Origin of the sequence: Pseudomonas sp. SbOxS1, from assembly GCF_013416725.1 — a bacterium.
Lineage (GTDB): Bacteria > Pseudomonadota > Gammaproteobacteria > Pseudomonadales > Pseudomonadaceae > Aquipseudomonas.
Genome location: NZ_JAAVXC010000007.1, coordinates 284,530 through 342,200, shown reverse-complemented (window position 1 = coordinate 342,200; position 57,671 = coordinate 284,530). Strand labels below are relative to the sequence as shown.

Here is a 57,671-nt window from a genome sequence, read left to right as displayed (position 1 = left end):
CACCCACGCCGCCCTGCACGAGTTCTGCCAGACCGCCGCCGACTACTCAAGACTGTCACCCACCGATCGCGTCCTGCAATTCGCCACCTTCAGCTTCGACGGCTTCGTCGAACAATGCTTCCCGGCATTGTGCGTCGGCGCAACCTTGATCATGCGCGGCGACGACCTGTGGGACGCCGGCCGACTGGCTACGGAAATCGTCAAGCAGGGCGTGACAGTGGCCGACTTGCCGGCCGCCTACTGGTTCCTGCTGGCCCGCGAATGCGCCAGCGGCGTGGTGCAAAGCCTCGGCGATTTGCGCCAGGTGCACGTCGGCGGCGAGGCGATGTCGGTGGAAGGTCTACGCCTGTGGCATCAAGCAGGTTTGAGCCACGTGCGCCTGCTCAACACCTACGGGCCGACCGAGGCGACCGTGGTGTCCAGCGTGCATGAATGCCAATTGGCCGATGCCAGCGATGCCTTCGGCATTCCAATCGGTCGGGCCATCCCTGGCCGGGCGCTGTACGTGCTGGATGCGGCCGGTCAGCTACTGCCGGCTGACGGCGTCGGCGAATTGTGCATCGGCGCACCGGCCTGCCTGGCGCAAAGCTATTTCGACCGTCCGGCGCTGACCGCCGAACGATTCCTCCCGGACCCGTTTGCCCGTGAACCGGGCGCACGGCTGTACCGCAGCGGTGACCTGGCGCGCTACAACGGTAACGGCGATCTGGAATACGTCGGGCGTATCGACCATCAAGTGAAGATTCGCGGTTTCCGCATCGAGATGGGCGAGATCGAAGCCTGCCTGCAAGCCCGGGACGAAGTGCGCGAAGCCGCCGTCATCGCCCAGGACGGCACACAATTGGTTGCTTACGTCGTCGCCAGCGGCGCGGTGGTTGCGCAGGCTGAATACCTGGCAGGGCTCAAGGCCGTCCTGCAACAGTCACTGCCGGAATACATGGTGCCGAACCATATGGTCCTGCTCGACCGATTGCCGCTCAACAACAACGGCAAGCTTGATCGCAAGGCCCTGCCACGGGTTGAAGCGGGCGATGCGCAACGTGCCTTCGCAGCGCCTGCCGAAGGTCTGGAAATGCAACTCGCGCAGATCTGGCAAGAAGTGCTGCAGGTCGAGAAAATCGGTCGCGACGACAACTTCTTCGAGCTGGGCGGGCATTCGCTGCTGGTGCTGCAAGTGATCTCCCGTGTACGTCAGCAACTGCAACTTGAGTTGTCGGTGAGCAGCCTGTTCTCGGCGACGAATCTGGCGGAGTTCGCTGAGCGCGCGGCGCAAGCGACCCTCAGCGGCCAACCGTCGCTGCAACGCGCAGCGGACGATCAGCCGCGCCTGCTGTCCTACGCCCAGCAACGCCAGTGGATTCTCTGGCAACTGGACCCGCACAGCGCGGCCTACAACATCCCGGCGGCGCTGCGCCTCAAAGGCCCGCTGAACCGCGACGCCCTGCGCAAAACCTTCGCCCAGCTGCAGCTGCGCCACGAAACCCTGCGCACCACCTTCGAACAGGATGGACAGCAGGCGCGGCCGGTGGTGCATGTCGAGCTGCCGTTGCAGTTCAACGAACAGCTCATCAATGCGTCGGCGATCAACACTGCGGTGGCTGCGGAAATCGCCCGGCCTTTCGATCTGCGCAACGGCCCGCTGTGGCGCTGTTTGCTGCTGCAGGTCAGCGCCGAAGACCATGTGCTGGTGCTCACCGTGCACCACATCGCCGCCGATGGCTGGTCGATGCAGGTGATGGTCGATGAGTTCAGCGCGCTGTATCAGGCTGCCGTTGAAGACCGTGCAGCCAACCTGCCGGCACTGCCGGTGGCTTACAGCGACTACGCCCATTGGCAACGCGACTGGCTGGAAGCTGGCGAGGGCGCGCGGCAACTGGCGTGGTGGCGCGAGCAACTGGCAGGCAGCCAGGCGCCGCTGGAGTTGCCGAGTGAACTGACACGCCCGGCCCGCCGCAGCGAGCGCGGCGCCAGCCTGACGTTGAACATCGATCGCCAGCTGCTGGCCGGTTTGCGTGAGCGTGCGCAGGAGCAGCAAGTGACGCTGTTTATGTTGTTGCTGGCGAGTTTCCAGACCCTGCTGCACCGCCAGAGCGGGCAGTCGAGCATCAGCGTCGGCGTGCCGAGTGCCGGCCGTTCGCGCCTGGAAACCGAAGGCCTGATCGGCTTCTTCATCAATACCCAGGTGCTGCGCGCCGAGATCGACGGGCAGCAACCGTTCAGCGCGCTGCTGCAACAGGTCAAGCAAACGGCCTTGGCCGCGCAAGCCCATCAGGATTTGCCGTTCGAGCAACTGGTCGATGCCCTGCAGCCGGACCGCAGCCTCAATCACAGCCCGTTGTTCCAGGTGCTCTACAACCATCAGCAAAAACTCGGCGCCAGTGTCGAGCGCGCAGTGGCCGAATTGCAGGTCGAGCGTCTGCACTGGCAACAGCACACGGCGCAATTCGATCTGGTGCTCGACACTCAGGAGCAGGACGACGAGCTGGACGCCAGCTTGAGCTACGCCACCGATCTGTACGACGAGGCTTCGATGCAGCGTCTGGCCGAACAGTGGCTGAACCTGCTGCGTGCGGTGGTCGCAGATCCGCAGCAGCGCGTGGCTGAACTGCCGTTGCTGCAAGCGCCGCAATACGACGATTTGATCCAGCACTGGAATCCGACCTTCGAGGCACAAGCGCAGTCGCCAACCTTGCATCAACTGTTCGAAACCCAAGCCGCGCAACGGCCGGACGCCATCGCACTGACCTGCGAAGGCGAGCAGATGAGCTACGCCGCGCTCAACGCCCAGGCCAACCGCCTGGCGCACAAACTGCGCGAGCAGGGTGTCGGCCCCGAAGTGCGCGTGGGTATCGCCACCGAGCGGGCGATGCCGCTGGTAGTTGGCTTGCTGGCAATTCTCAAGGCCGGTGGCGCCTACGTGCCGTTGGACCCGCAATACCCGGCCGAGCGCCTGAGCTACATGATCGACGACAGCGGCATTGGCTTGCTGTTGACCCAGGCTCACCTGATCGACGGCTTACCCACCCGCGAAGGCGTGCAGGTCCTGGACCTGGCGGCCTTGCAGCTGGACCGCTACAGCACCGACAACCTGGCGCCATTGGCGACCCCGGACAACCTCGCCTACGTGATCTACACCTCCGGCTCCACCGGCCGGCCAAAAGGCGCCTTGCTCAGCCATGGCAACGTCGGGCGCTTGCTCACGGCCACCGCGGGCGAGTTCAATTTCGGTGCCGACGATGTCTGGACCCTGTTCCACTCCTACGCCTTCGATTTCTCGGTGTGGGAGCTGTTCGGTTCGCTGTGCACCGGCGGGCGCCTGGTGATCGTGCCGTACTACATCAGCCGCGAGCCGCAGGAGTTCCACCGCTTGCTCTGCGATGAAGGCGTGACGGTGCTGAACCAGACCCCGACCGCGTTCCGCCAGCTGTTGCCGATCGCCTGCGCCAGCCCGCGCAGCCTGGCGTTGCGCCAGGTGATCTTCGGTGGCGAAGCACTGGAAGTGGCCAGCCTGCGCCCGTGGTTCGAACGCTTCGGCGACCGGCAACCGACCCTGGTGAACATGTACGGCATCACCGAAACCACGGTGCACGTGACCTACCGCGCGATCCGCCTGGCCGACCTCGACGGCAAGGCCCAGAGCCCGATCGGCCTGCCGATCCGCGACCTGCGCTGGTACTTGCTCGACAGCCAGTTGCAACCGGTGCCGGTGGGCGTGGCGGGCGAGCTGTACATCGCCGGTGCCGGCCTGGCGCGGGGTTATCACGGGCGTTTCGGCCTGACCGCCGAGCGTTTCGTGCCGAGCCCGTTCGACGCTTCGCAGCGCCTGTATCGCAGCGGCGACCTGGCGCGCCAGCGGGCCGACGGCAGCATCGACTACCTGGGGCGGATCGACCAGCAAGTGAAGATCCGCGGGTTCCGCATCGAACTGGGCGAGATCGAAGCGGCCGTGCTGGCGCAGCCGGGTGTGCGTCAGGCGGTGATCAGCGTGCATGTCGACGACGGCGGTCCGCAGCTGTGCGCCTACGTCGTCGCCGAACACCTGCCGAATGATCCGATCGCCTGGCGCGACAACCTGCGCGCCGCGCTCAAGGTCGACCTGCCGGACTACATGGTGCCCAGCCACTGGCTGCTGCTCGATGCCTTGCCGCTGACCAGCAACGGCAAGCTCGACCGCAAGGCCTTGCCGCTACCGGATGCCCAAGACTGGCAGCGCCCGTTCGAAGCCCCCGAAGGCGAACTCGAACAGCAACTGGCCGCGATCTGGGCCGAGGTGCTGGGCGTGGCCCGGATCGGCCGGCGCGACAACTTCTTTGAATTGGGCGGGCATTCGCTGCTCGCCGCCCAGGCCAGTGCCCGTGTGGAACTGGAACTGGGCATCGAGCTGCCGCTGCGCGCGCTGTTCGAAAGCAACGACCTTCAGGCTTATGCCGCCATGGCCGGGGAAAAAGTCCCGACTGACAACGATGCACGCCTGGATGCGCTTGAGTCGCTTCTGGACGAGATGGAGTTCAACTGATGGAACACAGCACTGCCCAGCGTATTGCCACCCGTTTCGCCGGCCTGCCTGCCGACAAGCGCCGCGAGTTCCTGACAAAAATGCAGGAGCAGGGCGTGAGCTTCGGCCAACTGCCGATCCCGCCCGCCGTCGAACCACAAGCGACCTTCGAGCTGTCCTACGCGCAGCAACGCCAGTGGTTCCTCTGGCAGCTCGACCCACAGGGTTCGGCCTACAACATTCCTGCGGCCCTGCGCCTGCAGGGGCCGCTGAACCTTGCGGCGTTGCAACAGAGTTTCGACGTGCTGCTGGAGCGGCATCAGAGCCTGCGCAGCCGTTTTGTCGAGGACGACGGCCAGGTGATGCAAGCCCTGGCGAGCTTCAACACGCTGCCCATCGAACAGCACGATCTGCGCACCGAACCCGAGGCGCTACGGCTTGAATCGGCGATGAAAAAAGTCGAAGCGGAGATTGCCCGGCCGTTCGACCTGCAACACGGCCCGCTGTTGCGCGTCAGCCTGTTGCAGCTGGACCTTGATGATCATGTGTTGGTGCTGACCCTGCACCACATCGTCACCGATGGCTGGTCGATGGGGGTGCTGGTCGAGGAGTTTTCAAGGCTCTACGCTGCCTATTGCCAGGGCCAGAGCGCTGAGCTTGAAACGCTGCCGATCCAGTATTCGGACTATGCCGCCTGGCAGCGTCGCTGGATGGAAGCGGGGGAGCTTACGCGTCAACTCAATTGGTGGCGGGAAAAGCTCGGCAGTGAACAACCGCTGCTGGAATTGCCCACCGACCGCCCACGCCCTGCACAACCGAGCCAGCAGGGCGCGCGCCTGGATTTCGCCCTCGACTCAACATTGGCCCGCGGCCTGATGAGCCTGGCCAAACAGCGCGGCGTCACGCCGTTCATGCTGTTGCTGGCGAGTTTCCAGGCGCTGCTCTACCGCTACAGCGGCCAGTCCGACCTGCGCATCGGCGTACCCATCGGTAACCGTAACCGTGCGGAAACCCGGGGTCTGATCGGCTTCTTCGTCAACACCCAGGTGATGCGCGCCGAACTCGACGGCCGGCTGCCGTTCACCCAGTTGCTCGACCAGACCCGCGCCTTTGCGCTGGATGCCCAAGACTATCAGGACTTGCCGTTCGAGCGCCTGGTGCAGGCACTGCAAGGCGAGCGCAGCCTGAGCCACAGCCCGTTGTTCCAGGTGATGTTCAACCACCAGCAGGCCAAACCCGCAGCGGTCAGCGGGTTGCTGGCCGGCCTTCGTGTCGAGGCGCTGAACGCCACGGCGCACACCACCCAATTCGACCTGCAGCTGGACACCCAGGAAGAGGGCGACAAGCTGTTCGCCAGCCTGACCTACGCCACCGATCTGTTCGATGCCGAACGCATCGAGCACCTGGCCCGGCATTGGCGCAACCTGCTGGCCGGGGTGCTGGCGAACCCGCAAACCCCGCTGGCCGAATTGCCATTGCTCGATGCCGACGAGCACCTGCGCATCCTCGACGACCTCAACGACACCGCTCAAGCCTATCCAGGTGAAGTCTGCGTACAGCGGCATTTCGAAGCGAGGGTAATGGAAAATCCACAGACGACGGCGCTGGTGTTCCAGGGCCAGTCCCTGAGCTACGCCGAGCTCAACCTGCGCGCCAACCGCCTGGCCCACCACTTGCGCGCCCAGGGTGTCGGCCCGGAAGTGATCGTGGGGATCGCCTGCGACCGTTCGCTGGAAATGGTCGTCGGCCTGCTGGCGATCCTCAAGGCCGGCGGTGCCTACGTACCGCTGGACCCGGAATACCCGCTCGATCGCTTGAGCTACATGATCGAGGACAGCGGCATTTCCCTGCTGTTGACCCAGGAGCACCTGCTGGCGCAACTGCCGACGCCGGACAGCGTGCGCACCCTGTGCCTGCAAGCGCACGCCGAGTGGCTGAGCGACCTGCCGGGCGATGATCTGCCCAACCTGGCTGTCGGCGAAAACCTCGCCTACATGATCTACACCTCCGGTTCCACCGGAAAACCGAAAGGCGCGGGCAACCGTCATGTAGCCTTGCATAACCGCCTTGAGTGGATGCAGCAGGCCTACAACCTTCTGCCGAGCGACCGCGTGCTGCAAAAGACGCCGTTCAGTTTCGACGTGTCGGTATGGGAATTCTTCTGGCCGTTGATCAAAGGCGCCACGCTGGTCATCGCCGCGCCGGGCGAGCATCGCGACCCGCAGCGCCTTGCCGCACTGATCGTCGAGCAGGCGATCACCACGCTGCACTTCGTGCCATCGATGCTCTCGGCCTTCATCGCTGCCGACGAGGCGCTGGCCTGCACTTCGCTGACGCGCATCATCTGCAGCGGCGAAGCATTGCCGATGGAGCTGCAACGCCAGACCCTGCGCAGCCTGCCGCAAGCCCATCTGTATAACCTGTATGGCCCGACCGAAGCGGCCATCGACGTGACCCACTGGACCTGCGTGGAAGAGGGGCGCGACAGCGTGCCAATCGGCCGGCCGATCGCCAACCTGCGCACCTTGATCCTCGACAGCGAACTGCAACCCTTGCCGCTGGGCGCGGTGGGCGAACTGTACCTGGGCGGTATCGGCCTGGCGCGGGGTTATCACCGCCGTGGCGCGTTGACCGCCGAGCGTTTCGTGGTCGACCCGTTTGGCAGCGGCGAGCGCCTGTACCGCACCGGTGACCTGGCGCGTTATCGCGCCGACGGTGCCATCGACTACTGCGGACGTATCGACCATCAGGTGAAGATTCGCGGCTTGCGTATCGAGCTGGGGGAAATCGAAGCGCGCCTGCAAGAACATGCCGGCGTGCAGGAAGCCGTGGTGCTGGCCCTCGACAGCCCGAGCGGCAAGCAACTGGTGGCGTACATCGTGCCGCAGGATCGAGGCTTGGTCAGCGCCGATGCACAGCAGCAAGGCGCCTGGCGCGAAACCCTGAAAAGTCATCTGCTCGGCAGCCTGCCGGACTACATGGTGCCGGCGCAGACCGTGCTGATCGAACAGATGCCCCTGAGCCCCAACGGCAAACTCGAGCGCAAGCGCCTGCCGGCACCGACCGCGCAGGTCAGCCAGCGCGCGTTCGAAGCGCCACGCAGCGAGCACGAGCGCGTGCTGGCGCAGATCTGGCAGGACGTGCTGGGCCTGGAGCAGGTCGGACGTCAGGACAACTTCTTTGAACTGGGCGGCGACTCGATCATTTCGATCCAGGTGGTCAGCCGCGCCCGCCGTGCCGGCCTGAGCCTGCAACCGCGCGACCTGTTCCAGCAACAGACCCTGCAAGCGCTGGCCGCGGTGGTGAAAGAGCAGGCAGCGCCCTTGGCGCAACAAGGGCCGGTGGATGGCGTGCAGACACTCACGCCGATCCAGCGCTGGTTCTTTGAAGAACCGATCCCGCAGCGTGCCCACTGGAACCAGGCGGTGTTGCTGACGCCGCGCGAAACCCTCGAACTTCCACGCCTGCAAGGCGCCCTGCAACGTGTACTCAAGCAACACGATGCCCTGCGCTTGCGTTTCAGCCAGATCGACGGCCAATGGTCGGCGCGTTATGTCGGCGCCGACAGTGCCGATGTCATCGACATGCTCTGGACTGCCCGCGTCGCCAGCGATGCCTCGCTCGAATCGGTGTGCGACGAAGCCCAGCGCAGCCTCAGCCTGCAGGACGGGCCGCTGCTGCGCGTGGCTCTGATCGCCCAGGCCGATGGTGCCCAGCGCTTGCTGCTGGTCATCCACCACCTGGCGGTGGACGGGGTGTCCTGGCGCGTGCTGCTGGAAGATCTGCAGGCCGCGTATCAAGGCCAGGACCTACCGCCCAAGACCAGTGCTTTCCAGGCCTGGGCGGACAAACTCGATGCTTATGCCAAGTCCGAAACGGCCATGAATGAGTTGAGCTGGTGGCAGAGTCATCTGCACGGTGCCAGTGATTCGTTGCCGGCGGCCAATGCACAAGCGAATCAGGCCGGGCATCTGCGCCAAGGCGTCAGCATCGGCCTGGACCGCGAGCAGACCCGCCAGCTGCTGCAACAGGCCCCGGCGATCTACCGCACCCAGGTCAACGACCTGCTGCTGACCGCACTGGCTCGCAGCCTCAGCCGCTGGACCGACAGCCAATCGGCGCTGATCCAGCTCGAAGGCCACGGCCGCGAGGAGCTGTTCGACGACATCGACCTGACCCGCACCGTCGGTTGGTTCTCCAGCCTGTTCCCGGTGCGCCTGACGCCGACGGCCGACCTCGGCGGCTCGATCAAGGCAATCAAGCAACAACTGCGGGACATCCCCGGCAAAGGCCTGGGTTACGGCCTGTTGCGCTACCTGGGCGATGCTGCGGCGCAAGCGACACTGGCCGCATTGCCGCACGCGCGGGTCACCTTCAACTACCTCGGCCAGTTCGACCAGAGCTTTGCCGAGGATGCGCTGTTCACGCCAGCACGCGAATCCAGCGGCGCCGCGCAGTCGGCCGATGCACCATTGCCCAACTGGCTGTCGGTGGACGGTCAGGTCTATGGCGGTGAACTGAAACTCGACTGGACCTTCAGCCGCGAATGCTTCGAGCTGCGCGAAATCGAAGCCTTGGCGAACGATTTCCGCGCTGAACTGTTGGCGCTGATCGACCATTGCCTGAGCGACGGCGCCGGCGGCGTGACCCCGGCGGACTTCCCACTGGCGCGTTTGAGCCAGGCGCAACTCGATGGCCTGCCAGTGCCGCCGGCGCAGATCGAGGATGTCTACCCGCTGTCGCCGATGCAGGCGGGTCTGCTGTTCCACAGCCTCTACGAATCCGAGTCTGGCGCCTACGTGAACCAGCTCAGCGTCGAAGCCCGTGGCCTCGATGCCGATCGTTTGGGCCGTGCCTGGCAAGCCGTGCTCGACAGCCACGCGATCCTGCGCAGCAGCTTCCACTTCCCCGAAGGTTTCGAGGCGCCGGTGCAACTGGTGCATCGTCATCTGCGATTGCCGATGACCTGCCTCGACTGGCGTGGTCGCGAGAATCAGGCCGATGCGCTGGCGCAACTGATCGACAGCGAACGCCTGCAACTCGATCCGACCCGCGCACCGTTGATGCGCCTGACCCTGGTGCGTCTGGACGATGAGCGCCAGCAACTGATCTACACCCACCATCACCTGTTGCTCGATGGCTGGAGCAATTCGCTGCTGCTCAGTGAAGTGCTGCAGCGTTATGCCGGGCAGGACGTACCTGCACCCACCGGGCGATTCGCCGACTACATCGGCTGGCTGCAACGCCAGGATGCCGAGGCCGACGAGCTGTTCTGGCGCGAGCAACTGGCAGCACTCGACAACCCGACCCTGTTGGCTGAAAGCCTGTCCCACAACAATCTGGCGGACACGGCATTTGCCGATCACCGCCAGACCTTCGACGTCGCCACCAGCCAGCGCTTCAGCGACTTTGCCCGGCAGCAGAAAGTGACACTCAACACCCTGGTGCAAGGTGCGTGGGCATTGTTGCTGCAACGCTACAGCGGCCAACGCAGCGTGGCGTTCGGCGCCACGGTGGCGGGGCGTCCGGTGGACTTGCCGGGGGCCGAAAGCCAGCTCGGCCTGTTCATCAACACCCTGCCGGTGATCAGCAGCCCGGACGCGGTGGAAAGCGTCGAGCAATGGCTGACGCGTTTGCAAGCGCAAAACCTGGAACTGCGCGAGCACGAATTCACCGCGCTGGGCGACATTCAGCGCTGGGCCGGACGTGCCGGCGAGCCGCTGTTCGACAGCCTGCTGGTGTTCGAAAACTTCCCAGTCGCCGAAGCCTTGCAGCAGGGCGCACCGGCTGGCTTGAGTTTCTCGATCCCACAGAACCACGAACGCACCAACTTCCCGCTGACCCTGGCGGCCACCGCCGAAAACCAGCTCAGCATCAACTGGAGTTACCAGTGCAGCCACTTCAGCCGCGAGGCGATCGCGCGCATGAGCGAGCACCTGGCTGCGCTGCTGGCGGCGATGGTGGCTGCGCCACAGGCGGCGTTGAGTGAGCTGAACCTGCTGACCGGCGCGGAACGCAACCAGCAACTGCTGGAGTGGAACCCGCCGTTCAGCGCAGAAGAAAACCCGCTGTGCGTGCATCAACTGATCGAGGCCCAGGCCGTCATCCGACCCGACGCCACGGCGCTGATCTTCAACGACCTGGAACTGAGCTTCGACCAGCTCAATTGCCGCGCCAACCAGTTGGCCCATCGCCTGCGCGCCTTGGGTATCGGCCCGGAAGTGCGGGTCGGCCTGGCCATGCAGCGTTCGCCAGAAATGATCATCGGCCTGCTGGGGATCCTCAAGGCCGGCGGCGCCTACGTGCCGCTGGACCCAGCCTACCCGGCGGAGCGCCTGCGCTACCTGATGGAAGACAGCGGCATTTCCCTGCTGGTCAGCCAATCCTGGCTGCGGGAAAAACTGCCACTGCCCGATGGCTTGCCGGTGCTGGAAATCGACCGCGAACCGCTGGCGGCCATGGCCGAGAGCAACCCGGTCAACCTCACCTGCGGTGAGAACCTCGCCTACCTGATCTATACCTCGGGCTCCACCGGCCGGCCCAAAGGCGTCAGCGTGGCCCACGGCCCGCTGGCCATGCACTGCGTGAAGATCGGCGAGTTGTACGGCATGACCCCGGACGACCGCGAACTGCAATTTGCCTCGATCAGCTTCGACGGCGCCCATGAGCGCTGGCTGACGCCGCTGGTGTTCGGTTCGGCGGTGATGCCCCGCGATGACGAGTTGTGGAGCGTGGAGCGCACCTGCGCCGAGATCGAAAAGCACGGCATCACCATTGCCTGCTTCACCCCGACCTACCTGGGGCAGATCGCCGATTTCATGGGCGAAGCCGGGCGTGACCTGCCGATCCGCTCCTACACCCCGTGCGGTGAAGGGATGGCCAAGCATGCGTTCGACGAGGTGCAGCAAGTCCTGCAACCCAAGCGCTTGATCAACGGCTATGGCCCGACCGAAACGGTGATCACGCCGCTGATCTGGCTGGCCTATCCGGACACCGAATTCGACTCGGCCTTCATGCCGATCGGCCGCCCGGTGGGCAACCGCAGCGCCTACATCCTCGACGGCGGCTTGCAGCCGTTGCCGGTTGGCGTGGCGGGTGAGTTGTACCTGGGTGGCGAGGGCGTTGCCCGTGGTTATCACCAACGCCCGGACCTGACTGCCGAACGCTTCGTGCCCGATCCGTTCGTACCGGGGGCGCGTCTGTACCGCAGTGGTGACCTCGCGCGGTTCCGTGCCGATGGCGTCGTCGAGTACCTGGGCCGTATCGACCAGCAAGTGAAGATTCGCGGTTTCCGTATCGAACTCGGCGAAATCGAAGCCTGCCTGCTCGAACATGACGGCGTGCGTGAAGCCTTTGTGATTGATCGCGAAGGTCCGGTGGGCCGGCAACTGGTGGGCTACGTGGTGCCGCGCGATCCGCTGGCCGACGAGCAGGAACTGCGTAACGCATTGACTGCGCACCTGCGCAGCCGTTTGCCGGCGCACATGCTACCGGCGCATTTGATGTGCCTGGCCGCGTTGCCGCTGACGCCGAATGGCAAGCTCGATCGCCAGGGATTGCCAGCGCCTGAAGCGACTCGACAGACTCAGGATCAGGTGGCCGCCGCGTCGCCTGCCGAAGCGCTGTTGGTGGAAATCTGGCAGGACTTGCTCGGCCTGGACTCGGTGGGCGTCACCGAGAACTTCTTCGAACTGGGCGGTGACTCGATCATCTCGCTGCAAGCGGTAAGTCGTGCCGGGCTGCGCGGGCTGGTGTTCAGTCCCAAGCAACTGTTCGAGCAGCAGACCATTCGTGCACTGGCCGCGGTGGCGAGCCGCCGTGAAACGGCATTGATCGAAGCACCAGCAGTCGAGGCTTTTGCGCTGGTGCCATATATCGATGTATCCGTCCGCGAGGGTCTGCAAGATCTGTATCCGCTGTCGCCGATGCAGCAGGGCATGCTGTTCCACTGCCTCGAATCGCCGCAGCTCAACCCCTACGTCAACCAGTTGAGCGTGGCGGTGGACGGCTTGCAGGTGCCGCGATTCCGCGCGGCGTGGCAAGCGCTGATCGAACGTCATGAGGTGCTGCGCGCGGCGTTCCGTTGGCGTGACGGCCTGGCCGATCCGCTGCAAGCGGTGTTCGCCAGCGTCGAGTTGCCGATTGAAGAGTTCGACTGGCGCGACCGTACGGACACCGAACAAGCGCTGAGCGAACTGGCCGCCGCCGAACAGGCCAAGGGCTTCGACCTGAGCTGCCCGCCGCTGATGCGCTTCATCCTGGTACGCCTGGGTGAAGCGCGTTACCAGATGATCTGGATCTACCACCACCTGCTGCTCGATGGCTGGAGTGCCTCGCGCCTGCTGGGCGAGATGCTGCGCCTGTATCACCACGACAGCCTGCCGGCGCTGGCCGGGCGTTACGCCGACTACATCGCCTGGCTGCAACGCCAAGACGAGGCGCAAGCGGAAGGCTTCTGGCGTGAGCGCCTGGCGTCGCTGGAAGCACCGACCATCCTGGCCACGGCATCGGGCGCAGAAGGCTCCGGCCACGGCGTGATGTACAGCGACCTCGACGCCGAGGCGACGCGCAAGTTGCACAGTTTCGCCAAGCGTCAGCGCGTCACCCTCAACACCCTGGTCCAAGGCGCCTGGCTGTTACTGCTGCAACGCCATAGCGGTCAGCGCAGCGTGGCGTTCGGGGCCACGGTGGCGGGGCGGCCGACGGGGCTGGCCGGCGCCCAGGACATGCTCGGCCTGTTTATCAACACCTTGCCGGTGATCCAGACCCTCGACCCGCAACAGCCGCTGGGCGAGTGGTTGCGCGACTTGCAGGACTACAACCTGGCCGTGCGCGACTACGAACACACGCCATTGTCCGACGTGCAGCGCTGGGCCGGGCAGGGTGGCCAGGGCCTGTTCGACAGCATCATCGTGTTTGAAAACCATCCGGTGGACCGCGCCTTGAAAGGGGGCGAGGAAGGTGAGTTGCGCTTTGCCGAAGTCGGCAGCGGCGGCGTCACCAACTTCCCGATGGACTTGATGGTCAGCGCCAACGAGCAGGGTCTGGAAGTCGAGTACCTGTACCTGCGTGATCGCTTCAGCGAACAGGAAGTGCAGCGCATTCGCGCACAGATGGAAGGTTTGCTCCGTGCGTTGCCAGAGGATGCGGACTGTCTGCTCGGCAACATTGGTTTGCCTGAGGCGCGTTTGAGCTTGCCGCAAGTGTCCACCGATCAGGCTGATGTGCTGCACAGCTATAACCACCATGTGCGCACACAACCGCAGAAAATCGCCTTGTTCTGTGAGGATCGCGAAGTCAGCTATGCCGATCTTGAACACCAGGCCAATGCGCTGGCGCAGCGGTTGATCAGTCGTGGCATTGGCCCGGAAAGCCTGGTAGCGGTGGCCTTGCCCCGTTCGGAACGCACCATCGTCGCGTTCCTTGCCGTGCTCAAGGCCGGTGCGGCGTATCTGCCGCTGGACCTGTCATACCCGGTCGAGCGCCTGGCCTACATGCTCAGCGATTCGGCCGCCAGCCTGTTGCTGTGCGACAGCGACCTGGGTGATCGCCTGGCACTGGCTGACAGCCCGCCACGCTTGTTGCTTGATCAGACGAGCCTGGCTGGCAGCACCGAGTGTCCGGTTTCCCATGCACTGCCGGGGCACCTGGCGTACCTGATCTACACCTCAGGCTCCACCGGTCAGCCCAAAGGCGTGGCGGTGGAACGTGGACCGATTGCCCGGCATTGCCGCGGCATCATCGACCTCTACGAACTGGCACCCCGCAGCCGCGAACTGCACTTCATGTCGTTCGCCTTCGACGGTGCCCAGGAACGCTGGCTGAGCGTGCTGCTGGCCGGTGGCAGCCTGGTGATTCGCGAAGACAACCTGTGGACCCCGGAACAGACCCTGGAGGTGCTGCACCGCCACAGCGTCACCGTCGCCTGCTTCCCGCCGGCGTACCTGCAACAGATGGCCGAAGTGGCCGAGCGCCTAGGCAATCCACCGGCGGTCGAGGTGTACTGCTTTGGCGGTGATGCGGTACCGGACGCCAGCTTCGAACAGGTCAAGCGCGCCTTGCGCCCGCAGCGCCTGGTCAACGGCTATGGGCCGACCGAAACCGTGGTCACGCCGTTGCTGTGGCGTGCCGAGGCCAGCGAAACCTGCGAGGCGGCCTATGCGCCGATTGGCCGTGGTGTGGCGGGCCGTGGCCTGTACATCCTCGACGCCGATCTCAATCCGCTGCCGGTCGGTGTCAGCGGCGAGCTGTACCTGGGCGGCGAATGCGTGGCCCGTGGTTACCACCAGCGGCCGGGCATGAGCGCCGAGCGTTTCATTGCCGATCCGTTTGCGGCCGGTGGCCGCATGTACCGCACTGGCGACCTGGTGCGCCAGCGCGAGTGCGGCTTGATCGACTACCTCGGCCGGCTCGACCAGCAGGTGAAGATCCGCGGTTTCCGTATCGAACTGGGCGAGATCGAAGCCCGCCTGCGTGACTGCGCCGGGGTGCAGGATGCCGCCGTGGTGGTGCACGACACGCCCACCGGCAAACAGCTGGTCGGTTATGTGGTGGCCGCCGCTGCCGCCGGGTTGGATCGGCGCTTGAAGGCCGACCTGCAAGAGCAGATGCCGGACTACATGGTGCCGGCGCGGATCCTGGTGCTGGAGCGCTTCCCGCTGTCGGCCAACGGCAAGCTCGACCGTCGCGCACTGCCGGTGCCGGAATGGGCGCTTGGCGGTTACCGCGCGCCGCGCAACGCCCTGGAAAGCGCGCTGGCGACGATCTGGCAAGAGGTGTTGGGAGTGCCGCAAGTGGGCATCGACGACAACTTCTTTGAACTCGGCGGCGACTCGCTGCAAGTGCTCAAGGTCATCTCGCGGGTGCGCAGCCAGCCGCAACTGGGCTTCGAATTGAAACTGCGCGACCTGATGCAGAAACCCTGCATCGCCGAACTCAGTGGCTATCAGGCTGCCGAGACTTCGAGTGCGCCGGACCCGTTGCTGGCCTTGAATGGTCGGGTGGCGAACGTACCGGCGCTGTTCTGCCTGCATGCCGGTTTCGGCACGGTGTTCGACTACGAGCCCCTGGCCCGTCGCCTGGAAGGCCGGCGCACGGTGTACGGCCTGCAATGCCGCATGCTGCTCGACCCGCAATGGCAGGATCAGTCGCTGCTGGCCATGGCCCAGGCCTACGCGCAGCGAATTCGCACGCAACAACCTGAGGGGCCGTATTACTTGCTCGGCTGGTCGCTGGGGGGCGCGTTGACGCAACTGGTCGCCCATGAACTGGAAAGCCAGGGGCAGACGGTGACGTTTGCCGGGTTGGTCGATAGTTATGTGGCGGGTACGGCCGAGGCGGGGGACTGGCGCGAAGATCTGGCGGATTTCCTGAAGTTTGTCCTCGGTCAACCGTCTGAAGAAGCACAGGCATTGATTGCCTTGAAAGCCGCAGGCCTGAATGAGCGCGAAGGCGCCGCCGCGGTGATCGAGGCGGCCATGCACAGCGCCAATGGCCACGCGGCGTTGGGCGCCAGCGAACTGACGCAGATCTTCGCCACCGGCTCGTCGCTCAAGCAACTGGCCCTGGCCCAGCGGCAATTGCCGAAGGTACAGGTTGGCACCCATCGCTGGTGGGTGGCCGGACGCGACGACGAACGCCGGGTGTTCGAGGCCCAGGTGGGGCATCACGGAGTGGATCGTCTGTTGGCGGGCGGGCACTACGAGTTGCTGCGTGGTGATGAGTTACTCGACGAACTTGAACAGCTGTTGGAGCACAGCCCAGCCATAGCCTAAAACGCAGGCCCCCTGTAGGAGCTGGCTTGCCAGCGAAGGTCGTTAACGATAACGCGTGCTTATTGGATAAACGCGGTGCTCTGTAGGAGCTGGCTTGCCAGCGAAGGTCGTTAACGATGACGCGTGCTTGTTGGATAAACGCGGTGCTCTGTAGGAGCTGGCTTGCCAGCGAAGGTCGTTAACGATGACGCGTGCTTACTGGATAAACGCGGTGCTTTTGAGTCCTTCGCTGGCAAGCCAGCTCCTACAGGGACCGCGTTGATTACAAGATTTTCTACCTTGAAACGTAAAGGATTCGTCCAATGGCCCTACTGCCAGAACTTGAAGCTTTCCTCGAACTCGCCGAGTTCGGCCGCCTCACCGGCAAAAGCCGCCCGATGCACGAACAGACCCCGCAACAGGCGCGGATCGACTTCGAAGCATCCTCCGGATTCCTCGATGTGCCGCTGGACAACATCGCTTGCGACAACTTCACCATCACCGCCCGCGACGGCTACAGCCTGGCAGCACGCCTGTATCGCGACGACCAAACCGTCGACGGCCTGCATCCGGTGGTCCTGTATTTCCACGGCGGCGGCTACGTGGTCGGCAGCCTCGACTCCCACGATGCACTGTGCCGTCGCTTGGCGGCCCAGGGCGGTTTTGCCGTATTGACCGTGGATTATCGCCTGGCCCCCGAATGGCGTTTCCCAACCCCGGTGCAAGACGCCTGCGACGCCGGCAACTGGCTGGCTCGCGAAGGCGCGGTCCATGGCCTGGACGCCACGCGGGTGGCACTGGCCGGTGACAGCGTCGGCGCGACACTGGCCACGGTGTTGTCGATCATCGCCGTCCGCGAGCCTGAGGAACTGGCGCTGCAACCCAAGGCCCAACTGCTGGTGTACCCCGTGACCGACGCCACCACCCATCGTGCCTCACACCGGGATTTCGCCGAGGGTTACTTGCTGGAAACCCCAACCCTGGACTGGTTCTACGCCCACTACGCACGCACGCCTGCGGACCTGGCCGATTGGCGCTGCTCGCCGTTGCTGGCCGAGGATTTGTCGGGTGTGGCCCCGGCGTTGGTGTATCTGGCCGGTTATGACCCGTTGCATGATGAAGGGTTGGCCTATGCCGAGCGCTTGCGGGCGGCGGGGAATGAGGTGACGTTGCTGGAACAATCGGGCATGACCCATGACTTCTTGCGCATGGCCGGGTTGTTGAGTGAGGTGGAAGGGATACATGTGGAAGTGGCGGGGTGGATGCGTTCAAGGATTTGACCTGAAGTAAAAAGCCGCCATTTCTGTGTGGGGAATGGCGGCTTTTTTGTGCCTGGCGCAGGGACTCGTAGTGGGGCAACAATCGCCATCGCGAGCAGGCTCGCTCCCACAGTTGACCGAGGTGAACTCGGATTTTGTGCACACCGCAGATCCCCTGTGGGAGCGAGCCTGCTCGCGATGACGTCATCACAGGCACCACAAATATCGGCCCATACAAAAATGCCCGCATCTCTCGATACGGGCATTGTTCATTTCAGCTCAGCTTCAGAAGTCGTACTTCGCGGTGATCTGCATGTTGCGCGGCTCGCCGTAGAAGGTGGTGCCGAAGTTGCCAAGGCCGGTCAGGTAGCGCTTGTCGAAGACGTTGTAGGCGTTGACGGTGAAGCTCAGGTGGTCGTCGTACTGGTAACGGGTCATCAGGTCGACGAGGGTGTAGCCGCCTTGCTTGAGCATGGTGCTGCCGCCTTCGCCGCCGCCTACGTTCGGGCTGTAGCTCTGGCCGTAAAACGCGCTCTGCCAGCTGACACCGCCACCGACGGTGAACTGGTCCAGTGCGCCGGGCAGGCGGTAAGTGGTGAAGGTGCGTACCACGTGTTCCGGTTTGCTGGTGGCCAGTGGGAAACCGAAGATGCGTTGGTGATCCTTGTCGCGAGTACGGGCATAGGTGTAGCCAGCCGATACGTTCCAGTCCTGGGCCAGTTCGCCGGCCAGTTCCAGTTCAACGCCGTTGGTGGTGGCACCGTCGACGGCTTTGTAAATGCCGTCGCCGGTAATCTCATTGGTGCCGATCGACTCGGCAACGTTGTCCTGCTCGATGCGGAAGAAGGCCAGGCTGGCGTTGAGTTTGCCTTCGAAGTAGGCCGCTTTCAGACCAGTTTCGTAGCTGTCACCTTCAACGGGGTCCAGGGTCTTGCCATCGGCGTCCTTGTTGATTTGTGGCTGGTAAATGCTGGTATAGCTGGCGTAGACCGAGTAGGTATCGTCCAGGTCATAGACCACACCGGCGTAAGGCGTGACGACGCCGTGTTCCTTGTAGCTGGCGTGGGTGTCGGCCAGGCCGGCGCCTGGGTAGTAGGTGTAATCCTCGTTGTACTTGTAGGTGCTGACACGGCCGCCGAGGATGAACGACAGGTCGTCGGTCGGACGCAGGCGTGTGGCCAGGTAAGCGCCATTCTGGCTCAGGGTGCGCTCGTACTTGCCGTTTTTCGGGAAGTCCGGTTTCGCAATATGGCCTGTCCAGTCAAAGATGTTGCCCGGTACCAGTCCATCGGAGTCGGTGGGGGAACCAAAGGTTGAGCCAGTCTGACGGGAGTGGGCGGCCATGAAACCGGCCACCAGTTCATGCTCGCGACCGCCCAGGGTGAAAGGACCGGAGACGTTCACGTCAGCAGTGTTCTGTACGCGATGGCCTTCCCAGTGGCCTTGGTAAAAGAACATGCCTTCGCCGGTGTTGCGGTCCGGGTAACCACCGCTGGCCGAGGCCAGTTGAGTATCGTGATCAGTAGTTTTCTGGTCGAAGCTGGCCTTGAATTTCCAGTCATTGGCCAGCGCTTGCTCCAGGGACGCGAAGTAGGTGGTGCTGTCGAAGTCACGACGGCTCCAGTCGGCACCCGGGTTGAAGCTTCGGGAGAAGTTGGTCTTGCCGCCGTCGGCGTAGTAAACCGTGTTACCGGTCCAGGAACTGCCGCGCGGGGTGGCGCTGGACTTGTCGACGCCCAGGGTCAGCAGGGTATCGTCGGTCAGGTCGGCTTCGAGAACACCGTAGTACAGGTCTCTCTTCTGGCTGTAGTGGTCGATGTACGAATCTTTGTCCTGCATGGCGCCGACAAAGCGCCCGCGCACGTTGCCGGATTCGGTCAGCGAGCCGGAGATATCGCCTTCGGTGCGGTAGCTGTCCCAGTAACCGGCGGTGGCGCTGACCGAAGCCTTGAACTCCTTGGTCGGCTTTTTACGCACGAGGTTGACGGTGGCGGATGGGTCGCCGGCGCCGGTCATCAGGCCGGTTGCGCCTTTGATGACTTCGACGCGGTCGAGGTTGGCAGCGTCGTCGGTGTTGTTGGGGTTTTCCCCGTACACGCCGTCGTAGGGAATGTTGACGCCATCGTACTGAAAGTTGGTGATGGCAAAGCCCCGTGCGGAAAATTCGGTACGGTCGCTGTCGTACTTCTGGGACGTGATACCGGGGGTATTCTTCAGCGCATCGCCAACGCTCTGCACGCCGCGGTCGTCCATTTGCTGACGGGTCACCACGGTGACCGATTGCGGTGTTTCGCGAATGGTCAGCGGCAACTTGGTAGCGGTGGTGGTGGCGCCGGTGGTGTAGGAACCGGTGTCTTCAGTGGTCAGGCCCAGGGCCTGGCCGGAAATGGTGGTGGCGCCCAGTTGCAGGCTCGACGAGCCACCCGACACCAGCGTCACGCTGTTGCCGTTGATCTGGAAAGAGATGCCGGTGCCCTTGAGCATCTCGGCCAGGGCCGCGGAAGGCTCCAGCGAGCCGGACACCGCGCGGGACTTGATGCCGGCCACCTGATCCGGGCTGTAGAGGATTTGCAGGTTGGTCTGCATGCCCAGTTGGGTCAGCGCGCTGGACAGCGGCTGGACCGAAATACTCACTTTTACAGGTGCTGCGTTGGCCATCGTGCTCCCCAGCAACGTGGCGGTCAGCAGGACGCTGGTCAACAGCGTTTTGTGCAGTGACGGGCGCTGTACAGCCAGCGCGAGAGGTGTATGGCGTGGAAGAGATCGCATTACTTGCCTGTGCTCCTGAAAAGTGTCGTGCAGAGTTTTTGTTAATAGGAATGATTATTAAGACGAGATGCGATTGAGAAACCGGAAAAGAAATGTGAAAAAAATGTCATTTGGGGTCAGGCAGCCGTCAGCTCGGTGACGACCCGGCCGCTTTCCATACGCACCAGTTGGTCGGCCACATCGAAATAACGGTCATCGTGGGAGATCACGATGATGGTCTTGCCCAGGCGCTTGAGGTCCGGCAGCAACTCGGTGTAGAAAATCCGCCGGAAGGTCGGGTCCTGGTCGGCCGCCCACTCATCGAACACCAGCACTGGCCGCTCTTCCAGCCAGGCATTGACCAGCGCCAGGCGCTTGCGCTGGCCGGTGGATAGGTCGGTGGTGGTGAAGTTGCCGTCCTTGACGCTGACCTTGTGTGCGATCTCCAGGCGCTGCAGGTATTTGTTGGCGTCTTCGGGAATCTGCGTGTCGCCCTGGACCACGTCGTCGAACAGGTAGTAGTCGGCGAAGATGGTGGTGAACAGCTGGCGATAGTCGTCGCGGTTGTGCGCGTCGATGGCCTCGCCATTGACCCGGATCTGCCCCTGTTGCGGGGTATACAGGCCCAGCAGCAGCTTGATCAGCGTGGTCTTGCCGCAGCCGTTCTCGCCGACGATGAAGGTGATATCGCCCTGCTTGATCGACAGGTTGACCGGGCCGAGCTGGAACGGCGCCGCACCTTCGACCGACGGGAAGGCGTAGCGCACGTCCGCCAGTTGCAGTTCGTGCACGGCTTGTTTGACCTTGCCCTGGTCGCTGAGCAACAGGTGCGGTTCCGGGGTGGAAAATTGTTCCGACAGTTCAGCGATGCGGCGGAAAGCGATCTGCGCACGGCTGACGATCGGCAGGGTGCCGATCAAATGCTCCAGCGGGCCTTTCATGTACAGCAGCACCAGCACGAAGCCGCTCATGACGGTCTTGTCGGCGCTCGGCCAGAACGTTTGCAGGGCCAGGGCCAGGCCAATGACCACGAAGAACAGCATCGAGCCGAAGGTCTTGGCGATGACGAAGGTGTTGATCGAACGCACCTGGGTGTTGCAGATGAATTCGGCGGTGCCCTTGATGCCCGAGGTGAACATGCGCTGGCGGCGTGGGCGGTGGATGCGCAGTTCCTTGGCGCCTTCGGCAATCGCGTTGTAGTGCTTTTGCAGCTCGTCTTCAGCGTCGCGGGCGGCCATGAAACCTTGCACGCCCTTGCTCTGGGCGTAGGCCTGGATCGCGCTACCAATCAGGATCGCGGCCACCATGATCAGGAACATCGGCCACGACAGGATCGCCAGGTAGCCCATGCAACCCAGGGTCACGGTCAGGGAAATCGCCAGTGGCGCGAAGGCGAAGGCGAAGTCGCTGATGGTGTCGACGTCGTGGGTCAGCACCGGGATCAGGCGATGGCTGCGGTAACGCTCGATCTGCTCGATCGGCGCCGACAGCACCTTCTCGCCCAGCTGTTTGCGCAGCTTGGCGATGATGTGCTGGCCAACATAGTTGGTGCCGATGTCGGAGCAGATCGAACTGGCCAGCGCCAGCAGGCACAGGCCGGCGAACAGCGCGACCACGCCCTGGGTCAGGCCGCTGTCCGAATGCAGGGCATTGTTGATGGTCGCCAGCAACACCGTGACGCTCAGGCCACCGACCATGCCCAGGAATATGGACGCGGCGACGATGAGTCGAAAGGGTTTGAGCAGGGCGAACAATTCGCCGATGGCGCCTCGGGTAGGCTGGGTCATGGAAGACGGTTCCTTGGGTCGGAAGGCAGATACCCAGTAGAACGTCTGGTCGGGGGGTTAATTTAGAGGGTGGGCGACTGGTGGCGGGGTTGCCGACTTCACACATACCTTGTAGGAGCCCGGCTTGCCGGCGAAGGCGTCCTCAAGAACGCCTTCGCCGGCAAGCCGGGCTCCTACAGGGGGGCGGGGGTGGGTTTAGAGATTGCGCACTACGCGAAAGCCCATCCAGTCCCCACGTTCCTGCGGGTACTGGCTGTTGCGGTTACCGGAGCGGGAGAACACCGGGGCTTCCCCCCAGTCGTTGCCGCGGATGCGCACGGCTTCGCAGTTGGGTTCCAGCCAGGCGCTGCCATCGGTGGGGGCGCCGACGTAGTCCGGGTGTTCGCAGTCTTCGACCCATTCGTAGACATTGCCGTGCATGTCGTACATACCGAAGGCGTTGGGCGGGTAGCTGCCCACGGGCGAGCTGTAGCTGTAGCCGTCCGCCGGGCCGTAGGTGTTGGCATGTTTGGCGATGCTGTATCCCTTGCTTTCATCGAACGGGAAGGGGAACGGGCCCGAGGTGCCGCCGCGTGCGGCGTATTCACGCTGGGCTTCGCTGACCATGCTGTATTTCTGCCCGGTTTTCTTCGACAGCCAGGCGACGTAATTCTTCACGTCGTCGAAGTTCATGCACACCGCCGGCTGGCGCGGGCTTTGCGGGTAGCGCGGCTTGCTGGCGACGCACTCGCGACCTGGCCGGGTATCGCCGCTGGCGATGGTCACGCCGCTTTCCTTCACATAGCTGTCCCACTCACCGGCGGTGATCTGGAAGCGGCTCATGGCAAAGGGTCTGGCGAAGGTGACTGCATGCATCGGACCTTCATCGGGTTCACGACCGACTTCGTCATCCGGGGTGCCCATGGTGAAGGTCCCGGCGGGCAGCACGACCATTTCCGGGCAGTTCTTGCAGTCCTTGAATACCTTGCCTACGGGCGGTGGGGTGGCGGCCTGTGCGGCAGATGGCAGCAGGCCGGCCACGAGGGCGGTCAGGGCCAGGGCCTTGAGGGGAGACAGCAGATCACTGTTCATGAGACATCTCGATCAAAGAAAAAACGGGTGCGAAACCGGGACCAAAACCGGAACGGGAACCGGTACCTGTAGGAGCCCGGCTTGCCGGCGAAGGCGATTTCAAGGACGCCTTCGCCGGCAAGCCGGGCTCCTACAAAAAAGCAGTCGGCGCCAGGCGTTGCGGGCAGCGTCAGGCGGTTTTGTTGAGCAACGCCATGAAACGGTCGATTTCGTGTTCGCTGTTGAGCAGCCCAGGAGCGATACGGACCACCGGGCCGACGTCGCGCTCCACCGAGTCGCAGACCACGCTGTTCTGCATCAGTTGGCTGGCGACCTTTTCGCAGTCCTGGTCCTTGATCCGGAAGAAGGTGAAACCGGCGGACAGTTGCGGGCTCCTTGGCGTGACCAGTTCGATTCGCGGCTGCTCCAGCAGGCGCTCCTTGGCATAGGTGTTGAGCTCATGAATGCGCGCCTGGACCTCGGCCTTGCCCAAATCCAGGTGCAGCTTGAACGCTTCGTCCGCGGCCCAGCGGTGTTCGAAACTGTGATAGCCGCCGGGGGTCATGATGGTCGCGAAGTCGGTGGATTCGCTGAAGGTCGGTATGATCGGCGTGACGTCCTTGACCTCGACGGAGCGGGCGCAAATGATCCCGGTGCCACGGGGGCCGAACATCCATTTGTGCGTGCCGGCGATGAAGAAGTCGCAGTGCATGTCGGGAAACTCGAGGTCCTCGACGCCAAAGCCGTGCACCCCGTCGACCACATACAGGATCTGGTCTTTCTCGTCGCGCTTGCGGTTCAGCTCTTCGACCAGTTTGCCGATTTCGCCGATCGGCAGTTTCACCCCGCTGCCCGATTGCACCCAGGTCATGCCCAGCACGCGGGTCTGCGGACGAATACCCTGGGCGATCGAACCCAGCACTTCGTCCACGGAAATGTCGCGACTGTTCTCGAACAGCTTGAGTTTGCGCACGTTCGTGCCCTGGCGTTGCTGACGAAATTCCAGGGTGTAGTTGGTGGAATAGTGCTCATGTTCGCTGACCAGGATTTCCTGGTCGGGCCGCACATGTATCCCGCCATAGATCATCGCCAGGCCTTCCGTGGTACTGCCGGTCAGCGCGATCTGCTCGGGTTTGGCGTTGAGGTAACGCCCGGCCCAGACTCGCACGTTGTGCTCGCGCTTTTCGGTTTCCTGCAGGTCCCAGTCCATGGCCCGGCCAGGGTTGCGGTCGATGTTGGCGCGGTGCATCTCGATCGCGTTGCGCACCGGCGTTGGGTGCGAGGTGACGAGGAAGTTGGCGAAATGCAGGTAGTCCGGGTCTTGATTGAACAGCTGGCGCAATTGCGCCCATTTGCCCTTGGGCAAAGGCGGCGGCTGCCGTTGTAGATCGCCGGCTATGGCTGGGGGGTACACGGAAGCAGCCAGAGGCAGGCCGGCGGCGAGAATGCCGGCCTGCTTGAGGAATGAGCGACGGTTGGTCATGGCTTCGGGTTCGCTTGGCAAAAGTGGCATCAGTTTTTGGCGACGGGCCTGGAGGCTTTTTCGACCTGATCCCAGACCCGCAGGAAATTGCCGCCCCAGAGTTTGGCGATATCGGCTTCGCTGTAGCCGCGGCTGATCAGCTCGGCGGTCACGTTGCGTGCCTCGCTGACGTCCTTCCAGCCGTCCAGGCCGCCGCCATCGTTGAAGTCGGAACTGATGCCGACGTGATCGATGCCGATTTTCTTCACCGCGTAGTCAATCGCGTCGCCGTAATCCTTGAGGGTGGCCTTGGGTTCTTCGTCGACAATGGCGTAGAGCTGGCTGGCGTATTCGCCGAAACGTTGTTCAGACCATACGGTGATGATCGGGTCGCCCGGCATCAACGCCATCTCCAGGCCTTGTAGCGGTTGCAGGTCGAAACGCGCACGCAGGGCGTTGAGTTTGTCCTGGGTGGCCTGGCTCAGCGGGCGGATGTAGGTCGGGAAACCGACGATCTGCACCACGCCGCCGCTGTCCTTGATCAACTGCATTTCGTGGTCGCTGAGGTTGCGCGGGATGTCCACCAGGGCGCGCGGGGCGGAGTGCGACGCCACCATCGGCGTGCGGCTCAACCGGGCCACTTGCTCCAGGGCCTTGGTCGACATCTGCGATACATCGATGATCACGCCCAGGTCGTTGAGACGGTGCACCGCCTGCTTGCCGATATCCGAGAGACCGCCGAGGGCATCCCGGGAATCGTTGAAGAACGGCAACGGCCTGGACGAATCGGCCCAGGCGTTGTTGCCCACATAACTGAAGCCGAACATGCGCATGCCCCGCGCAGCCCATTTGTCCAGGGCATTGAGGTCGTTGCCCAGGGGGTAGGCGTTGAGCATGCTCAGGAAGATCGCGAACTTGCCTTCGCCATGCAGGCGCCGGAAATCGTCGGGGGTATAGGCGATGGCGGCCTGGTTGGGGAAGTCACGCACCAGGGCGCTGATGATCTTGTAGCGGGTTTCCTGTTCGAAGCGTGCCTCTTCGATGAAGCCGGCGGTGGGGCGATGCGGTGCGTTGGGGCCGTTCCAGATTTCCGGCCAGCCGAAAATCGTCAGGGCCGCCCCGGACAGGCGTCCGCGCCCGGTCTTGACCAGGTCGAACTGGCCGCTGCCGTCCTTGTCGGCTTCATTGCCGGCAGTGCCGAAATCCATGGGCACGGTGATGTGGCTGTCGAACGAGAGAAGGCGCTCATGCAGTTCATCGGCCTGCTTCATCACCTTGACCGGGTAGCCGGGATTGTCCTTGAACCAGTAATCCCAGGCCGCAAAGCCTGCCCCCGCGGTGATCGCCAGGGCCAGCGGCAGGCCGATGAAAAGAGCCTTTTTCGAACGTGGTTTTGTCATTGCCGTCTCAGTCAGGGAGCCTTTGCTATCTGGGAGGAACGAGTGGCTGGCCAGAGAATTTAGTAGGGCAGGATCGTTCCCACGCTCTGCGTGGGAATGCAGCCCGGGACGCTCCGCGTCCCAAAGAGCCGAACGCGGAGCGTCCGTTGAGGCATTCCCACGCAGAGCGTGGGAACGATCATCAGCGGTGCGCCGTAAATTTTTCTGGGCAACAAACGTTCTAGCTTGGATAAAGCCTGCTTCATGGCTGACACAGGTAGGGCAATGAAGATTTCTCGACGATGGTTCATGGCAGGCCTGGCGCTGACCGGTGCTGCCGTGCCCGCGGCTTTTTATGGGCATCGCCAGTGGACGAAGCCGGATCCCACTATCACCCCCGGCGAAGCGTCGTTCGATGTGGCGGATGTCGCCGGCCAACGCTTGGCGGATACGCTGCGCGGTGTCTGGCAGATCCGTTTCGAAGGTCGTGATGCCGGGCTCGAAGGCTTGCCACTGGACGGACTGGAGCTGTTTCTCGACATCGGCCACAAGGGCCGTGGCCTGGTGGGTTTTCTCGACACCGCCGAGCGTTTGCGTTCACACGAAGCACCGCGCTATCAGGTGCTCGGTGATGTGGCCGGGGTCAAGCCGGCGCAGTTGAGTTGGCGCTTGCTCAGCGCCCGTGGCAGTTGTGATTACGAGTTCAGCATGACGCTGGACGAAGTCTGGGCCGGTTTCGGCAATGCCGGCAGCGGCAGCCTCAGTGGTCGCGTGCTGGATCTGGATCGTCCGTTGATGATGACGGCCCAGGATAATCGCTTCGTCGCGGTCAAGAAGGTGTTCCCCGAGGCCCGCGAACGCACCGGTCTGAATCCGCCGCTGCTGGCCTGGCTGACGTCCCAGGAGCATCGCTTGTTCCACCAGCTCTGGCATGCGTCCAGGGATAAATGGCACACCTTGCCCGAAGACAAGCGCAATGCCTTGCGCGGCATTGGCTGGCAGCCCGGGCCGCGGGACAAGGAGCGTGACGCCCGTGGCACGCGCAAGGATCGCAACGGCTCCGGCGTGGACTTTTTCTTCATGCACCGGCACATGCTCGGCACCGCGCGTTCGATGCAGGACTTGCCGTCGTGGACGCAGTTCCCCTTGCCGCAACCGGAGCTGCTCCGGGACCGCATCGGCTTCGCCCATTATTTCGACAACCATGACGGCACGGCGCTGCCGCCTACCTGGCTGGCCGAAGACGATGACGAGTATTCGCAGTGGGTCAGCGACATCAAGACCGCCGAGACCTACCACAGCAATTTCCAGGTCTGGGAGTCGCAGTACCGCGACCCGCGTTACCTGTCGAAGTTGACCCTGGGGCAGTTTGGCTCGGAGGTGGAGCTGGGCCTGCATGACTGGCTGCACATGCGCTGGGCCTCGGTGCCGCGCGATCCGTCCAACGGCCAGCCGGTGCCGTTCGCTCGCGATCCGGCGGACTTTTCCGCGCGCTGGTATGCGCCGGAAAACGACTTTCTCGGTGATCCTTTTTCGTCCCATGTGAACCCGGTGTTCTGGCACTTCCACGGCTGGATCGACGATCGCCTGGAAGACTGGTTCCGTGCCCATGAGCGCTTTCATCCGGGGGAGGTGAGTCGGCTTGAGGTCAATGGCGTGCCGTGGTTCGCGCCGGGGCGCTGGGTCGAAATCGATGACCCGTGGCTGGGGCCGGATACCCATGGTTGCAACACCACGCCGGGGTTACAGGCGGGCAAGTCGGTGGAGATGGACCCGGAGACCATGAAGCTGGCGCTGCGGATTACCTTTGGTGAGGATGAGAAGAAGCTGGCGGATCTGTTCAGGAAGGTGCCGCAGCGGCCTTGGTATGCGCGGAATCTGAAGGCCAAGCCGGTCGTTACATGATCGTTCCCACGCTCTGCGTGGGAATGCCTCAACGGACGCTCCGCGTTCGGCTCTGGATGGGACGCAGAGCGTCCCGGGCTGCATTCCCACGCAGAGCGTGGGAACGATCAACTACAAAACCTGCCACCCACCCCCAAGCGCCTTGTACAACGCAATACTCGCCTGCATCCGCGACAGCCTCAGCTGCACATTCAAATCCTGCGCCGCATACAGTGTGCGTTGCGTCTCCAGCACCGTCAGCAAATCCTCGGCCCCCGCTTCATAGCGGCTTTGGGCGATGTTGAACGCGGTCTGCGCCTGGTTCAGCTCCTCGCTTTGCCACTGGCGCTGTTCGTCCAGCCCGCGAATGCTGTTCAAGGCTTTTTCCACGTCGGCGAAGCCATTGATGATGGCGCCGCGGTAGGTTTCCAGCAGTTCTTCCTGGCGGCCCAAAGCCTTGTCGCGCTCGGCGCCCAGGCGCCCGTTGTTGAACACCGGGGCGAGTAAACCGGCGGTGAGGTTGTAGAAGGGGCTGCGCAGGATGTCGCCGGCACGGTCGGCACCGGAGCCGATTTCCGCGCTCAGGGTCACGGTCGGCAACATCGCGGCGCGGGCGACGGTGACGTCGGCCTGGGCGGCGGCCAGTTGCGCTTCGGCCCGGGCTATGTCCGGGCGGCGGCTGAGCAATTCGCTGGGGACGCCCGCGTCGATGGCGGGCCAGGACAATTGATCGAAGTGTTCCTGGCCCAGCGCCAGTTCCTGCACCGGGCGGCCGAGCAGGGTGGCGAGGCTGATCTGCGCGTCGATGGCCTGTTGCTGCACCAGCGGCAACTGCCGTTGTTGCGCAGCCACCAGGCTTTTCTGCTGGGCCAGCTCCAGGGCTGTCGCCGAACCTGAGTCGTAGCGGGTCTGCACCAGTTTCAAGACGTTCCGGGCGTTGGCCAGATTGAGCTCGGCAATGCGGCTCTGCTCCTGCAACGACAATGTTTGCGCATAGGTGTTGGCGACCCCGCTGAGCAGCGTCAACTCGACCGTCGCCTGATCGAACTCGCTGGCCCGCAAGGCGAATTGCGCACTGTCGCGGGAAGCGCGCTGGCCACCCCAGAAATCGATTTCGTAACTGGCCGTGAGGTTGGCGGTGAAGTAGTCGACCGCGTTGTTATCGCTGTCGGCGTCGAGTTGACTGTAGCCGTTGCCGCGCAGCAACTTCTGCCGGTTGGCGTTCAAGCCGGCCTTGACCTCGGGCAACTGCGAGCCGCCGGCGACTACCGTTTGGGCCTGTGCCTGGCGTACTCGGGCAATAGCGGCGGCCAAATCGTAGCTGCCGACCTGGGCTTGTTCGATCAAGCGGCCAAGATGTGGACTGCCGAAACGGTTCCACCATTGCGCATTGCTGCGGGCGGCACCTTGGTCATGGGGCGATTGCCAGGATGAGGGCGGCACGATGCCGCTCTCCGGACGCTGGACAGGTGTGCCACAGGCACCGAGCAGCAGGCAAAGGGTCAGCAAACTCAGTTGCGGCTTCATCAAAAGATCATTCACTGGTAAGGGCCGTGACCGGGTCGAGTCGGGCAGCTTTGCGGGCCGGCATGAAGCCGAAGACGACACCGGTGACCAGGGCGCAGCCGAAGGCGCCCAACACCGCTATCAAGGAAAACGCGACGGCGACTTCGCTGAGGATCAGCACGCCGCCGACAATCAGCGCCAGGGCGATCCCGGCCAGTCCACCGACCACCGAAAGCATCACCGCTTCGGTGAGGAACTGGCGCAGGATGTCGCGCTGGCGGGCGCCGGTGGCCATGCGGATGCCGATCTCACGGGTCCGTTCGCGGACGGTCATGAGCATGATGTTCATCACGCCGATGCCACCCACCAGCAGCGAAATCGCGGCAATCGAACCGAGCATCAGCGACAGGGTGTTTTGCGTGCGCGCTTCGGCCTGGATCATCGCCGCGTTGTTGGTCAGCTCGAAATCCTTCTTGCCGTTATGCAGGCGCAGCATCAATTGCTCAATGGCCTGTTCCGTCTCCTTGACCTTGCGCGCATCGGCGGCGGCAATCGCGATGTATTCCGGGTTGTGGGTGCCGAACAGCCGCACACTGGCCGCGGAGTAGGGGATGGCGATGCGGTCGTCACTGTCGGAGTCGCCGGAGCTGGCGCCTTTTTCCGCCAGCACGCCGACCACCTGGAAGGGCACGTTTTCGATCAGGATGTATTGGCCGATGGGATTGGCCACGTCCTTGAGCAGCTTGGTCCGCACCTTGTGGCCGATCACCGCGACCGCCGCGGCGTTTCGCTCATCGGCCTCGGTGAAATAACTGCCTTGCACCACCGGCCAGTTGAAGATCGCCGGGAAGTTGGTGTCGTTGCCGCCGACGTAACTCAGGTGGTCGAGGTTACCGAAACGGACCCCGGCTTCCTGGCCGTTGACCGGCATGATGCGCATGACCTGGGGCAGGCTCGCCACCGCCTTGACTTCGTCCAGGGTGACGATGCCCTGCGGTGTTCGCGGGTTGGGCGACGAGCCGCTGAGGTAAATGATGTTGGAGCCGAACGCGCCCATCTGCGCCATGACCTGGCGCTTGCTGCCTTCGCCGACGGCCAGCATCACCACCACCGAAGCGACGCCGATGATGATCCCCAGCAGCGTCAGCGCGGTGCGGAACTTGTTGATCCACATCACCCGCCAGGCAGCTTGCACCGCATCGACCAGTTCGCCTTTCCAGGCGCCGCTGGCTTGCGCGCCTTCAGACAGGCGCTTGCGCAGATCCACCGCTTGCAACGCGCCGGGATTGGCGCAGGTTTGCGCGGCGGGGTTGTCCCGGGCGCTGTCGCTGATGATCAGGCCGTCGCGGATCTCGATGATGCGCTTGGCCCGCGCCGCCACCTCGCGGTCGTGGGTGATGAGGATCACCACGTGACCCTGGCTCGCCAGCTCATCGAGCAGCGCCATGACTTCCTTGCCGCTGTGGCTGTCGAGGGCGCCGGTGGGTTCGTCGGCGAGGATGATGTGGCCGCCGTTCATCAAGGCGCGGGCAATGGACACCCGTTGCTGCTGGCCACCGGAGAGCTGGTGCGGACGATTGCCTGTGCGCGTGGCCAGGCCGAGGCGCTCGAGCAGGGCGGCGGCGCGGGCATGGCGTTCGGCGGCCGGGGTGCCTGCGTAGATCGCCGGCATTTCGACGTTTTCCTGGGCCGAGCCGGACGGGATCAGGTGGTAACCCTGGAACACGAAACCAAAGGCTTCGCGGCGCAGCCAGGCCAGTGCATCACTGTCCAGTGCGGCGACGTTTTCTCCGGCGAAGCGGTATTCGCCCGAGGTCGGACGGTCGAGGCAGCCGAGGATGTTCATCAGTGTCGACTTGCCGGAACCGGAGGCGCCGACGATCGCCACGAATTCACCGGCATGGATCGACAGGTCGATGCCGCGCAACACGTGGACTTCAGGGGCGTCGCCACCGCCGTAGGCTTTGCGGATGTCCGAAAGGTCGATCAGGGGCGTTTGCATTCAACCGCCACTCCCGTCGGCCGGGCCGATCAGCAAGTGATCGCCTTCCTGCAGGCCGTCGAGGATCTGCACCCGCAGGCGGTCGCTGATGCCGGTGCGGACATTGCGCTGTTCGATGCTGCCGTTTTTGGCCACCACTTGCGCGGTCTGGCTGTCGGCTTGCTCGCCGGCCTGCAGGGCGGCGATCGGTGCGGTCAGGACGTTCTGCGCCTGGTCTGCGACGAAAAATACCTGGGTGGTCATTTCCGCCATCAGCGCGTTGTCGGCGTTGTCGACGTCCAGTAGCACGGTGTACAGCACCACCCGCGCGCTGCCGCTTTTGCTCGAGCTGGCTGGGCTGCCGCCGCCCTGGCTGGTCTGGTCCAGGGGTTTGGGCGGTACCGGCAGAATCTGCCGTACGGTGCTTTTCCAGCGCCGGGTGCCGCCGCTGAGGGTGGTGAACCAGGCGTTCATGCCGGGTTTGACGTGGCCGATGTCGGCTTCGGAGACTTCGGCCCACACGGTCATCGGCGACAGCTTGGCGATGCGCAAAATCAGCGGGGTCTGTTGCTGGGCGTTGAGGGTCTGGCCTTCCCGGGCATCCAGTGCGACCACGGTGCCGGACATCGGCGCATAGATCCGGGTATAGCCGAGCTCGGCCTGATCGCTGCGCAGGCTGGCCTGGGCCTGGCGAATCTGCGCCTGGAACATGTCGATGCGCGCCTGGGTCGCACGCAGTTCGGCCCGGGCGGTCTGCACGTCTTCTTCGCGGGTGGCATTGCCGGCCTTGAGGTTCTGCTGACGCTGGTACTTCTGTTCGGCGAGGTCGTGTTGCGCGCGTTGCTCCTGCAGCTGCGCCTTGAGGTTTTCGATGGAGAAACGCCCGGCATCGAGTTTGGCCTGTTGCGTGGAGGGATCGATCTCCACCAGCAACTGGCCTTCCTTGACCACGTCCCCGACTTCCACATGGATCTTTTGAATCTGCCCGGACGCCTGGGCGCCGACATCGACATAACGCCTGGGTTGCAGGGTACCCAAGGCCGTGACACTGCTTTCGATGTCGGCGCGGGTGACCTGCACGGTGGCGAACTGGTCACGCCCGGGCGGGATGAACTGCCAGGCCGCGACGGCGATAACAGGGATCAGGCTGAGTGCTACAAGCAGGGCGCGTCGGGTGTGACGGGGACGATTCATGCAGGGTTCCGGCCAAAGGATTTCGGCCCGTCGTTCAGCGCGCAAGGTTCGGGCAGAGACGGGGAGCTGTCCTTTATACGATGAAAGAAGCGGGGAATTTAGCCGCGGACATAAGGCGTAACACCTGTGACTTACCTCACTGATCGTTCCCACGCAGAGCGTGGGAACGATCAAAAGCAGAAGATCAAAAGATCGCAGCCTTCGGCAGCTCCTACTATTTGTCGGGCAAGACAAAGCAATACTTTAAATCTATATGAGAATTACTATAAATTACGCACTTCAAATTGCCACTATCGTGCCACTGTCTGTTTTTGTGGGCGAAGAACGGGCTCAAGGACAGAAACCGCACCCCTGCGGACGGGAGTCATGTTGGAAAACTACTATCGAGAGCTGGTGTGTTTCCTCAACGCCAAGCTCGGCAACCGCCAGGTGGCCGAAGATGTGGTGCATGACGCTTATCTGCGAGTCCTGGAACGCTCCAGCGACACGCCGATCGAGCAGCCCCGGGCCTTCCTTTACCGCACGGCCTTGAACCTCGTGATCGACGATCACCGACGCAATGCATTGCGCCAGGTCGAGTCGCTGGAAGTGCTCGACAACGAAGAGCGCTATTTCAGCCCATCGCCCCTCAGTAGCCTCGACCATGGCCAGCGCCTGGACATGCTCCAGCGCGCCCTGGCGGAATTGCCCCGGCTGTGTCGCGAGAGTTTCCTGCTGCGCAAGATCGAAGGCCTGTCACACCCGCAGATCTCCGAACGCCTAGGCATTTCCAAGGCTCTGGTGGAGAAACACATCGTCAATGCGATGAAGCATTGCCGGGTGCGGATGCGCCAATGGGATGGGCATTGATCCCAGCCGGTTTGTCAAAATTTCGTTAAATTTCATTTCACTGTCCTCGTTCCTAATCACAGACGATCTGCTGTCCTGCTCAAGGCCGGCCAGGTCACTTAGGCTTATCTCCCCGCCGCTCGGGGTTCATCCAGAGGACACTGGAAATGACACAGGCAATTGCATCGCCCATCGTTCACGACCTGATCGGCGTCGGTTTCGGCCCTTCGAACCTGGCACTGGCCATCGCCCTGCAAGAACGCGGGCCGAGCCAGGGCGAACTGGATGTGCTGTTTCTCGACAAGCAAGCCAACTACAGCTGGCATGGCAACACCCTGTCGACCCAGAGCGAGCTGCAGATTTCCTTCCTCAAGGACCTGGTGACCCTGCGCAATCCGACCAGCCCTTATTCGTTCGTCAATTACCTCAAGGCCCACGGTCGCCTGGTGGACTTCATCAACCTGGGCACCTTCTATCCATGCCGCATGGAGTACAACGACTACCTGCGCTGGGTGGCCGCGCAGTTCGATAAACAGAGCCGTTATGGCGAAGAAGTGCTGACCATCGAGCCGGTGCTGCACAACCAGCAGGTCGAAGCGCTGCGGGTGATTTCTCGCGACAGCACTGGGCATCAACATGTGCGAACCACCCGTTCGGTGGTGGTCAGCGCGGGCGGCACGCCGCGAATCCCCGAGGCGTTCAAGGCGCTCAAGGGCGACAATCGGGTGTTCCACCATTCGCAGTACCTGGCGCAGATGGCCAAGCAGCCGTGCGTGAACAACCAGCCGATGAGCATCGCGATCATCGGTGGCGGGCAGAGCGCTGCCGAAGCCTTCATCGACCTCAACGACAGTTTCCCCTCGGTGCAGGTGGACATGATCCTGCGCGGTTCTGCCCTGAAACCGGCGGACGACAGCCCGTTCGTCAACGAAGTGTTCTCGCCGGAGTTCACCGACCTGGTGTTCCAGCAGGTAAGCAGCGAACGTGAGCGCCTGGTCAACGAATACCACAACACCAACTATTCGGTGGTGGACATCGACCTGATCGAGCGCATCTACGGCATTTTCTACCGGCAGAAAGTCTCGGGCATCGCTCGCCATGCGTTCCGTACCCTGACCACCATTGAAAGCGCCAGCGCCACCGAGCGCGGCATCGAACTGGCGGTGCGCAACAACGCCACCGGCGAAGTTACGGTCCGTCACTACGACGCCGTGGTGCTGGCCACCGGTTACGAGCGGCAGATGCACCGCAAGCTGCTGGCCCCGCTGGAGCAGTACCTGGGTGATTTCGAGGTGGATCGCAACTACAAATTGATCACCGATGAGCGCTGCAAGGCCGGCATCTATATGCAGGGCTTCTGCCAGGCCAGCCATGGCTTGAGCGACACGCTGCTGTCGATCCTGCCGATTCGCGCGGACGAGATCGCCGGGTCGTTGTATGACCATGGCAAGAAGCGCGGGCATCGCTCGATGGCGGATTTGCTCCTGGCGGCAGCCAGCTAAATCTTCGGCGGCTTTGAGGCCGCCTTCGCTGCGATGCGGCGACCCGACAAGCCAGCTCCTACAGGGGATCACGTCGCGGCGAAAATCCACTGTAGGAGCTGGCTTGCCAGCGAAGAGGCCCCGAAGAACACCACAAAGCTTGATTCCTGAACCCTGCCTGAAGAACCCTGCGATTCCCCCAATGTTCCCCAACGGCGCGTTTACTCTCCAGAAACGAGGCTGACTCTGGGGGCGCTGCCATGAACCTGACCCTGCTCAAGGAATTCTTCGCCGGATTCCTGCGCACCCGCCACATCGCCCGACATTTCCGTCGCTTGGCGCTGCTGGAAAATTTCACCGACACCACGGTCAGCCGCGAGGTGCCGCCGACCCTCGCGCACACCCTGGTCCGCGCCGCGTCCAGTGACAGCGGCCCGTTGCTGGACGCCCTGGGCAGTCACACCGACGGCTTGAGTGAACTTCAAGCCCAAACATTGCGCGGGCAATGGGGGCTCAACGAAGTCGAGCACGAACAGCCGTTGCCGTGGTGGACGCACCTGTGGCACTGCTACAGGAACCCGTTCAACCTGCTGCTGACATTGCTGGCGGTCATCTCCTGGCTGACCGAAGACATGAAGGCCGCGATCGTGATTTTTTCCATGGTGGTGCTCTCGACCCTGTTGCGCTTCTGGCAGGAAAGCAAGGCCAACCAAGCCGCCGACGCGCTCCAGGCGATGGTCAGCAACACCGCGACGGTGCTGCGTCGAGACTCGGAAAATAAGGGCGCGCAGCGCGTCGAATTGCCGATCAGGCAACTGGTGCCGGGGGACCTGATCCTGTTGTCGGCCGGCGACATGATTCCCGCCGATTGCCGGGTGCTCAGTGCCAAGGACCTGTTCGTCAGCCAGGCGGCCATGACCGGCGAATCGATGCCGGTCGAAAAATTCCCGCGTCAGCGCGACAACGACACGGTCAACCCACTGGACCTGGACAACATTCTGTTCATGGGCACCAACGTGGTGTCCGGTACGGCCATGGCGCTGATCCTCACTACTGGCAACAGCACCTATTTCGGTGCACTGGCGCAACGGGTTGGCGCCACCGACCGCGCACCGACCTCGTTCCAGACCGGGGTCAACAACGTCAGCTGGTTGTTGATCCGGTTCATGTTCGTCATGGCGCCGCTGGTCTTGTTCATCAACGGCTTCACCAAGGGCGACTGGACGCAAGCGTTGCTGTTCGCACTGTCGATTGCCGTCGGCCTGACCCCGGAAATGCTGCCGATGATCGTCACCTCGACCCTGGCCAAGGGGGCGGTATTCCTGTCGCGCAAAAAAGTCATCGTCAAACGCCTGGACGCCATCCAGAACTTCGGCGCGATGGATGTGCTGTGCACCGACAAGACCGGCACACTGACCCAGGACAAGATCTTCCTGGCACGTAGCATCGATGTGTGGGGCAATGATAGCGACGACGTACTGGAAATGGCTTACCTCAACAGCTACTACCAGACCGGCCTGAAAAACCTGCTGGATGTGGCGGTGCTCGAGCATGTGGAAATTCACCGGCAACTGAAGGTCGGCACGGCGTATCGCAAGGTCGACGAGATCCCGTTCGACTTCACCCGGCGGCGCATGTCGGTGGTGGTCGGCGCGGGTGATCAACCGCATTTGCTGATCTGCAAAGGCGCCGTAGAGGAAGTGCTGGCGGTCTGCACCCGGGTGCGCCACGGCGTGGTCGATGAAGGGTTGAGCGAAGCGCTGCTGGCACGGATCCGCCAGGTCACAGCGGCGTTCAACGGCGAAGGGCTGCGGGTTGTCGCGGTGGCGGCACGGCCGATGCTCGAGGGGCGTGACACTTTCAGTCTTGCGGATGAACAGGCGCTGACGCTGATCGGCTACGTGGCGTTCCTTGATCCGCCGAAAGACAGCACGGCACCGGCGCTCCGGGCGCTGGCGGCCCATGGCGTGGCGGTGAAAGTGCTTACCGGCGATAACGAACTGGTGACGGCGAAGATCTGCCGCGAAGTCGGCCTGGAGCAACAGTGCCTGCTGCTGGGCAACGACGTCGAACGCATGAGTGACGCCGAACTGGCGGTAGCCGTGGAGCGCGCGAACGTCTTCGCCAGACTGACGCCGTCGCACAAGGAACGCATCGTGCGCCTGCTCAAGGGCAATGGCCATGTGGTCGGGTTCATGGGCGACGGCATCAACGACGCTGCGGCCCTGCGCACCGCCGATATCGGGATTTCCGTGGACAGCGCCGTCGACATCGCCAAGGAAGCGGCCGACATCATCCTCCTGGAAAAAAGCCTGATGGTGCTGGAGGAGGGCGTGCTGGAAGGGCGGCGGACCTTCGCCAACATGCTCAAGTACATCAAGATGACCGCCAGTTCCAACTTCGGCAATGTGTTCTCGGTGCTGGTGGCCAGTGCGTTCATTCCATTCCTGCCGATGCTGCCGATGCACCTGCTGGTGCAGAACCTGCTCTACGACATTTCGCAGACCGCCATTGCATTCGATAACGTCGATGAGCAAATGCTCAGGCAACCGCAACGCTGGCAGCCGGCGGATGTCGGTCGGTTCATGCTGTTTTTCGGGCCGATCAGCTCGATCTTCGATATCAGCACGTTCGGGCTGATGTGGTACGTGTTCGACGCCAATACTCCAGCTCAACAAACCCTGTTCCAGTCCGGCTGGTTCGTGGTCGGGTTGCTGACCCAGACACTGATCGTGCACCTGATCCGTACGCCGAAGATCCCGTTCCTGCAGAGCCGTGCGGCGATGCCGCTGATGGTGATGACCGGGGTCATCATGGCCGTGGGGATTTTCCTGCCGATGGGGCCGTTGGCGCACTACTTCAAGCTGCAGGCGTTGCCGTCGCTGTACTTCCTGTTCCTGCCGGTCATCCTGCTGGCTTACATGGGCCTGACCCAGGCGGTGAAAGGGTTCTACATTCGTCGGTTTGGCTGGCAATAGCCGGTAGGGATCATTTCCCACGCAGGCGTGGAAAATGATCCGCGTCAGACTTAGCCGGCGGTATTTCGGATTTTTCCTACAGAATGCGCGGTAGGTCTTCCGTAGCCTTGCCCCCTCATCAATTTGACCCGGGGGGCCACGTTGCCCAGCAAGTCCTTACGCATCCTGATCGCTGACAATCAACACTTCAACCGGATGAAAATCGAGCGGTTGTTCAACCAGCTCGATTATTTTCGGGTGGCTCCGGTGCAAAGCCTCGAGGAGCTTCTGAACCTGGTCGAATATGGCTGCGAGCCATTCGATCTGCTGGTCATCAATGCTGGCCTTGGGCACGGCAAGCTGAACCTGCTGGATTTCTGTCTCGACAACGGGCAGCTGGCGCACGCGCTGATCTTCGACGGCCAGCGCGCGCAACTCCCCGTCATTGCGGCATGCGAGCGGCACAAGGTGCAGGTGAGCCACGCCTTGCTGCCGGATCTGGCGACGATCCAGCGATTGATGGCGATCATCGATCGACCCCAACCGTTCGTCGGCACTGTCATTTCTGTCAGGTAGTTCAATCGGGTTTTACGTGCAAGAGTCTATGCGCAGCTATGTGCGGGTTCTTGCCCATGGGCCGTCAGTGTCCGAATGTCGTGTTTATGCATAGGGAGTTGCCATGAAGTGCGCGCTGGTTGTGGACGATCATCCGGTGATTCGCGGTGCAGTCAAAATCGTGCTCAAGCTGGAGGGATACAAACGTATCTTTGAAGCGGCCTGCGGTAATGAAGTCCTGTCGATGATCCGCGAGCATAAACCGGAACTGGTGGTGCTGGACCTCAACATCCCGAAGCTCGACGGCCTGGATGTACTGGCACGGATCCAGATGGAAGAGGCGCACTGTCGTGTGGTGGTGTTCACGGCCCAGGAACCGGCGTTTTTCCAGGATCGTTGCATGCGTGCCGGTGCCGTGGCCTACGTGGCGAAGACCAACGATCTGCAGCATTTGCACAAAGCCGTGCATGCCGTGATGGCCGGCTACACCTATTTCACCCGGCTGCCTTCGAGCTCGGTGTCGGCAAACCAGGTACTACGCAGTGAAAAGCAGTTGATCAACAGCCTTTCGGACCGCGAGTTGTCCATCTTCCTGCACCTGGCCCGGGGCACGAGCAACAAGGAAATCGCCGAAATCCTGCACGTGAGCCACAAGACCGTCAGCACCTACAAAACCCGCCTGACTGAAAAACTCAACGTGAAGTCGTCGGTGCATCTGCGCGATCTTGCCCAGCGTCATCACCTGATCTGAATGAACACTATTCGATATCTGCTGTTGGCGCTTTGCCTGGGGGCATCGAGTGTCTTTGCGCAGCCGCAAGTATTGACGTTACTGGGCCGCTCCAGCGTGGACGGCCAGGTGCTGTCGTTGTCGGCAGCCGATTCGCGCTGGCTGCAACAAAAAGCCCGTTTGGTGCTCGCCGTTTCAGCGCCGGATTATCCACCTTTCGACATCACCACCGATCACGCGCTCGAGGGGGTGACGGCTGACTACGCCGATCTGCTGCGGCAACTGCTGCGAGTGGAGATCGAAGTGCGACGCTACTCATCCCGCGAAGATGCCGTTCGAGCCGTCAAGCAAGGGGCGGCAGACCTGCTGGGAACGTCCAACAGCTTCGAGTCCCAGGACCGCCAATTACAAATGTCCCACGCCTATGCAGTGGATCAGCCGGTATTGGTGACCCGCATTGATTCACCCCAGGTACTCGACCCGACACTGGCCGGCAAGCGCCTGGCAACGCTCTATCACTACTTGCCTGAACAAAACGTGCAGCAGTTCTATCCCCAGGCCCGGCTCCAGCTTTTCCCCTCGACACTGGCAGCGGTTGGCGCAGTCGCCTTCGGCCAGGCGGATGTTTACCTGGGCGATGCCATCAGCGCCCATTACCTGATCAGCAAAAACTACCTGAACAACGTTCAGCTGGCGGATTTCTCGCCCATGGAATCGGGGCGCTTCGCCTTTGCCATGGCCCGCGACAACCCGGCGCTGCAGCGCATTGTCAACAAGGCCCTGGCGGCGATAACGGCCAATGAACAGATGAACATCCTGCGCCGCTGGGGAGCGAGCGGGGTGTCCATGCCGGGCACCCAGTCACTGCAATTGAGCGTGGCCGAGCAACGTTGGCTCGACCGCCACCCACGCGTGAGTGTGGCGATCAACGAGAACATCCCGCCGATCACCTTCATGGACAGTGAAGGCAGGTTCCGCGGCATCGGTGTCGATGTGTTGGCGAAAATCAGCCTGCGTACTGGCCTGCAATTCGACATCCGGGGCATGCGCTCAGTGGCCGGGATGCTGCAGGCGATCAAGAGCGGCCAGGTCGATGTGCTGGCCGGCATCGGCCTGAGTTCCCGGCGTGAGGAAGACTTGTTGTTTACCCGGCCATTCCTGACCAGCCCCTCGGTGTTGGTGACGCGCCTGGCGCCGGACAGCCCCAGGACCCTGGATGATCTGGCTGGAAAAAACCTGGCGCTGACCGAGGGCAATATCGCTGGCGAGTTCATTCGCCAACACTTTCCGTCGATCGGTTTTGTCGATGCGCCACTGTCGGCCGACGCCATGGAAATGGTTGCCCAAGGCAAGGCGCAAGGTGGCATCAACTCGTTGATCAGCGCCCGCTACCTGATATCCCGGCAGTACCGTGATCGCCTCCAGGTCACCAGCACGGTGGGCATCGATCCCGCGCGCAGTACCCTGGCGACCGGTCGCGACGACACCGAGTTGCATTCGATCCTGGACAAGGCCTTGCTCAGTATCCCTCCCGAAGAAATCGACGACCTGATAATGCCGTGGCGCAATGACCTGATGGTGGAGCAGAGTTATTGGTTGCGTCATCGACAGACGATTTTCCAGGCGTTCGCCGCCGCCGGCACTTTGCTTCTGCTCGCCCTGGCCTGGATCGCCTGGCAGCGCCGGCAGATCCGCCAGCGCCAGCAATGGCTTGCCCGATTGCAGGAGGCCAAGGACGCCGCCGACGATGCCAACCGGGCCAAGACCACGTTCCTGGCGACCATGAGCCATGAGATCCGCACGCCGATGAATGCCCTGATCGGCATGCTTGAGCTGGCTCTTAAAAGCGCCGAACAGGGCGTTACCGACCGTGCGGCCATCGAGGTGGCGTCAAATGCCGGGCAACAGTTGCTGGCCTTGATCGGCGACATCCTGGACATTGCCCGTATCGAGTCCGGGCATTTGTCGCTGATGCCGGAGCGGGCCAATCTGCAGGCGCTGGTGGTGTCGGTGTGCCGGGTCTTCGAAGGCCTGGCCCGGCAGAAAAACCTGCAGTGGCGCATCGACCTGGACGAACACAGCGACCGCGATGTGTTGATCGATCCCACGCGTTTCAAGCAGGTGCTGTCCAACCTGCTGAGCAATGCCATCAAGTTCACCCACAAAGGCGAGGTCAGCCTGAGATTGCGGGTTGTGCCCGCGTCGCCGGACCGTCTCGCGGTCAGTGTGTGTATCGAGGACAGCGGCAGCGGTATCAGTACTTTTGACCAGCAACGCCTGTTCAGCCCGTTCGTGCAAGCCGGCAATCGTCAGGGCTCAGGCAGGCAGGGCTCCGGCCTGGGGCTGGTGATCAGCCGCACGCTGTGCGAAATGATGGGGGGGCGCTTGCAACTCGCCAGCGTCCTGGGGCACGGCACCCGCCTGGACATCAGTCTTGAACTGCTGGCATTGCCGACGTTGCCCGCCGCTGAAAGGGTGCCGAGTGAAGCGCTGGCAAGGACCCGCCCTTTGACCATTCTGGTGGTGGATGATTACCCGGCCAACCGGCTGCTTCTTTCGCGGCAACTGAGTTACCTCGGGCACCAGGTGCTGCTCGCGGAGGATGGCCAGCAAGGTTTCGAGCAATGGCGCGAACACGTCTGTGATCTGGTCGTCACCGACTGCAACATGCCAGTGGTCAGCGGTTATGAGCTGGCGGGTGCGATCCGCGATGAGGAGCGCTTCCAGGTGGGGCCACCAACCTTGATCCTGGGCTTCACCGCCAGCGCGCAACCCGAGGAGAAACGGCGTTGTATTGAAGCGGGCATGGACGATTGTCTGTTCAAACCCATTCGATTGGTCGACCTGAGCGTATGGTTGGCCAGCAGATTTCCCGGCGAATCGGCAGGCATGCCCGAAGCGCCGCCCATCACCGAAATCGATCTGAGTGGGTTGCAACGCTACACGGGGGCCGACAGTAAACTGATCGTGCAACTGCTGCAGGATCTGGCCGTGACCAACCGCGAAGATCGTGAACGTCTGCTGCAAGAACATGCCAGCGGTAATCGCCATGGCTTGAAAGACCTGGCGCACCGCATCAGGGGTGGGGCGCAAATGGTCCGGGCGCAGGCGCTGGTGGCGTGTTGCGAACAACTGGAGCATGCCTGCGCCGAAGGCGATGCCTCACTGATCGACGCCGCCGTCGATCAGTTGTACAGGGCCATGACGCGCCTGGAAAAAACGTTAGAACAGGGCTGAGGCTTGATCCTGGCGGTTTAATCCCAGGCTGGCGCAAGGCCCTTGGGGCTGGTCAGGCGATGGCCGCGATCCAGGCTGGCGATCGATGCCATGTCGGCATCGCTCAACGTGATGGCGCTGGCCTTGAGGTTGCCGGCGAGGTTGGCGCGTTTGGTCGACGAAGGAATCACGCCATAGCCCAGTTGCAGGGCCCAGGCCAGGGTGACTTGTGCCGGGGTCGCCTGAAGGCGATCGGCGATCTGCGCAATCACCGCATCCTTGAGCACTTCACCGTAGGCCAGGGTCATGTACGAGGTGATGTGGATGCCCTGGCTTTGCGCGAACTCGACGACCTGGCGGTTTTGCAGGTAGGGGTGCAGTTCGATCTGGTTGGTGGCGATGTTCTCGGCGCCGACGGAGGCTATCGCCTGTTTCATCAGGTCGATAGTGAAGTTGGAGACACCGATCTTCCGGGTCAGGCCCAGCTGTTTGGCTTCGAGCAAGGCCCCCATGAATTCCTCGACCGGCACCTGGTCTTCCGGCGACGGCCAGTGGATCAGGGTCAGGTCCAGGTAGTCAGTCTGCAGTTTGTGCAGGCTCTCCCTGAGGCTGTCGATCAGGCGATCCTTGGCGAAGTTGGCGATCCAGATCTTGCTGGTGATGAACAGGTTTTCACGGGCAACGCCGCTGGCGGCGATGGCCTGGCCGACGTCGGCTTCGTTTTCGTAGATCTGCGCGGTGTCGATGACCCGGTAACCCAGTTCCAGGGCGGTGCTCACCGAATCGATGACCACCTGGCCTTGCAAGCGAAACGTACCCAAGCCGAAAGCGGGGATAGACATGAATGACTCCAGAGGTTGCAGTGGGAATGGCCGCGAGTATCCGCGCCTGCATCCGTGAGAAAAACCGCTGGATGGGCAAAGCAATGTTTACCGCAAGTCATGAATAGGAGCAGGGTGATAAATTGACTGTTCTGACGCCTTCGCGGGCAAGCCACGCTCCTACAAGGTCACGATAACCTGTAGGAGCGAGGCTTGCCCGCGAAGGCCGCGACTCGATCTATGGTCCTACCCCCGCGCCTCAAGAATCATGCAAGTCGTCGTCCCCGTCGCATACAACCGCCCATCCACATCATAAATCCGCCCCTCGGCGAGCGCCGTCGAACGCCCCAGATGCACGATCTTGCCCTCGGCCCGCACCGGTCCGCTGGCGTTGTTCAGGGCCCGGACATAACTGATGCGCAGATCCAGCGTCGTATAACCCTGGCCTTTCTTCAGTTGCGTATGGACCGCGCAACCCATGCACGAATCCAGCAGGGTCGCGGCATAACCGCCGTGCACGGTGCCCAGCGGATTGTAATGCCGCGCATCCGGCGTGCCCTGAAAGACGAACAGCCCGGCGGACCATTCAATAGGGATGAAATCCATCAGGGCCCCAATGGGCGGCGAGGGCAGTTCACCGTTGCCGATGCCCTCGAAAAACTCGGCGGGCGACAGGGCGCTGACTTCGGCCAGGGACAAACTGCCAGGCCCGGCCAGGCGGGCGCGCATGGCCTGTTCCTGGGCGATCCATTGAGCGAGCGTGGCCTCACGGTTTGGGCTTTGCATGTACAGGTCCTCAGCTGAGAAAATATTATGATTGTAATTTTTCAGCATGTTATGCCCAAAGTAAAATCTGCGCTACCCCTCAAACCAGCTTGCCGCTGAAAGCTTGCAGCTACCCTCAGGCAATATCACTGCGGCTGAACTCCTCGCCAAGAAAGTCGATCAAGGTCCGCACCGACGGCAGCAGGCCACGGCGTGACGGGAAGATCGCATGGATAACGCCACTTCTTGGCGCCCAGCCCGGCACCAGTTCGACCAGCTGGCCGGCGGCGATCTCATCGCGCACCACCACGCTGGGCAGGTGGACAATCCCGATGCCGGCTACCGCCGCGTGGCGCAAGGCCAACAGGTCATCGGTGACCATCCGCGGCGCGTGCCTGATCATCGCACTGCTGCCATCGACGCCAAATAATTCCCACTGGTACTCGCGCTGTACCGCCCCCCAGTGCAGGCTCGGCAAGCCACTGAGGTCAGCCGGGGAGGCGGGGGTCGACAGATGTGACAAAAAGGTCGGACTGCCCACCACGCTCTGGGTGCTGTTACCCAGCACCTTCATCACCATGTCGGTGTTTTCCAGCGGCGGAAAACGCACGCGCAAAGCGATATCGAATCCTTCGTGGATCAGATCGACCCGCCGGTTTGTACTCTCGATGAACAACTCCACCAGCGGATATTTGAGCAGGTAGCGGGTCAGCATCGGCCCGACCCAGGAATTGAGCAACGCCGTTGGACAACTGATACGCACCACGCCCTGGGGTTCGGAGCGGTTGCGTTCGATCAGTTCGGCGGCGCTTTCCGCCTCCACCCGCATCGCCAGGCAACGCTGGTAATAAGCCTGGCCGATTTCAGTCAGCGAACAATGCCGGCTGCTGCGATGCAGCAACCTTACGCCGAGGCGTTCTTCGAGTTCGGCAATGCGTCGGCTGAGCTTGGACTTGGGCATGTCCAGGGCCCGCCCGGCCGCGGCGAAACCCTGATGTTCCACCACTTGGGTGAAGTAGTAGAGGGTGTTGAGGTCTTCCACCATCGTTCTCCAGATAGAACGCTAAAGCTGATTTTTGCAGTCTAGCGCAGCAAAGGTCACGGTTTTAAGCTCTGTCCATGGCTTCACCCACCTCATCAGGAGACACCATGAAAAACATCATCGGTATCTACACCAGCCCGCGGGCCCATTGGGTCGGCGACGGCTTTCCGGTTCGCACGCTGTTTTCCTACGACAACCTGGGCAAGCACATCAGCCCGTTCCTGCTGCTGGATCATGCCGGCCCTACCGAGTTCACCCCGACCACCGCGCGACGTGGCGTTGGTCAGCATCCGCACCGGGGGTTCGAAACCGTGACTATCGTTTACAAGGGCGAACTGGAACACCGCGACTCCACCGGCAGTGGCGGCAAGATCGGCCCCGGCGACGTGCAGTGGATGACCGCGGCCTCGGGGATTCTCCATGAAGAGTTTCACTCCGAAGGTTTCGCCAAGAGCGGCGGCACCCTGGAAATGGTGCAGTTGTGGGTCAACCTGCCGGCCAAGGACAAAATGGCCGACGCCGGTTACCAGACGATTCTCGATGGCGACATCCCGAGCATTGCCCTGAAGAACAACGCCGGCAGCTTGCGCTTGATCGCCGGTGAATTTGAAGGCCACAAAGGGCCGTCGCGCACCTTTACCCCAATCGACGTCTGGGACCTGCGCCTGAATGCCGGCAAGTTGCTCACGCTGGATCTGCATGAAGGACGCAACACCGCACTGGTGGTGTTGCGCGGCACGATCGAGGTCAACGGCCTGGAGTCGGTGCGTCAAGGGCAGTTGGCCTTGTTCGATCGCAAGGGCGATCAGATGACCCTCCAGGCCAGCGAGGACGCGGTGGTGCTGCTGCTCAGTGGCGAACCGATCGACGAGCCGATCGTCGGCCACGGTCCGTTCGTGATGAACACCGAGCAGGAAATCCACCAGGCGTTCGCCGACTTCCAGTCCGGTCGCTTCGGCCAGATGCACGGTTAATCCGCTTCGCCCCGACACCCCGCTCTACACAGGATGAGTAGGCCGGTTCCCAGGCCAGGGAGGGCTGTTGCCTGTCAAAAGAGGAAACACTGATGAACACCGTCAATGCGGCCAACTTCAATGGCCAGAAACCGACGATCGACCCCAATGACAGCGCCATGCTGTTGATCGATCACCAGAGTGGGCTGTTCCAGATCGTCAAGGACATGGATGTACCGCAACTGCGCGCCAACGCCATCGCCCTGGCCAAGGCGGCCACCTTGCTGAAGATGCCGGTGATCACCACCGCTTCCGTGCCGCAAGGGCCGAACGGGCCGCTGATTCCGGAAATCCACGAGGCGGCACCCCATGCCCAATACGTGGCGCGCAAGGGCGAAATCAATGCCTGGGACAACCCGCAGTTTCACGCGGCGGTAAAAGCCACCGGCAAGAAAACCCTGGTGATCGCCGGCACCCTGACCAGCGTTTGCCTGGCGTTTCCGTCCATTGCGGCGGTGCATGAAGGCTACAAGGTGTTTGCCGTGGTCGATGCCTCGGGCAACCACTCCAAGTTGGCCACTGATCTGACAGTTGCCCGCCTGGCCCAGGCCGGGGTGGTGCCGATCGACATCATGGCTACGCTCTCAGAGCTGCAAGGCTCGTGGAACCGTCCGGACGCCGAGCAGTGGGCCGCTGTCTATGCCCAGGCCATGCCGCATTATCAATTGTTGATCGAGAGCTACCTCAAGGCTCAACAAGTGGCGAACGAACATGAAGTGCTGGATTCGCAGCGCTAACCGGGACACCCACGCCGACTTTTCGGCATCGATAACACGCGAGGACTACTGCCATGACAACTTCCTACAAGCGTCTCGACAAGGACAACGCCGCCGTACTGTTGGTGGATCATCAGACAGGCCTGCTGTCGCTGGTGCGCGACATCGACCCGGACCGGTTCAAGAACAACGTGCTGGCCCTGGCCGACCTGGCCACGTACTTCAAGCTGCCGACTATCCTCACCACCAGTTTCGAAACCGGCCCCAACGGCCCGCTGGTGCCGGAGCTCAAGGCACAGTTCCCGGATGCCCCGTACATTGCACGCCCCGGCCAGATCAATGCCTGGGACAACGAAGACTTCGTCAAGGCGATCAAGGCCACCGGCAAGAAGCAATTGATCATCGCCGGCGTGGTCACTGAAGTCTGTGTAGCGTTTCCGGCACTCTCGGCGCTGGCCGAAGGCTTCGATGTCTTTGTCGTCACCGATGCTTCCGGTACGTTCAACGAGCTGACCCGTGAATCGGCGTGGAATCGCATGTCCACTGCTGGCGCGCAGCTGATGACCTGGTTCGGCCTTGCCTGCGAGCTGCACCGCGACTGGCGCAACGACGTCGAAGGCCTGGGCACGCTGTTCTCCAACCACATCCCGGACTACCGCAACCTGATGACCAGCTACAGCACCCTGACCAAGTAACCCGGCACGCATCGCCCCCTGTAGGAGCGAGCCTGCTCGCGATGGTCGTCAACGATAACGCGTGCTGTCTGGATGAACCCGTCGCCCTCTGGTTCTTCGCGAGCAAGCTCGCTCCTACTACACTCTGGCCAATGTGTGCGATCTTTCGCACATTGTCCCGTGCCGGAGCTGCTTGATGCTGTCGTTACTGACCGAACACCCGCTGGTTTGCGCCTTGGTCCTGATCCTGACCGATCTGGTGTTGTGGCGCTTGATCGGTACCCGTGGCCACAACGTGAAACTGCTTGTGCGGGTGGTGATTTTCTCGCTGTTCAGCCTGGTGCTGTTCAACGAAGGCATGAACCCGCTGGAACCCGCGCCCTGGGACGACAACGTGCCGTTGCATCTGGCGGCCACCGGGTTGCAGATCGGCTGGTGGCTGTTCGCTGCGCGTACCCTGACCGTGCTGATCGGTGCGGGCATGATGCAGCGGGTGGGGCACACTGGGCGACTGCTGCAGGACTTGCTCGGTGCCGTGATTTTCCTGATCGCGGTCATCGCCGCCCTGGCTTACGTACTCAATCTGCCAGTCAAGGGCGTACTGGCCACGTCCGGCGCCTTGGCGATCATCGTCGGCCTGGCCTTGCAAAGCACCCTCAGCGATGTGTTTTCCGGGATCGTGCTGAACACCACCAAACCCTATCAACTGGATGACTGGATCGCCATCGACGGCACCGAAGGCCGGGTCATCGATATCGATTGGCGGGCCACGCGCTTGCAGACCTCCCAGGGCAGCATGATCGTGATCCCAAACTCGCTGGCGGCCAAGGCCAAGATCACCAACTTCAGCCGGCCCAGCGATATGTTCGGCCTTTCGATCAGCTTGCAGGTCAGCCCCCATGTTCGCCCGCAAACCGTGATTGATGCCCTTGAACGTGCGATGCAGGGCTGCCGGACCTTGTTGACCTCACCTGGCGGCAAAGTAGCGCTCAAAAGCTCCAGCCCTGCCGGCAACGAATACGAAATCAGCGGGTTTGTCGCCTCGATGAGCGAAAAGCGCTCGGTACGCAATCAGCTGTTCGATCTGGCGTACCGGCATTTGCGCGCATCCGGGATCCATTTGCTGTCTAGCGTCGAACCCAACCCGTCCAGCGACCTCACACGGCCACGGGCGCTGCTCGACAGCTCACCGCTGTTCTCCACCCTGCGCCACGATGAGAAAGAAACCTTCAGCCAGAACATGTCCCTGCAATCCTTCCGCACCGACGAGACGATACTGGAGGCGGGGGAGGTCAGCGATCACTTGTTCATCATCGAGTCCGGGGTGGTCTCGGTCACGCTCAACCGTCACGGCACGCCCATCGAATCCGGGCGCATGGGGCCGGGGGAGGTGATCGGCGAGGCCGGCATCCTGACCGACAGCGCGCTACCCGCCCAGTTCACCGCGAAAACCCCGTGCACGCTTTATCGCATCGAAAAGCAGTACCTCAAGCCCTGCCTGGATGCCCGCCAGGACATCAACGATGCGATGAAGACCTTGCTGGATTTCCGCCTGAACAAGGCAAAGTCGCTGATCGCCGATGTGCCCGTCATTGAGCCGAAGAAAGGGTTCTTGCACTGGCTGCGCAGTCGGGTGTGACGGGAGGATGGCCCCTACGCGGGCCATTGGCCTCCTCGACTTCTGCCGGATTGGCTATTTGTGCGCGCCGCCCCGGGGGCTAACGTAGTGACACACCCACTTGCCCAGGAGCATGCCATGCAACCGCGTATCGATTTCTACACCGCTTCCCCTGACGCCCTCAAAGCCATGATCGCCCTGGAAACCGCCGTTTCCAAACTGCCACTGGAAAAGTCCCTGATCGAACTGGTCAAGCTGCGCTCTTCGCAAATCAACGGCTGCGCCTTCTGCATCGACATGCACACCGCCGACGCGATCAAGGCCGGCGAAACCCCTCGTCGCCTGTTCGCCGTGACAGCCTGGCGCGAGGCGCCATTTTTCACCGAGCGCGAACGCGCCGCACTGCTCTGGACCGAATCGCTGACCCAGCTCAGCCTGACCCATGCGCCAGACGAAGACTACGAAGTGGTCGCCGCCCAGTTCACCCCCAAGGAAATGGTCGACCTGACCGTCGCGATCAACACCATCAACGGCTGGAACCGCCTGGCAGTGGGCTTCCGCAAGACGCCTCAGGCCTGATTTTACGTCCATGACCAGTGCCGAGCCTCAATGGGCATCGGCACTCGGCGCCGCCGGTGGTTGCACCTTGCGCATCAAGGGCACCATCGCCGTGGCGACGATGAAGCACACCATGATCATCAGGAACGCATCGCCGTAGGTTTGTGTCTGCGCCTCGCGGTAGGTCAGCAGCCAGAGCTGGCGCAGGCTGGCGGTGACACCCAGGTCGCCGCTCTGGCCAAGGGCGGCGAAGTTGTGGCCGACCTGGGACAGCCACTGGTTGAGCGCTTCGTTGGTGCTGTTGAGGTTCTCCGCCAACCGGGTGAAATGCAGGTTGGTGCGGTCATTGAGGATGGTCGCGCAGGCGGCGATGCCGATGGCGCCGCCCAGGTTGCGCATCAGGTTGAACAACCCCGAAGCGTGTTTCAGTCGTGCTGGCGCCAGGCCGCCGAGGGTCAGTGTCACCGCGGGCGGTACCGCCAGTTGCTGGGCGATCCCGCGCAGCGCTTGCGGCAGCATCAATTCCTTGGCTCCCCAGTCATGGGTGATCGGGCTGAAATCCCACATCGACAAGGCGAACAGGCCGAGGCCGGTCATCATGATCCAGCGCAGGTCGACGCGGTTGGCCAGAAAGGCGTACAGCGGAATCGCCATGATCTGGAACACACCGGTGGAGAAAACCGCGAGACCAATGTCCAGCGCGCCGTAGCCACGTACCCGGCCGAGGAACAGCGGTGTCAGGTAAATGGTCGCGAACAGGCCGATGCCGGTGACGAAGGAGAAGAAGCAGCCGAGGGCGAAGTTGCGGTCTTTCAAGGCACGCAGGTCGACGATCGGGTTGGCCACGTGCAGGGTGCGGCCAATGAATGCCAGGCCCGCCAGGCCGCTGATCCACGCCGTGGTCAGGATCGTGCGGTCGCTGAACCAGTTCCAGCGCGGGCCCTCTTCGAGGGTGTATTCCAGGCAGCCGAGGAACAGCGCCAGGAACACCATGCTCAGATAGTCGGCGCCCTTGAGCAGCGACAGTTCAGGCTGGTCGATCTTCACCAGCATCGGCACGGCCACGGCCACGAAAATCCCCGGCACCAGGTTGATGTAGAACAGCCAGTGCCAGGACGAAATGTCGGTGATCCAGCCACCGATCACCGGCCCCAGGGTAGGCGCCAGGGACGCCACCGCGCCGATGGTTGCAGCAGCGATCACCCGTTGCTTGCCGGTGAAGAAAACGAACGCCGTGGTGAACACCATCGGGATCATCGAGCCGCCGAGAAAGCCTTGCAGGGCGCGGAAGGCGATCATGCTCTGGATGTTCCAGGCCACGCCGCACAGCAGGCTGGTCAGGGTAAATCCCACGGCGGATGCGCAGAACAACCAGCGCGTGGAGAACACCCGGGACAGCCAGCCGGAGAGGGGGATCACGATGATTTCGGCGATCAGGTAGCTGGTCTGCACCCAGGCGGTTTCATCGGTGCCGGCGGAGAGCCCGCCGCCGATGTCGCGCAGCGACGCCGAGACGATCTGGATATCCAGCAGCGCAATGAACATGCCGATGCACATGCTGGCGAAGGCGAAAACCTTGGTCGCCGTCGCCATGCTCGCGGCATTGAACGGTTGTGCCGGGGCGGCGAGGGCGCGGCTCATGGCGCGCTGGCCACGGCTGGCGCTTCAGGCTCCTGGCGCGTGTCCACTTCGGCGGTGACCGACAGGCCGGGGCGCAGGTGGCCAAGCACGCCGTCGGCCGGGTCGAGGTGGATGCGCACCGGTACCCGCTGGACGATCTTGGTGAAGTTGCCGGTGGCGTTTTCCGGTGGCAGCACGCTGAACTGTGAACCGCTGGCCGGTGCCAGGCTGTCCAGATGACCATGGAATTCCTGGCCCGAAAGCACGTCGGCGTGAATGATCACCCGCTGCCCCGGCACCATGCGCGCCAGTTGATCCTCCTTGAAGTTGGCATCGACCCACAGGCCGCTGGACGGTACGACCGACAGCAGCTGCGAACCGGCCTGGGCATACGCGCCAACCCGTGCCCGTCGATTACCGATCACCCCATCCACCGGCGCGCGAAGTTCGGTGTAGCCGACGTTCAACTGCGCCAGGTCGCGCTCGGCACGGGCCTGAACCAGGGCCGCGCGGGCTTGTTGTTTCTGCGTGGCGATTACGTTCAACTGCCGCTGCGCCGCCAGCAGTTCAGCCTGGGCGCGGTTGCTTTGCGCCTGGGCGGTCTTGAATGTGGCGTTGGCCCGTTGTGCGCTTTCCACCGAGACGGCGTTGGTGCTGACCAGCTTTTTGTAGCGGGCATCGTCGTCCCGCGAACGGGCGGTTTCGGCACCGGCGGCATCGATGCCGGCGCGGGCCTGGCCGATCACGGCCTGTTGCAGTTGTTCGGTGGCGTCGAGGTTGGCGAGCAGGGCTTCTTCGGCCGCGACTGCGCCTTCGGCCTTGGCCAGGCGGGCGCGGTAGTCCCGGGAATCGAGGCGGATCAGCACATCTCCAGCCTTGACTTGCTGGTTGTCGGTGACCCGCACTTCCTCAATGTAACCTGCGACTTTGGGACCGATCACCGTCACATCGGCGCCGATATAGGCATCATCGGTCTCCTCGATGAAGCGACCGCTGGTCCACCAGTGTGAAGCGTACAGGCCAGCGAAGATCAGCACGGCGATGCTGGCTGTCAGCAGCAACAAACGCTTGCGCTGGGGCGACCTGGATTGCGCCTGGACAGCAACTTCGGGATCGGGACTGGGCATGCTGGTCATGGAAAACACCTGTGGTCTGCGGGCGATTATTACGATAGTAATATGACGCATGTAATATTTACCGGCAATTTCTTTTTCCTACCGACCGTCAGATGGGAGCAGCGGCGCGTAGGGGAATTCGTGGAGAAAATGTAGGAAACCGGAAGGAAAAATGTGAGGCAGCCAGGTCACGTTATACAAAATGTTAGATGTGTTGCGGAAGTGTAATCGCGATCTTGCATAAGACCGAGCGGCGCCCTGACGATGAAATACATAGACGAAACGGCACCACGCCTTTTCAGAGCCGTCAGGAAGTCAGGTGCCGAATTTCATTCGCGCTTTACCTCGTCATCCCCGCCCAAAAGCGCTCCTGCCGGCATTGCTGCTGGGGCTCTGCGGGGCGCCGTTGCATGCGGCCGAATTGGCCGCACCCGGGCAAGAGGTCCTGCGCCAGCAGCAGCAGCAACAGCGTGACCTGCAGCAGTTGCAGTTGGAACAGCGCATTCGGCAACTTGAACGCGGCAGCCTGGGTCCAGGGCCAGAGACTCGGACAAAGCCCACTGCAGTCACTGCTGATGAGCGTTGCTGGCCTTTGTCCGGGGTGCGAGTCGGCGGCGCGACCCTGATCGAGCGGCAAAGTCTCGACCGGAAAATCACCCCGTTGGTGGCGTCATGCATGGGTCCCGGCCAGATCAACCGGCTCCTGGCAACCATCACCGAGCTTTACGTGCAAGCAGGCTACATTGCCAGTCGGCCCTATCTGAGCGCCCCCCCTGAGGCGGGGCAGTCGCTGGATATCCTGGTCGATGAAGGTTACGTCGAGTCTATCGAACTGGCGGATCAGAGCCTGCCCATCTCTCTTGGTGGGGCGTTCCCGGGAGTGCTCGGCAAGCCCTTGAACCTGCGGGATCTCGAACAGGGCTTGGACCAGTTGAACCGCCTGCGCTCATTCGACTTGAGTGCCGACATTGTTCCCGGCGGGCAGCCCGGTGCGTCGCGGATCATCCTGCTCTCTCGCAGCAGCGGCAAGTCGCGCTGGGCACTGAACCTGGGCCAGGACAATCTGGGCGGCGCACGCACCGGGCGCGACCGCAGTAACCTGAGCCTGGTGGTCGATTCTCCACTTCAATTAAACGACGTGTTGAGCCTGGGTTTCAGCGACACGCTGAACCAGGGCGACCGCTTCAGCCGCAGCGTCAGCCTGTACTACGCCGTCCCTTACGGTTACTGGACCTGGAGTGTATTGGCAAGCCATGCCGAATACCGCGCGCCGTTCAAAACCGTGGCGCTGCGCCTGCACAGCACCGGCACCACCGAGCAGTTTGCCCTGCGGGCCGATCGGGTGTTGTGGCGTGGCCAGAACCAACTGCTCAGCGCCAACCTGCAATTGGCGCACAAGGCTGTCGACAGCTACCTGAGTGATTCCCGCCTGACCATCCAGAGCCCGACCCTGACCGTGGCTGAAACCGGTTTGAACCTGTTCTGGCTCGACAGTGCAGTGTGGAACCTGGACGTCAACTACGCACAGGGCTTGCGCTGGTTCGGCGCGGATGATGACTCTGATCGTAAGTACAAACGCCAACCCAGGGCCCAGTTTCGCAAGTACCGCGCCGGCCTCGGCCAGTGGCGTACCGGCCAGCTCGGCCAACTGGCCTGGCAGTGGCAGAGCCAGCTCAACGTGCAATACAGCCCCGACCCGCTGCCCGCCATCGAACAACTGCTGGGTACCGATGACGCAGCGGTGCGCGGCTATCGGCTCAACAGCGCATCCGGTGCCAGTGGCGCGGTCTGGCGCAACACCCTGCGGCTGCCACTGAACTCCGATCAAGCGCTGCGCATCACCCCGCGCCTGAGCCTGGACAGCGGCTGGATCAAACCCGTTCGCGATGCCCCCAGCCAACGCCTGAATGGCGCCGGCCTGGGGGTCAACCTCGCCTGGAAAAACCTGCAAGTGGATGTCGATTACCAACGCAGCCTCAACACACCTGACGGTTTCAGGACCGAACCCGCGGTGTGGCTGATGCGAGTCGGATTGCAGCTCTGAGCACCACCAACCCGCCGATGGTCCTGTGTGCGCCAGCCACGGCAGTCCTTCTTGCGCGCCGCGACATTGCACCTGAAATGAGAGGTTTTTATGCCTGCACACGCATTTGCATTTTATCTATCGCCAAGAGGCCAGCTGCGCTGGGCAATTGCCAGCCTGTTGCTGGTACTTCCCCTGCCCAATGTACTGGCCTCGGGGGTCGTGGTGGCTCCCGGCCCCGGCGGCGTTGCCCAGCTGCAAACCCAGAACGGCGTGCCGATCATTGACATCGTTGCTCCCAACGGGGCCGGTCTTTCCCACAACCAGTTCCTCGATTACAACGTAGACCGCCAGGGCCTGGTGTTGAACAACGCGTTGCAAGGCGGGGTGTCGCAACTGGCCGGGCAACTGGCTGCCAACCCGCAGTTCCAGGGCCAGGCCGCAAGTGTGATTCTCAACGAGGTGATCAGCCGCAATGCCTCGACCATCAACGGCACCCAGGAAATTTTCGGCCGCGCTGCCGATTACATACTGGCCAACCCCAACGGCCTGTCGGTCAATGGCGGGGGCTTTATCAATACGCCCAACGCGCACCTGGTGGTCGGGCGTCCGGAAGTGATCGACGGCCAGCTGCACGCCTTGAGCACCCGCAACGTCGGCGGGGAGCTGGCGATAAAGGGCGCCGGCCTGCACAACAATGAAGGCTCGATCAGCCTGATTGCGCCGCGCATCGACAGCGAGGGCAAGATCGCCGCCCGCGATCAGTTGCACGTCACGGTCGGTCGCAACTCGGTGGATTACCCCAGCGGTCAAGTGACCTACGTTGATCCCACCGGTTTCAGCGCTGACAAACGTATCGATGCGCGACTGTTCGGCGCGATGCAGGCCGGGCGCATCAACATTATCAGCACTGCCGAAGGTGCTGGCGTGCGGGTGGGGCCGGTCCAGGTCGAAGGCCGTGACGGCGTGCAGATTCGTTCCGCAGGCGACCTGGCCATTAGCGGTGGAGTAGTGGGCGACGAGTACGTATTCACTCCCGCCAGCCTGCGCAGTACCCAGGGCGATATCGGCCTGTACAGCGGCGATGACCTGAGCCTGGCTGCCACGGATGTGACCGGCCGGGACGTTCAGGCCCATGCGGGACGCAACTTGACACTGACGACCTTTGAGGGCCGCAAGCGCCATGAACTCTTCAGGGACGCCCCGGGTACCTGGGAAACCTTCGAGGAGAAGCAAACTCACAACGAGCTGCGTCACCATGGCAATCGGGTGAGCGGCAGTCGCGACGTGCATCTGTCGTCAGGCGCCGACATGGATATCAAGGCCTCGAAAGTCAAGGCCGGGCAGCAATTGCAGGCGCAAAGTGCCGGCAACCTGCGCCTCACTGCCGCCACCGAAAGTGTTACGGATACCCACGAGGGCAAGCATCGCAAGTTCCTCTGGAGTGAAAACTGGGAAACCCGCGAAGAAAAACAGAGCAGCATGGTCACCGAGCTGCAGGGCGACAACATCGCCTTGACCGCCGGGAACCTGTTGCGCACCGAAGGGGCCAAGCTGGACAGTGACCACGACATCCAGCTCGCCGCCCAGCGGGCGGAAATTACCACCACCAGCCATACCAACAGCAAGAAGGACGACCGTTACCGCGGTGATCTGGTGGGCGGGGCGTTTTTCGGCAAGAAGGGCCAGGAAGACCAGTTGGGCACCTGGCACCAGGGCAGCGCCATCAACGCATCGGGTCGCCTGATCATCCAGGCCGACGACGTGCACGTGACCGGCAGTCAGGCGCGCGGTGCGACCGATTCGGCGGTCATTAGCGACGTTGGGTCGCTGGTCGTTGATGGGGTAGTGCAGACCTCCCGGTCCTCAACCTACAACAAGGACAACAAATTCCTCGGCATTGTACAAAAGACCTCTAGCCACGGCAGCGATGACAGCATCACCCTGCGCAGCAAGTTGAGCTCCGACAGCAACCTCTCCGTCAGGAGTCGCAAGGACATCGAGGTAGTGGGTTCGACGCTCAAGGCCGGTGGCACCCTGACTGCCAACGCCCAGGAAAACGTGAATGTGCACTCGGCGCAGGACAAGACCAGCCGCACATACATCAGCAAACACCGCGGCTTCGACGCCTATACCAAGGAAAATGCACCGGGCGCCGGGCAATATCGCGCCGGTGTACGTTACTCGGCTAACGAAAAGACCGAACGCCGCAGTGAAACCCGCAATGAAAAATCGAGCCTGCGCGGCGCCGAACTGCACGTCAACGCTGGCGGTGACCTGAAGGTAAAAGGCGCCGAACTTGCAGCCACCAAAGGCGATGTGAACCTCAGCGGCAAGACCGTCCAACTGCTGGAGGAGAAGGACATTCTCACCACTTCGACAGAACGGAGCACCACGGGAGGCGGTATCTACGTCACCGGCGGCCTTGACCGCCTGGGCAGCGGCTCAGAAATCGGGCATTCGGCGTCGAAGGACACCACCAGCAAAACCACCGCCCAGACCACCTCGGTCGAGGGCAGCGGCCAGGTCAGCATCAACACCGGTAAATTGGTCACCGAAGGCGCACAGGTCACTGGCAAAAAAGCTGTGAAAGTTGCGGCCGATGACGTAGAAAACCGGGTGGCGCAGAACACCGACAGCACCACTCACTCGGAAAACAACTCCACAGTCGACGCTGGTATTAACGTTGAATACAAAAACATAGCCCGCCCCGTTATCAGCGCCGTCAAGGATGTGCTCACCGGCAAAGTGCCGGACATCTCAGGGGTGGGCAAACTTGGCAAGCCTAATCTTGGGATCGACCTTGGCGTGGGCCATAAAAGCGCCGGTTTCGAGGAGCACAACAGCAATGTGCTGGTCAGTCAGTTCACCGGTGGCGCCGTGGACGTCAACGTCAAAGGCACGCTACTGGACCAGGGCACGCGCTGGGATGCTAACAACGGCGCGTTGAACATCAGCGCCGAGCAGTTGATCGCCGAAGCCGCCCGCAACACCCATGACCGGACTGACACGGTGGTGGATGCCAAGGTCGACGCACGGGTCTACACCACCACCGGCGAAGACGTAAATGTCACCGCCAACGGCGAAGGCGGCAGCAGTCGCATCCACAAAGAGACGTCCACTGCGGTAGTCGGGCGCTATGCCGGCAAACAGGGTGTGAATGTCGAGCTGGGCGGTAGCGGCCGGTTCGAGGGCAGCGAGTTGGGCGGTGGCAAGGCCGGCGTCAAGGTCGAGACCGGCGGCACATTGGCGATGAACCAGGCCAACGACCGTGAACTCAACGAGAACTCCAGCCTGCGCGGCAGTGCCTGGATCAAAGGCGATACCTTTCCGGGAGCGGAGGGCACCAATATTGACGTGGGCGGTGGCGCCCAGCTGGATTACAAAAATGCCAGCACCGACGGTAGCAGGGCCCACGTTGCCAGTATCAAGGCAACCGGT

At 62.6% G+C, this 57,671-nt stretch carries 30 protein-coding genes (2 of these 30 only partly in view); 17 read left to right on the top strand and 13 right to left on the bottom strand.

The genetic code is table 11. The annotated features are described in order from the left end of the window. From HFK74_RS11935 to HFK74_RS11925, 3 genes are all read left to right on the top strand, one after another. Positions 1-4,516, top strand: partial view of a non-ribosomal peptide synthetase gene (locus tag HFK74_RS11935; RefSeq protein ID WP_180203673.1) — the 3' portion only. 6,464 nt of this gene lie to the left of the window's left edge; only the last 4,516 of its 10,980 coding nucleotides appear in the window; the start codon falls outside the window, past its left edge; its stop codon occupies positions 4,514-4,516. Then, the gene (locus HFK74_RS11930; protein ID WP_180203672.1) at positions 4,516-16,269 is read left to right on the top strand and encodes a non-ribosomal peptide synthase/polyketide synthase; all 11,754 of its coding nucleotides are present in this window, start codon (positions 4,516-4,518) and stop codon (positions 16,267-16,269) included. The genes HFK74_RS11935 and HFK74_RS11930 overlap by 1 nt, the downstream gene beginning before the upstream one ends. Positions 16,270-16,571: 302 nt before the next feature. Continuing rightward, on the top strand, positions 16,572-17,528 hold the full coding sequence (locus HFK74_RS11925; protein WP_180203671.1) for an alpha/beta hydrolase: 957 nt from the start codon (positions 16,572-16,574) through the stop codon (positions 17,526-17,528). Between the two features lie 264 nt (positions 17,529-17,792). Here the strand turns inward: HFK74_RS11925 and HFK74_RS11920 are convergent, their stop codons facing one another. The 5 genes from HFK74_RS11920 to pvdM all read right to left on the bottom strand — a co-directional run bounded on the left by HFK74_RS11920 (position 17,793) and on the right by pvdM (position 25,954). Beyond that, on the bottom strand, positions 17,793-20,276 hold the full coding sequence (locus HFK74_RS11920) for a TonB-dependent siderophore receptor (RefSeq protein WP_180203670.1): 2,484 nt from the start codon (positions 20,274-20,276) through the stop codon (positions 17,793-17,795). 116 nt (positions 20,277-20,392) lie between these two features. Beyond that, on the bottom strand, positions 20,393-22,042 hold the full coding sequence (locus HFK74_RS11915) for a cyclic peptide export ABC transporter (protein ID WP_008056186.1): 1,650 nt from the start codon (positions 22,040-22,042) through the stop codon (positions 20,393-20,395). A gap of 195 nt (positions 22,043-22,237) precedes the next feature. Then, on the bottom strand, positions 22,238-23,113 hold the full coding sequence (locus HFK74_RS11910) for a formylglycine-generating enzyme family protein (protein WP_180203669.1): 876 nt from the start codon (positions 23,111-23,113) through the stop codon (positions 22,238-22,240). 169 nt (positions 23,114-23,282) lie between these two features. Next, positions 23,283-24,575, bottom strand: coding sequence for an aminotransferase class V-fold PLP-dependent enzyme (locus tag HFK74_RS11905; protein ID WP_180203668.1), 1,293 nt, complete (start codon positions 24,573-24,575; stop codon positions 23,283-23,285). Between the two features lie 29 nt (positions 24,576-24,604). After that, positions 24,605-25,954: a pyoverdine-tailoring dipeptidase-like protein PvdM gene (gene pvdM, locus HFK74_RS11900; RefSeq protein WP_180203667.1), complete on the bottom strand. Its 1,350-nt coding sequence runs from the start codon at positions 25,952-25,954 to the stop codon at positions 24,605-24,607. 264 nt (positions 25,955-26,218) lie between these two features. Here pvdM and HFK74_RS11895 point away from each other — a divergent pair, with 264 nt between their 5' ends. Then, on the top strand, positions 26,219-27,838 hold the full coding sequence (locus HFK74_RS11895) for a PvdJ/PvdD/PvdP-like protein (RefSeq protein WP_180203666.1): 1,620 nt from the start codon (positions 26,219-26,221) through the stop codon (positions 27,836-27,838). A 111-nt stretch (positions 27,839-27,949) separates the two neighbouring features. On the opposite strand, the gene HFK74_RS11890 is transcribed toward HFK74_RS11895, so the two are convergent. The 3 genes from HFK74_RS11890 to HFK74_RS11880 are packed head-to-tail and all read right to left on the bottom strand — an operon-like array spanning position 27,950 to position 32,498. Continuing rightward, positions 27,950-29,344, bottom strand: a complete 1,395-nt coding sequence (locus HFK74_RS11890; RefSeq protein WP_180203665.1) for an efflux transporter outer membrane subunit — start codon at positions 29,342-29,344, stop codon at positions 27,950-27,952. Between the two features lie 7 nt (positions 29,345-29,351). Beyond that, positions 29,352-31,325, bottom strand: a complete 1,974-nt coding sequence (locus HFK74_RS11885; protein WP_180203664.1) for a MacB family efflux pump subunit — start codon at positions 31,323-31,325, stop codon at positions 29,352-29,354. After that, the gene (locus tag HFK74_RS11880) at positions 31,326-32,498 is read right to left on the bottom strand and encodes an efflux RND transporter periplasmic adaptor subunit (RefSeq protein ID WP_180203663.1); all 1,173 of its coding nucleotides are present in this window, start codon (positions 32,496-32,498) and stop codon (positions 31,326-31,328) included. Positions 32,499-32,864: 366 nt separating this feature from the next. Between HFK74_RS11880 and HFK74_RS11875 the strand changes: the two genes are divergently transcribed. The 6 genes from HFK74_RS11875 (at position 32,865) to HFK74_RS11850 (ending at position 42,286) form a co-directional block, all read left to right on the top strand. Beyond that, positions 32,865-33,347, top strand: coding sequence for a sigma-70 family RNA polymerase sigma factor (locus HFK74_RS11875; RefSeq protein WP_180203662.1), 483 nt, complete (start codon positions 32,865-32,867; stop codon positions 33,345-33,347). Positions 33,348-33,493: 146 nt separating this feature from the next. Next, positions 33,494-34,828 carry a lysine N(6)-hydroxylase/L-ornithine N(5)-oxygenase family protein gene (locus HFK74_RS11870; protein WP_180203661.1) on the top strand — a complete coding sequence of 445 codons (1,335 nt, stop codon included), beginning with the start codon at positions 33,494-33,496 and terminating at the stop codon, positions 34,826-34,828. 239 nt (positions 34,829-35,067) lie between these two features. Continuing rightward, complete coding sequence (gene mgtA / locus HFK74_RS11865; RefSeq protein ID WP_180203660.1) at positions 35,068-37,785, top strand: magnesium-translocating P-type ATPase; 2,718 nt, start codon at positions 35,068-35,070, stop codon at positions 37,783-37,785. Positions 37,786-37,926: 141 nt separating this feature from the next. Further along, a complete protein-coding gene (locus HFK74_RS11860; protein ID WP_180203659.1) occupies positions 37,927-38,340 on the top strand; it encodes a response regulator in 414 nt (137 codons plus the stop codon). 103 nt (positions 38,341-38,443) lie between these two features. Next, complete coding sequence (locus HFK74_RS11855) at positions 38,444-39,070, top strand: response regulator transcription factor (protein ID WP_180203658.1); 627 nt, start codon at positions 38,444-38,446, stop codon at positions 39,068-39,070. Then, entirely contained in the window at positions 39,071-42,286 is a 3,216-nt protein-coding gene (locus HFK74_RS11850; RefSeq protein ID WP_180203657.1) for a transporter substrate-binding domain-containing protein, read from the top strand. A 17-nt stretch (positions 42,287-42,303) separates the two neighbouring features. Here HFK74_RS11850 and dkgB read toward each other — a convergent pair whose 3' ends face one another. The 3 genes from dkgB to HFK74_RS11835 all read right to left on the bottom strand — a co-directional run bounded on the left by dkgB (position 42,304) and on the right by HFK74_RS11835 (position 44,896). Then, positions 42,304-43,107 (bottom strand): 2,5-didehydrogluconate reductase DkgB, encoded by an 804-nt coding sequence (gene dkgB / locus HFK74_RS11845; protein ID WP_180203656.1) that lies wholly within the window; start codon positions 43,105-43,107, stop codon positions 42,304-42,306. A 225-nt stretch (positions 43,108-43,332) separates the two neighbouring features. Further along, complete coding sequence (locus HFK74_RS11840; RefSeq protein ID WP_180203655.1) at positions 43,333-43,872, bottom strand: PaaI family thioesterase; 540 nt, start codon at positions 43,870-43,872, stop codon at positions 43,333-43,335. A 115-nt stretch (positions 43,873-43,987) separates the two neighbouring features. Continuing rightward, complete coding sequence (locus tag HFK74_RS11835; RefSeq protein ID WP_180203654.1) at positions 43,988-44,896, bottom strand: LysR substrate-binding domain-containing protein; 909 nt, start codon at positions 44,894-44,896, stop codon at positions 43,988-43,990. Positions 44,897-45,000: 104 nt separating this feature from the next. Here HFK74_RS11835 and HFK74_RS11830 point away from each other — a divergent pair, with 104 nt between their 5' ends. The 5 genes from HFK74_RS11830 to HFK74_RS11810 all read left to right on the top strand — a co-directional run bounded on the left by HFK74_RS11830 (position 45,001) and on the right by HFK74_RS11810 (position 49,493). Continuing rightward, the gene (locus HFK74_RS11830; protein WP_180203653.1) at positions 45,001-45,867 is read left to right on the top strand and encodes a pirin family protein; all 867 of its coding nucleotides are present in this window, start codon (positions 45,001-45,003) and stop codon (positions 45,865-45,867) included. 92 nt (positions 45,868-45,959) lie between these two features. Further along, the gene (locus HFK74_RS11825; protein ID WP_180203652.1) at positions 45,960-46,643 is read left to right on the top strand and encodes an isochorismatase family protein; all 684 of its coding nucleotides are present in this window, start codon (positions 45,960-45,962) and stop codon (positions 46,641-46,643) included. 53 nt (positions 46,644-46,696) lie between these two features. Next, entirely contained in the window at positions 46,697-47,317 is a 621-nt protein-coding gene (gene ycaC, locus HFK74_RS11820; protein ID WP_180203651.1) for an isochorismate family cysteine hydrolase YcaC, read from the top strand. Between the two features lie 175 nt (positions 47,318-47,492). Then, positions 47,493-48,935 (top strand): mechanosensitive ion channel family protein, encoded by a 1,443-nt coding sequence (locus tag HFK74_RS11815; protein WP_180203650.1) that lies wholly within the window; start codon positions 47,493-47,495, stop codon positions 48,933-48,935. A gap of 117 nt (positions 48,936-49,052) precedes the next feature. Continuing rightward, positions 49,053-49,493: a carboxymuconolactone decarboxylase family protein gene (locus HFK74_RS11810; RefSeq protein WP_180203649.1), complete on the top strand. Its 441-nt coding sequence runs from the start codon at positions 49,053-49,055 to the stop codon at positions 49,491-49,493. Between the two features lie 27 nt (positions 49,494-49,520). On the opposite strand, the gene HFK74_RS11805 is transcribed toward HFK74_RS11810, so the two are convergent. Together HFK74_RS11805 and HFK74_RS11800 are read right to left on the bottom strand one after the other, a co-directional pair. Then, the gene (locus HFK74_RS11805) at positions 49,521-51,113 is read right to left on the bottom strand and encodes a DHA2 family efflux MFS transporter permease subunit (protein WP_180203648.1); all 1,593 of its coding nucleotides are present in this window, start codon (positions 51,111-51,113) and stop codon (positions 49,521-49,523) included. Further along, positions 51,110-52,228 carry an HlyD family secretion protein gene (locus HFK74_RS11800; protein ID WP_180203647.1) on the bottom strand — a complete coding sequence of 373 codons (1,119 nt, stop codon included), beginning with the start codon at positions 52,226-52,228 and terminating at the stop codon, positions 51,110-51,112. Before HFK74_RS11800 ends, HFK74_RS11805 begins: the two co-directional genes overlap by 4 nt. Positions 52,229-52,526: 298 nt before the next feature. Here HFK74_RS11800 and HFK74_RS11795 point away from each other — a divergent pair, with 298 nt between their 5' ends. After that, positions 52,527-54,251, top strand: a complete 1,725-nt coding sequence (locus HFK74_RS11795; RefSeq protein ID WP_180203646.1) for a ShlB/FhaC/HecB family hemolysin secretion/activation protein — start codon at positions 52,527-52,529, stop codon at positions 54,249-54,251. A gap of 90 nt (positions 54,252-54,341) precedes the next feature. Continuing rightward, positions 54,342-57,671: the 5' portion of a hemagglutinin repeat-containing protein gene (locus HFK74_RS11790; RefSeq protein ID WP_180203645.1), read on the top strand. It continues 1,167 nt past the right edge of the window; the window shows 3,330 of its 4,497 coding nt (coding positions 1-3,330); it begins with the start codon at positions 54,342-54,344; its stop codon lies off the right edge, out of view.

Excerpts from the sequence above, each read along its gene's own strand:
- HFK74_RS11930 (WP_180203672.1), top strand. The coding sequence starts at position 4,516 with ATGGAACACAGCACTGCCCAGCGTATTGCCACCCGTTTCGCCGGCCTG.
- HFK74_RS11925 (WP_180203671.1), top strand. The coding sequence starts at position 16,572 with ATGGCCCTACTGCCAGAACTTGAAGCTTTCCTCGAACTCGCCGAGTTC.
- HFK74_RS11920 (WP_180203670.1), bottom strand. The coding sequence starts at position 20,276 with ATGCGATCTCTTCCACGCCATACACCTCTCGCGCTGGCTGTACAGCGC.
- HFK74_RS11915 (WP_008056186.1), bottom strand. The coding sequence starts at position 22,042 with ATGACCCAGCCTACCCGAGGCGCCATCGGCGAATTGTTCGCCCTGCTC.
- HFK74_RS11910 (WP_180203669.1), bottom strand. The coding sequence starts at position 23,113 with ATGAACAGTGATCTGCTGTCTCCCCTCAAGGCCCTGGCCCTGACCGCC.
- HFK74_RS11905 (WP_180203668.1), bottom strand. The coding sequence starts at position 24,575 with ATGACCAACCGTCGCTCATTCCTCAAGCAGGCCGGCATTCTCGCCGCC.
- pvdM (WP_180203667.1), bottom strand. The coding sequence starts at position 25,954 with ATGACAAAACCACGTTCGAAAAAGGCTCTTTTCATCGGCCTGCCGCTG.
- HFK74_RS11895 (WP_180203666.1), top strand. The coding sequence starts at position 26,219 with ATGAAGATTTCTCGACGATGGTTCATGGCAGGCCTGGCGCTGACCGGT.
- HFK74_RS11890 (WP_180203665.1), bottom strand. The coding sequence starts at position 29,344 with ATGAAGCCGCAACTGAGTTTGCTGACCCTTTGCCTGCTGCTCGGTGCC.
- HFK74_RS11885 (WP_180203664.1), bottom strand. The coding sequence starts at position 31,325 with ATGCAAACGCCCCTGATCGACCTTTCGGACATCCGCAAAGCCTACGGC.
- HFK74_RS11880 (WP_180203663.1), bottom strand. The coding sequence starts at position 32,498 with ATGAATCGTCCCCGTCACACCCGACGCGCCCTGCTTGTAGCACTCAGC.
- HFK74_RS11875 (WP_180203662.1), top strand. The coding sequence starts at position 32,865 with ATGTTGGAAAACTACTATCGAGAGCTGGTGTGTTTCCTCAACGCCAAG.
- HFK74_RS11870 (WP_180203661.1), top strand. The coding sequence starts at position 33,494 with ATGACACAGGCAATTGCATCGCCCATCGTTCACGACCTGATCGGCGTC.
- mgtA (WP_180203660.1), top strand. The coding sequence starts at position 35,068 with ATGAACCTGACCCTGCTCAAGGAATTCTTCGCCGGATTCCTGCGCACC.
- HFK74_RS11855 (WP_180203658.1), top strand. The coding sequence starts at position 38,444 with ATGAAGTGCGCGCTGGTTGTGGACGATCATCCGGTGATTCGCGGTGCA.
- HFK74_RS11850 (WP_180203657.1), top strand. The coding sequence starts at position 39,071 with ATGAACACTATTCGATATCTGCTGTTGGCGCTTTGCCTGGGGGCATCG.
- dkgB (WP_180203656.1), bottom strand. The coding sequence starts at position 43,107 with ATGTCTATCCCCGCTTTCGGCTTGGGTACGTTTCGCTTGCAAGGCCAG.
- HFK74_RS11840 (WP_180203655.1), bottom strand. The coding sequence starts at position 43,872 with ATGCAAAGCCCAAACCGTGAGGCCACGCTCGCTCAATGGATCGCCCAG.
- HFK74_RS11835 (WP_180203654.1), bottom strand. The coding sequence starts at position 44,896 with ATGGTGGAAGACCTCAACACCCTCTACTACTTCACCCAAGTGGTGGAA.
- HFK74_RS11830 (WP_180203653.1), top strand. The coding sequence starts at position 45,001 with ATGAAAAACATCATCGGTATCTACACCAGCCCGCGGGCCCATTGGGTC.
- HFK74_RS11825 (WP_180203652.1), top strand. The coding sequence starts at position 45,960 with ATGAACACCGTCAATGCGGCCAACTTCAATGGCCAGAAACCGACGATC.
- ycaC (WP_180203651.1), top strand. The coding sequence starts at position 46,697 with ATGACAACTTCCTACAAGCGTCTCGACAAGGACAACGCCGCCGTACTG.
- HFK74_RS11815 (WP_180203650.1), top strand. The coding sequence starts at position 47,493 with ATGCTGTCGTTACTGACCGAACACCCGCTGGTTTGCGCCTTGGTCCTG.
- HFK74_RS11810 (WP_180203649.1), top strand. The coding sequence starts at position 49,053 with ATGCAACCGCGTATCGATTTCTACACCGCTTCCCCTGACGCCCTCAAA.
- HFK74_RS11805 (WP_180203648.1), bottom strand. The coding sequence starts at position 51,113 with ATGAGCCGCGCCCTCGCCGCCCCGGCACAACCGTTCAATGCCGCGAGC.
- HFK74_RS11800 (WP_180203647.1), bottom strand. The coding sequence starts at position 52,228 with ATGACCAGCATGCCCAGTCCCGATCCCGAAGTTGCTGTCCAGGCGCAA.